The sequence below is a fragment of the Acinetobacter sp. 22323 genome, from assembly GCF_052044895.1.
Classification (GTDB): Bacteria; Pseudomonadota; Gammaproteobacteria; order Pseudomonadales; family Moraxellaceae; genus Acinetobacter; species Acinetobacter schindleri.
This window is the reverse complement of record NZ_JBQEOL010000007.1, coordinates 57,672-115,342: the sequence shown is the minus strand read 5'-3', so window position 1 is coordinate 115,342 and position 57,671 is coordinate 57,672. Positions and strand designations below refer to the sequence as shown.

Genomic DNA, 57,671 nt, shown 5'->3' with positions numbered 1-57,671 from the left:
GTTCCGGGTTTTCAGTACGCGGATTGTCAGAGGTTAAAATCGCAATATCCGAACCATTGAGAGCCGCTTGTGCCATCAATGGACGTTTACCACGATCACGGTCACCACCACAGCCAAATACCGCCCAGAGCTTGTTATTGACATGGCGTTTTAAAGTCACCAATACCTGCGTCAAAGCATCTGGCGTATGGGCATAATCCACTACAAACAAGCGCTCACCATCACGCAGTACCTGCATACGACCCGGTGCGCCTTTTAGATTAGGCACAGTCTCAATCAAATTTGCTAAATCAAAACCAGCCTGTTCTGCAACAACCAGACTCGCCACTAGGTTTTCAACATTGAAATGACCCAAGAGTGGACTGTGTACGGTGAATGTACCCTGCGCAGTGATCAGTTTAAATTCTGCACCAGAAATCCGGTATTGAATATCCTGTACCTGATAGTCAGCAGCTTGCGACAATGAATAAGTCAAAATTTTCGGCTGCGCTAGATTAGCCTGAGCCGCCTCAATCATCACCTGAGCATGTGCGTCATCCAGATTAATGATCGCAACTTTCAGAGATTCAAATTTGAATAAACGTGACTTGGCCTCAGCATAAGCTTCCAGCGTACCGTGATAATCCAGATGGTCACGGCTCAGGTTGCTATAAGCTGCAATTTCAATATCACAGCCATTTAAGCGGCCTTGTTCAAGACCATGCGAACTGGCTTCAATCGAAGCAAATTCTGCGCCCGCTTGCGCATAACCATGTAGGGCATTTTGCAATTGCAGCGCATCCAGTGTGGTATGCGAAGAGGCTTCCAGATTTGGCAAAATTCCATTGCCCGTGGTGCCCATCACCGCACAAGGTTTGCCTTGCAGCATCAAGAGTTCTGCGACCAAGCGAGAAATGGTGGTTTTTCCATTGGTTCCAGTCACGGCCAGAATACTTGCAGCCTGTACTGGCTGGGTCGCTTGCAGATAACGTTTCTGCCACCCCCCCATTAGATGCCGTACATTTGTCACGACTAATGCAGGAGAGATTCCGAGATCCTGTTCAGAAATGACTGCCAGTGCTCCTAGAGATAGCGCTTTTTTCGCATATTCCACAGTTTTCTCAGGTTGAGACAGACTGGTCAGGGCAATAAAAATTTGCCCTAATTTTACTTTTCGGCTGTCCAGCTCAAAGCCCTGAAAGGATTGTCGCATCCATTCAGCACTATCTTGAACGGCGTAGAGATCTTGAAATGTTATCGACATTGATCACCTGTTTACTGGACTTGGGGAGATTCTAAAGGTTTGTCCAATGGGACATTCAGCAAGCGTAAAGACTCTTGCATTACACGCGCAAAGACCGGCGCAGATACCGTACCACCATAGTAGGTGCCTTGCGGGTTTTCTACCACCACCACCATAGCGATCCGTGGGTCACTGACTGGTGCCACGCCGGCAAATAAAGCACGGTATTCATTGGTCGAATAACCTTTACGGTCAGCACGCAATTTATGCGCAGTCCCTGTTTTACCTGCAACCCGATAACCTGGCACTGTCGCACGAGTAGCGGTACCCCCTGGCAAGGTTGCAGTTTCCATCATCAGCAGAACCTGGTCTGCAATTTTCGGATCAATCATCTGCTCGCCTTTCGGCTGCTCTTCTAATTTGTACAGGCTTAGTGGGACTTTTACGCCCTTGTTAGCCAGCATGGCATAGGCATCAGCCAGTTGTAGCACCGTCGCATTCAGACCATAACCATAAGACATAGTCGCCACTTCAGACACGTTCCATTTACTAGGTGGCAGAATCAGACCGGCACTTTCACCCGGGAATTTCACGGCAGAACGCTGACCAAAACCAAGGCGTTTATAGAAAGTCGGCAAGGTTTCATAAGGCAGTGATAACGCCAGTTTGGCGACACCAACGTTAGAGGATTTCTGGATAATACCACCCAAGGTTAATTGCCCATAATTGTGGGTATCCCGGATTGTGTGATTCCCGACCCGCATACTTCCCGGGGTCGTATTCACCACTGAATTGGCTGTGTATTTACCACTTTCCAGCGCCATCGCTACAGTCAGCGGCTTCATGGTTGAACCCGGCTCGAAAGAGTCGACCGCACCGCGGTTACGCATCGCATCTTTGTTCAATAATCCGTTTTTATCATTCGGGTTATAAGCTGGCCATGAAGTCATCGCCAGAATTTCACCCGTCTTCACATCCACCGCGATTGCGGTTGCAGAACGGGCATTATTTGCAACACCTGCTGCAGTCAGTTCACGATACATAATGTACTGCAAGCGTGAATCGATGCTAAGCGTGATATTTTCCCCTGCTTCAACTTCTTTAATAATTTCAGGGTCTTTAACGCGGTTGCCCTTCTTATCACGTACTATCTGCTGCTCGCCGTCTACACCTGATAGACGGGTATTCAGCTGCATTTCCAGGCCTTCAATGCCCACACTCTCACTGTTGGTCAAGCCAATAATCTGTGAGTTCGGTTGTGGCTGCGGATAGTAACGCTTATAGTTTTTCTCGGTGTATACACCCTGGAAATTACGCTTCATAATCAGCTCAGCCTGTTGAGGCGGAACTTCTTTTTTCAGGATCAGATAACGGGAACGCGGACGCGCTTCCATTTTCTTGCGCAGGTCGGCACGATCCATACCCACCGCATCAGCCAGTTCATCCAGGTTCAGGTTTTTATCCGGTAACTGACGTTTCAGCTTGCGGTTATTCGGATCCTTTTCCAAAGCCTGAAGCGTTTCATCATAGAGTTTTTTATTATCAAAATAATCACGTGGATCAATCACCACCCGCATAATTGGAGTACTTATCGCCAGTGGCACGCCATTACGGTCATAAATCACACCGCGCATGGCTTTAATTTTGTCGGTTCTTAAAATCTTGGCATTGGCCTTGTTCTGCAGGAATTCTTTATTAATCACCTGTACATAAAAAGCGCGCCCGATCAAAGCCAGAAAGCACAGCAGTACCACGGCCCACATAATATAAAAACGGCTAATATCAACGCTTAAAGCATTTTTTGTCGTCACGGACTGTTTTTTACGTGCCACTTGCTTGGTTTTCTTGTCTACCATGTCTGAGCGCTAGCCTTATTTTTTTACATCTGAAGTTTGTGGCAATGAAATCACCACGGTCTGTGAAACAGGAGGAGAATACATTCTGAGCTGGGTCACGGCACGTGTTCCGATCTGGGCGGTTGCACCAAAGGTCTGCTGCTCGATCAGCAAACGCCCCCACTCCGCATTGAGATCATCACGCTCACGCAGATAGCTGCTCAGTTTTCGGTAATCCTGACGATATTCAAAGACTTGAAATACCACAAATACAGCACTGATGAAAACCATCATCAACAGAATGCCGTAAGTAATGGCTTTCTTCATCCCTGACTGATTCAACTTCCTTTCGACCACTTCAGTTTTCATTATTTGCCTATTAAGCTAAACGTTCTGCAACTCGGAGCCATGCACTACGTGAACGAGGATTGGCTTTCACTTCCTCATCACTTGCCTTGATACGGGATACTTTTTTCAGTCGACGTGTATCCTTGCGTTGTTGCGGCATCCCCCAGCCCGAGTCTTCCTCTAAGGTAGATTCTTTTTGAATAAATTGTTTAATTAAACGGTCTTCCAATGAATGGAAGCTAATAACCGCCAAACGGCCATGAGGTTTAAGTACTTCAACGGCTTGTGGCAGGAAAACTTCAATATCTTCTAATTCTTTATTAATAGCAATACGAATCGCCTGGAAAGTTCGGGTTGCCGCATGTTTATTTTTTTCCCATTTCGGGTGTGCCACTTTGACAATTTCTGCCAGCTTGGCTGTCGTATCAATATATCCGGCAGCCTTGATCGCTTTGGCAATCCGGCGGCTATATCGCTCTTCGCCATACTGGAAAATGATATTGGCCAAAGCTTCTTCTTCAATATTCACCAGCCACTCAGCTGCGGTCGGGCCTTGTGAATTGTCCATACGCATATCCAGCGGACCATCTTTCATAAAGCTAAAGCCACGTTCAGCCTGATCCAGCTGTGGAGATGACACGCCTAAATCCGCCATCACGCCATCCACGCTTTCTATACCATGCTCAGCAAGTGCTTCTTTAAGGTCAGCAAAGCTGGCATGAATAATTTTAAACCGGGGATCTTCCTGTTCCAGGATCGCCGCTGTTTCAAGTGCCTGAGGGTCTTTATCAAAGGCATAAACACGGGCATTTTCATCTAATTTAGATAATAAAAGACGCGTATGGCCACCACGGCCGAAGGTTCCATCCACATAAATTCCCGTATTTCGATCAGCCACCAGGGCATCAACGGTTTCGTGAAGCAATACAGAAATATGGGACATAAAAACTCAATCAATAGGGCGAAAAATTTAACTGCACATTATCACTCTGTTTAGCTAAAGCTCCAAACGACTTTTTGTAGATAAATATTATTTTCCATAGAGAAAACCGTTTTTATTTTTACTCAAACGATAAAAAAGCTTCCTTGGAGGAAGCTTCTTTATTTATAAAATTAAATTTTAAATCAACAAATTAACGTTTTGAGTTATAAATCTGATCAAAGAGCGCCCCATTCACGAAATGAGTTTTCTGTGCATTGGCCCAGCCACCGAATACTTCATCAATGGTAAAAGTTTTGATTTTCGGGAACTGCTTCGAGTATTTCGCTAAAACTTCCTGATTACGTGGACGGTAATAATGTTTTGCTGCCATTTCCTGACCGAGTGGAGAATATAAATAATTGATATAGCCTGTTGCTAACCATTTATTGCCATTTTTCTCGACAGTACGATCCACAATTGCCACAGAAGGTTCAGTCAGAATCGTCAGAGATGGGTAGATAATATCAAACTTGTCTTTACCCAGTGTTTTTTGCGTCACTAAAGCTTCATTTTCCCAGGTCAACAATACATCACCAATATTACGCTCTGCAAAGGTAGTCATCGATGCACGTGCAGCTGAGTCCATGACTTTTACGTTTTTATAAAGCTTGCCCACAAACTCTTGAGCTTTCGCCTTGCTGCCACCCGGTTGTTTTTCTGCATAACCCCAAGCTGACAAATACACCCAACGTGGCAGACCACCAGTTTTCGGGTTTGGTGTAATAATTTCCACGCCTGGTTTAGTCAGATCTTTCCAGTCTTTAATTCCTTTAGGGTTACCCTTACGCACCATAAATACAATAGTCGAGGTATACGGTGCAGAGTTATATGGGAATTCCTTTTGCCAACCCGCTTTGATCTGGCCCGATTTTACGATTTCTTCAATGTCATTGGCTAAAGCCAGCGTCACAACATCGCCTTTCAGACCATCAACAACCGAACGTGCCTGTTTACCAGAACCACCATGCGACTGTTTAAAGTTTACATTAATACCGGTGCGGCTTTTCCAGTAAGCACCAAAAGATTTATTGAATTCGTCATAGAACTCGCGGGTTGCATCATAAGACACGTTTAAAAAATCACGGTCAGCTGCTTGCGTGGCAGTTGCGGTAAATGTCAAACCTGTTGCCAATAAGGCAGCGCTAAATATTGATTTTAACTGAGTTTTCATGAGAGCACGGGAGGATTATCTTGTATTCATATAACTATATGAAATAAAGTTATTTTTCGCAATTCAGCAAACAAAGTGTATACAGGGTAATATTCAGTTATTTTTTGTTTTAATATTATGTTTTATATAATAAAAATTTTAACAATATAGAGCTATGCAGGTTTTATAGCATTTTATTCTTTAGATATGAAAAAAACGGATAAGCAATTTATCCGTTTTGCCGTCTTATCAAGTATTTAGAAAACCATGGCAAATTAGCGGTTTTCAGCAGAAATCTGGTCGTAGATTGCACCATTTACGAAATGAGTTCTCTGTGCCTTGGCCCAACCACCAAACACTTTATCAATTGTAAAGGTTTGAATTTTTGGAAACTGTTTTGCATACTTTGCAGCCGCTTTTTGGTCACGCGGACGGAAATAATATTTCGCTGCCAGTTCCTGTCCCTTCGGTGAATACAAGTAGTTCAAATAACCTTTAGCCAGATTCGCATTACCATTTTTCGCGACACTTTTGTCGACAATCGCCACCGATGGTTCAGCCAAGATCGAGATAGACGGATAAACAATTTCGTATTTGTCTTTACCTAAACCTTGAGTCGCCAGCAAGGCTTCATTTTCCCAAGACAACAACACGTCACCGATGCCACGCTCAGCAAAAGTGGTTAAAGATCCACGCGCACCTGAATCCAGCACTTTGACATTGCCATATAATTTTTTCACCAGTTCTTTGGCCTGGATATCATTACCACCCGGCTGTTTCAGCGCATAGCCCCAGGCAGACAGATAAATCCAGCGTGGTGCGCCACCGGTTTTCAGATTTGGGGTAATAATTTCGACCCCTAGCTTGGTTAGGTCATTCCAGTCTCTAATCTGTTTTGGATTACCCTTACGCACCAAGAAGACAATAGTCGAAGTATAAGGTGCTGAGTTATTCGGAAACTCTTTTTGCCAGCCTTTATGAATCAGACCAGCAGTGACGATTTCTTCAATGTCATTGGCCAGTGCCAATGTTACGACATCTGCCTGTAAACCATCCACTACGGAACGGGCCTGTTTACCTGAACCCCCATGTGACTGCTTAAAGTTAACCGTTTGTCCGGTTTTTTGTTTCCAGAATTTGCCGAATTCTTCATTATATTCCTGATAGAACTCACGGGTTGGATCGTAGGAAACATTCAGGAAATCTTTGGCTATTGCCAGCTGTGTACTTGTCCCCGAAAGCACTGCGAAAAATGCAGATACAATTATTTTTTTCATTACAATAGCTCTTTTGTTTATCTAAAAAACACTATATAAATTTGAAATATATTTAACAATCATATGCTTATAATAATAATTTTAAAGTTTTTCTTATTTTCAGATATCTTATAAATGACAATTCTCTGCATTTTTTATACTTATCGCCTATCAATTGATTACTTTAGGATATAATCTTCATAGTCTCTTCATAGTCCTGTGCTAAAAATAGCGCCGTTATGAGGTGATCTCTGATTTTTCTCAATTTTCCATTGTCATATTTATTTTTTTTGTAAATTTTGTGACTTGGTTCTACTTTTTAGAGGTTAAATGTGATTGAATTGTATTCAACACAACAAAAAACCTAAGACTATAAATCCAGCACCACAACAAGAGAGGGAGTTTGGACATGAAATTTGCAACGTTCAAGACCGGCATCCTGAGCCTATCCATTTTATTTACCGCACAATTCAGCAACGCTGTTGTTGCGCACCCTGAGCTAGTTAATAATCCGGCTGCACTAACAGCTGCTGCCTCTAAACCAGCAGTAACAGTGACTAAGTCATCTCCTATTGAAAAGGCAATTCAGCAGCAAAAAACTGAAAAATCTCTGCATCCTGAAGAAAACCTGAAAGTTTTGACTGCAATTAAAGTACGTCCATCACAAAACTTTTTTGCCGATCAAAACCAGAGTTTTACTCGTTTTCTGCAAAATTTTTTCTTTAGCAGCAATTCCTAATTATCAGCTGACAGCTCGCAACATTTAAAACTGCTTCTGATCTAAAGCCATATCATTCAATGTTGAATTAAGCATTAAGTGATGTGGCTTTTTCGTTATAATAGCCAGAAATTTATATTTAGATTCCATCCGACTATGACTGTTCGTACTCGTATTGCCCCTTCTCCTACAGGTTTTCCTCATGTAGGAACTGCCTATATTGCCTTGTTTAACCTGTGCTTTGCAAAGCAGCACGGCGGTGAATTTATTCTTCGTATTGAAGATACTGATCAGCTGCGCTCTACCCCTGAATCAGAGAAAATGATTCTGGATTCTTTGCGCTGGTTAGGCCTGAACTGGTCTGAAGGTCCGGATGTTGGCGGTCCACATGCGCCATACCGTCAGTCAGAACGTATGAGCATCTATAAAAAATATGCTGAAGAGCTGGTAGATAAAGGTCATGCCTTCTACTGTTTTGCGACTGCGCAAGAGTTAGATGAAATGCGTGCTGAACAGCAGGCACGTGGTGAATCACCACGTTACGATGGCCGTGGTTTGAAACTCTCTAAAGAAGAAGTCGCACGTCGTCTGGCAGCTGGCGAACCGCATGTGATTCGTATGAAAGTGCCAACTGAAGGTGTATGTACCTTCAATGATATGTTGCGTGGTGAAGTAGAAATTCCATGGGCGCAAGTCGACATGCAAATTCTGCTAAAAACTGACGGTCTGCCAACTTATCATTTGGCAAACGTGGTCGATGATCACCTGATGCAAATCACCCATGTGATTCGCGGTGAAGAATGGATTCCTTCTGCGCCTAAACATCAGTTGCTATACAAATATTTTGGTTGGGACATGCCAGTGCTGTGCCACATGCCACTACTGCGTAATCCGGACAAATCAAAACTGTCTAAGCGTAAAAACCCGACGTCTATTAACTACTATAAAGACATCGGTGTATTGCCAGAAGCCCTGCTGAACTACTTGGGTCGTATGGGCTGGTCAATGCCAGATGAGCGTGAAAAATTTACACTGACTGAGATGATTGAACACTTTGACATTAATCGTGTTTCTCTTGGCGGCCCGATCTTTGATGTTGAAAAATTAAATTGGCTGAATGGTCAGTGGATTAAGGCACTTTCTCCAGCTGAGCTTCTGGATACCTTGCTGACCTGGAAAGCTGATCGTGCCAAATTAGAAGAAATTGCTGCTGCGATTCAACCACGTATCAACCTGTTGTCAGAAGCGGTGAACTGGTCAGCGCATTATTTCAACCATTTCCCTACGCTGTCTAAAGAACAGTTTGAAAGCAAAAAACTGACTGAAGAACAGGTACGTCAAAGTTTGCAGTTTGCAATTTGGCGTCTGGAAAGCCTGTTTACCTGGAATAATGATACGGTCAGCCAAACTCTGATGGATCTTGCCAATCAGATGGGCATCAAGTTGCGTGACTTTATGCCAGCCTTCTTTATTGCCATTGCCGGTTCAACTGCATCTACACCCGTGATGCAAACCATGGTGACGATTGGACCGGACCTGACCTTTGCCCGTCTGCGTCATGCCCTGGAAATTGTCGGTGGTCCAAGCAAAAAAGAGCTGAAAGTCTGGGAAAAACTTAATGAAAGCTTAAAATTGCCGAAAAATGATGCAGTTGATGAAGCTTAATTAAATTTTTAGTTGACGTGTGAACGTTATATCCATAATATAGCGCTCACACAGACTGGGGTCATAGCTCAGTTGGTAGAGCGCTACAATGGCATTGTAGAGGTCAGGAGTTCGATCCTCCTTGACTCCACCAAAAGTCTTGCTTTACTTGTGTATTTGCCTCATTTGTCCCTATCGTCTAGAGGCCTAGGACATCGCCCTTTCACGGCGGTAACCGGGGTTCGAATCCCCGTAGGGACGCCATATTTAAGATCACCATAATATATTATGGTGATCTTAATAAAAAACCCAAGCATTGCGACTTGGGTTTTTTATTGTCTGAAATTTATTATGATAACTTTGAGCCACTTTTGGCTTTCTGTATGATTAAGATTAAAATAGACAAAATTGAAAAATTCTGGAGTTGCAATGCAATACCGTTGTCCGAAATGTCAAAGTCCTAAAATTATGCCGCTTGCACAACCAGGTCAGCCAGCAGCACGTCCAGTCGTGCCAAAAAGCTTGGTACTTCTTGTACCTGCCCTATTTGTCTTACTTCTGCTGGTGATCATCAGTATTGGTATGTGGATTTTTGGTGACGGCGCAGGCACTACCCTACAGACTGCGACAGTGATTGTATTCGTGATCTGTCTGATTGCAGGCTTTATGTTCTATAAAGACTTGCCTGACTTTAAAATTTCTATGCAGGCATTCATGCAAAGCCAGAAAAAATGGAAATGCCGTGAATGTAATCATGAATGGGAAATCTGATTTTTCTCTTTCGTATTTAAGGCTGCTTCGGCAGTCTTTTTTATGCCTTTCATTAGATTAGTTTTATCGGATTATCTAAAAATTTAAAAACATCATCAGACAAACTGGTGTAATTTATTCTTATAAAAAAGGATTCCAATTTATTGCAGGGATGCAACATAAAGGAATAATAAAAATGCTTAAAAAAATTATAAATTTTCTATTTTCTTGTAATGATCCACCTATTCCATTCATTGAGGAGCAGCCAAGTGAAGCAGATACTTATTATTTGCAGGCTTTGCAATATGAGTCACTTTGCATGACCCTGCAACAACTACAGGCTGTACCAGAGATTAGCCAACGCCTAACCCCAAAACACATCTATCAACGCAATGCTGTCTGGAACTACCTGAGTGCAGGGTTAAGAGGACATATGGAAGCACAATATCGACTTGGCGTGTATTATTTGCATGGGAAACTAGGTCTAGATCAAAATGATGAACAGGCCAGATTATGGTTAGATAAAGCCAGACAGCAAAATCATAGTAAGGCTGCACAACTTTTATCAGAAATAGAAAGCTGAAAAACTTAAGAATAGAGGATAAAAAACCAGCCCTAGGGCTGGTTTTTTTGCGCTTTAATTAAGCACCAATTTTGCGGTATTTCTGACGTTTCGCAACAAGGTCATCCCCATCCCGCTTACGACGATATTCTTCGAATTCTGCATAGTTACCGGTGAAGAATTCAGGTGTTTCACCTTCGAATGACAGGATGTGCGTTGCAATACGGTCAAGGAACCAACGGTCATGCGAGATCACCATCACTGTACCCGGGAAGACAAGAATCGCGTCTTCGAGTGCACGTAAAGTTTCGATGTCCAAGTCGTTCGACGGTTCATCGAGTAAGATTACGTTAGCGCCCATTTGCAGGATTTTTGCAAGCTGTAAACGGTTACGCTCACCACCTGACAACTGACCGACACGTTTTTGCTGATCTTGGCCTTTAAAGTTAAAACGGCCGATGTACGCACGTGATGCAATTTCGTATTCACCAATACGCAAGATATCTAAACCGCCAGAAACTTCTTCCCAAACAGTTTTGTTGTTATCTAAGGTGTCACGAATCTGCCCTACATAAGCAACTTTAACTGAATCACCTAAAGTTACTGTACCCGTATCAGGTTGTAATTCGCCTGTCATCATACGGAAGAGTGTGGTTTTACCCGCACCGTTTTCACCGACAATACCCACAATCGCAGCAGGCGGTACAACAAACGATAAATCTTTATAGAGCGTACGATCACCAAACGATTTGCTGATACCTTCAACTTCTACAACCTTGTTACCTAGACGTGGACCAGGTGGAATGTAGATTTCAGACGTTTCGTTACGTTGCTGGAATTCGCGCGAGTTAAGCTCTTCAAACCGTTCCATACGTGCTTTGTTTTTCTTTTGCTGACCTTTGGCATTAGAACGAACCCATTCAAGTTCTTTCTTAAGTGCTTTAGCAAAAGATTCTTCTTGCTTCTGTTCCTGCTCTAAACGGGCATTTTTCTGCTCTAACCAAGAAGAGTAGTTGCCTTGGTATGGAATGCCCATGCCACGGTCAAGTTCAAGAATCCACTCTGCTACGTTATCCAGGAAGTAACGGTCATGCGTGATCGCAACGATGGTACCCGGGAAGTCTTTCAAGAAACGCTCTAACCAGGATACAGATGATGCATCCAAGTGGTTCGTCGGTTCGTCTAGAAGTAACATGTCTGGCTTAGACAGAAGCAGACGGCAAAGTGCAACACGACGGCGCTCACCACCAGACAATTTAGTTACATCAGCATCCCAAGCTGGCAGGTTTAATGCAGCTGCAGCCTGTTCAAGCTGGTTGTTCAGGTTATGCGCATCCCAAGTCTGAATAATCGCTTCTAGCTTTTCTTGCTCTTTTGCAAGTGCATCGAAATCTGCATCTTCTGCTGCATATTCAGCGAAAACTTCATCCAAACGTGCCAAAGCATCAAGTGCTTCACGTACGCCATCTTCAACATTACCACGAACGTCTTTGGTTTCATCCAAAGGTGGTTCTTGCTCCAGATAACCGATTTTGATACCCGGTTGCGCACGAGCTTCACCAGAGAAATCTTTATCTACGCCCGCCATAATACGAAGCAAAGTAGATTTACCCGCACCGTTCAGACCAAGCACACCAATTTTTGCGCCTGGGAAAAATGATAAGGAGATATCTTTGAGGATTTCGCGCTTCGGCGGAACCATCTTGGATACTCGGTTCATCGTATAAATATATTGGGCCACGTAGGACTCCTCAATTGAAAAACCAGATGGGGAAAAAATGAATTTCCCCTGCTCAATCATGAGCGAAAAAATAATCGGCTATTATACGCAGAATGTCTCCAAAACATAAGCCATTCCGGTGAAGTTAATGCCTTGTTACAAGTTTAATCCTGTTTATTTTTCAAACAGAATTTTTAGTACCTGAACTTGCATTATTTTGTTGAGGTTATATCGTGAATTAAGATATTCATCTGAATAAATATGCACTTTTCTTCATATTTCAAGTGCTAATATTTGAGCAATTTTATTAAAGCAAAACACAAAGAAGACTAACGATCATGACTTATAAAGCAGAAACTTTAGCAATTCACGCAGGTTATAGCCCGGAACCCACCACCAAAGCTGTCGCGGTGCCAATTTATCAGACCACCTCTTATGCCTTTGACAATACCCAGCATGGCGCAGACCTGTTTGACCTGAAAGTTCAGGGCAATATTTATACCCGTATCATGAATCCGACCACAGCAGTATTAGAACAGCGTATTGCTGCGCTAGAAGGTGGTATTGGCGCACTGGCATTGGCATCCGGCATGGCTGCGATTACCTATGCGATTCAGACCATTGCTGAAGCCGGAGACAATATTGCTTCAGTGTCTACTTTATATGGTGGCACCTATAACCTGTTTGCACATACACTGCCAAAGCAAGGCATTGAAGTCCGCTTCTTTGACTATCAAAACCCGGAAGCACTGCGTGGTCTGATTGACGACAAAACCAAACTGGTTTTTGTGGAATCAATTGGTAACCCACTCGGCAACATTATCGACTTGGAAGCGATTTCAAAGATTGCGCATGAATACGGCGTACCCGTGATTGTTGACAACACTGTAGCAACTCCTGTCTTGCAGAAGTCTTTTGATTTCGGTGCCGATATCGTAGTGCACTCACTGACCAAATATATTGGCGGGCATGGCAATTCGATTGGCGGCATTATTGTCGATAGCGGCAAGTTTCCATGGGGCAAACATGCAGCACGCTTCCCTGCCCTGAATACACCTGACCCAAGCTATCATGGCGTGAACTATGTTGAAGCTTTGGGTGAAGCAGCCTATATTGCCCGCGCCCGTGTCGTGCCATTACGTAATACTGGTGCGGCAATCAGCCCGCAAAATGTATTTTTAATTTTGCAAGGACTGGAAACTTTAAGTCTACGTATGGAACGTCATACTGAAAATGCACTTAAAGTTGCGGAATATTTGCAGCAGCATCCAAAAGTAAAATGGGTCAATTACGCTGGTCTGAAAGATCATCCTCAGCATGCTTTGGCGCAGAAATATATGAAAGGGAAACCGTCTGCCATTCTGACTTTTGGTGTTGAAGGTGGTCGTGAAGGCGGTGCTCGTTTTATTGATGCCCTGCAGCTGTTCACCCGTCTGGTCAATATTGGGGATGCCAAGAGTCTGGCCTGTCATCCGGCCACTACGACTCATCGCCAGCTTAATCCAGAAGAACTTAAATCGGCTGGCGTGAGTGAAGATATGGTTCGTCTTTCTATCGGGATTGAACACATTGATGACCTGATTGCTGATCTGGAACAGTCACTCGCAGCCGTTTAAGCCTTCTTTTAAAGCAAAAAACTCCATCATTTCTGATGGAGTTTTTTATCTGGCTTTACTTTTCATGAGCTTTATCTTATGGTTAGATCACAATAAAAATTAATTGAAACGTAGTTTAAAAATAGAGCAATTACTCTAAAATTTTCCTTATTTTCAACAACTTAATCTCTGGATTTTCCTGCATAATTCGTTATCATATACAGACTTCATTGTGTACGAACTTTCGTGCATACCTACGTACAAACCAAATAAGAAAAAACGTAAACCTACAGCATATTTCAGGAATAACAAACGTGAAATCCAGACTACAGAAACATCTACTGAAACGAGTTCAAGGCAAAACCATCCTCATTACAGGTGCATCCAGCGGCATTGGCCTGACAGCAGCACATCGTCTGGCAGATGCAGGTGCACATGTCCTGCTAGTAGCACGTACCAAAGAGACTCTGGACCAGGTAAAAGAAGAAATTGAAGCAAAAGGCGGCATGGCAACAGTTTTTCCGTGTGACCTGAATAATCTGGACGCCATTGATGAAGTATCCAAACAGATTCTGGCTTCTGTTGATCACATTGATATTCTGATTAACAATGCCGGTCGTTCGATCCGTCGTGCGGTACATGAATCTGTAGACCGCTTCCACGATTTTGAACGTACCATGCAGCTGAACTATTTCGGTGCTGTGCGCCTGGTGATGAACATCCTGCCACATATGATGATTCGTCGTCAGGGTCACATCATCAATATCAGTTCGATTGGGGTATTGGCAAATGCGACCCGCTTCTCTGCTTATGTGGCATCGAAAGCAGCCTTGGATGCATTTAGCCGCTGTCTGTCTGCAGAAGTCAATTCACATAAGATCGCAATTACTTCCATCTATATGCCATTGGTACGTACGCCAATGATTGCACCAACCAAGATCTATAAATATGTTCCGACACTTTCTCCTGAAGAAGCATCTGATCTGATTGCACATGCAATTGTGAAACGACCGAAAAAAGTTGCTACCGGTTTGGGTCGTCTAGCTTCAATTACTTATGCAATTGCACCAGACATTAACAATAAACTGATGTCGATCGGCTACAACCTTTTCCCAAGTTCATCTGCCTCTGTAGGTCAGCCACAGAAGCTGAACTGGGTGCAGAAAGCATATGCACGTATCTTCCCGGGTGAGCACTGGTAAGTTCAGGCGAAAATGCACTTTGAACCAAGCCGCCTGCTGGCGGCTTTGTTATTTTGATCGGTCATCAATCAAGATACCCTGAGTTATCACGACAGATCCTGTCATTTCAGATACAGATTTTTGCCGCAAATGATCTCAGATCACGTACACTATCGGACGGATATTTGATCCGCATGTATTAAACATTTAGATATTGATTCAACAGATGGACACCCTTATGAATAACCTGCAATGGCTCGATGAAGTAAAATTTAACGAACAAGGACTTGTACCTGCCATTGCCCAGCATCATCAAACCGGTCGTGTATTGATGGTGGCGTGGATGAATCGTGAAGCACTGGCGCTGACTGCAGAAAAGAATCAGGCCGTGTATTTCTCTCGTTCCCGCAATAAGTTATGGCATAAGGGTGAAGAATCAGGTCATTTTCAGACGGTGCATGAAATCCGTCTGGACTGTGATGCTGACGTGATTGTGCTGCAAATCGAACAGCATGGTGGGATTGCCTGTCATACTGGTCGTGAATCTTGTTTCTATCGCAAACTGACGCCGAATGGCTGGGAAATTGTCGATGTACAAATTAAAGATCCTGCAGCGATCTATGGTGAAAAATCTGCAAACCCGCATACCATGGCGATGAATGCATCTAATGCCCAATCAGAACAGGTTGAAGTGTTGTCTTATCTGGGTCAGATGATGGCTGAACGTAAGCAGGCTGATCCCGATTCATCTTATGTTGCCAAGCTCTATCACAAAGGTCTAAACAAAATTCTGGAAAAAGTCGGTGAAGAAAGCTTTGAAACCGTGATTGCTGCCAAAGACTTTAAAGCTGAAGCAACCGAAGACAATAAAAATGACCTGATCTATGAAGTGGCAGATCTGTGGTTCCATATTATCGTGATGCTGGGCTATTTCGACCTTGATCCACAACTGGTTCTAAATGAACTGGCACGTCGTCAGGGCTTATCCGGTCTGGTTGAAAAAGCCAACCGTTCACACTAAGTTTTCAATTTAACTGTGTCTGAGCCAATTAAACCGACCGCGACCTATGAGCAGGCGACTGCCATTGATAACGCACGTCTGGGCAAATCTTTTAAAGTGATTGCCTATGCCGGCACAGGTAAAACCACAACTTTACAAATGATCAGCGATGCCATGCCGCAGCGGCGTGGCATGTATCTGGCATTTAACAAATCCATTGCTGCGGAAGCACAAAATAAGTTCCATCGTGGTGTGGACTGCCGGACTTTCCACTCACTGGCCTATCGCAGTGTTCCACGTGGAGTCACGGATAAACTGCGCCTGCCCCGCCTCAGTCCAAGCTTCATTGCCAAGGAATATCGCCTTGAGCCGATGACCTTGCGCCGCATGATGGGTGGCCGTTATGAAAAATATGTCATGATGCCTTCGCGTTTGGCCAGCCTGGTTGCGAATGCGGTCGGTTATTTCTGTTCAACCAGTTCTCAATACCCTGCTCCACGGCATATTCAGGCACCAAGCTGGTTACATCCGGACGATGTCGAAGCCCTGCAAAAGAAACTCTATCCTGCGGTTGAGCGTCGCTGGCTGGAATCGATTGATCCGAATCATCAGGCCGGAATCGGACATGATATTTATCTGAAACTCTGGGCATTGTCAGAACCGAATATTCCAACGGATTATGTACTGTTTGATGAAGCTCAAGATGCTGATCCCCTGATGCTGGGCATTTTGCTAAAACAGCGCAGCACCCAGGTGATTTATGTCGGGGATGCGCACCAGCAGATTTATGCCTGGCGTGGTGCAGTCAATGCCATGCAGCAACTGCCATTACCAGAATCCCGCCTAACTACCTCATTCCGTTTTGGTCCTGAAATTGCCCTGAATGCCAATGCAATTTTGGGAGCCTTGAATGAAACCGTGCCCTTACTCGGTAATCCGCATCTGAACTCTAAAGTAGTGAATAAACCACATACCAAAATGCGTGATGCGATTTTATGCCGTACCAATGCCCGAGCCATGGAACTGCTGCTTGCTGGACTTGTGCGTGGTGAAAAGGTCAGTTTACAGGCCGATCATGTCAAGCTCAACCGTTTTGTCGAAGCGGCTGCCATGTTAAAACAGGGAAAACGCGTGGTGGATGTGCCTGAACTGGCCTGGTTTAACTCTTGGCATGATGTACATGAATATTGCGAGACCAATGAAGGCAGTGACATTAAACCTTTGGTGAAACTGGTCGATGAGCATGGTACCGATCCGCTGAAAACTGCGCTGGCCAAGATCACGCCAATCGGACAGGCCGACTACATCATCTCCACCGCCCACAAAGCCAAAGGACTGGAATGGGACCGGGTCCATATTGAAGATGACTACCAATTTAAATTAAATGAAAAAGATCACAAGATTAGTGATGAAGAGTTAAGACTGCTTTACGTGGCCTGTACACGTGCTAAAGTAAGCTTAAATATTCACCACATTTATGACCTGATTCAGCAGCTAAAAATTAAAATGCCTCTATCATTACGGCAGGCAGCAGGCTAGTACGGCATGGATGTAGGCATCACGATACAGGTGGTCTATGCAAGTCGAATCCATACAACTCAAACATACCCTGCATTTTTCTGATATCCAGCTTGAATTTAAATATCATAAATTGCCTGTTACCTTAATTCTCGGTGATCAGGGTTCGGGTAAAACGGCGCTGCTGCGTAGCACCTATCAGGCACTGACCTGGTTCGCTGCGCGCTATCGTGACCTGCGTACTGCCGGTATGGTGATGCTGGATCAGGACATCATGCAACATCGTCTGCAATCCAAGATCAATATTCAGGTCCGTTTTCCTGAAGAAATTGGCTCTTTTGCAGAAAGTAGCGATCAACAGCAATCTTCTACCCAGCAGTGCAGCTGGCAGCTTTATAAAACTTTAAATAGTCAGGGTGTGGGACTGAGTAAGGTAGATACATCACAACTCGAAGCGATGGTCACACTGTATCAGAAAGCCCTCGCCAAAGATCCAATGTTGGGCTTACCGCTGATTGCCTATTATCCGGCTGAGCGTTTTGTAAATGAAATCAATCTGCTCAGTAAAAATAATCCGGCGATTTTACAGACGGTGTATGCCTATGAAATTGCAGCTATTCCCTTTACGACTTTTACCCGTTTTTTTGAATGGTTCCGGGAAATCAGCGACATTGAAAATGCGCAAAGTGCGCAGATTCTAGAGCAGATCCTGAGCCGCTCTTCGCAGCAGGATAAAAAACACAATATGGATGAACTGGTCAAACATATTGAACATGCCCAGATCCAGGTGAATACTCCAAGTTTAAATAGCCTGCGTGAAGCTTTGTCGATCGTTCTGCCTGAAGTCAGCAATCTCTATTTGCAGTACCAACCTAAAATGCAGCTGATAGTGAGCTACCAAGGACAAACCCAGACTTTACAGCAATTACCGAATAGCATCCGCAACTGGATTGCCTTAGTCGGAGATATTGTGCGTCGCCTATGTCTGCTCAATCCGAAAAGCCTGTTTCCATGCAAGGAAGGCAGTGGCATTCTACTGATTGATGCGATTGATCATCAGCTGGATCAGGACATGGCAGCAGTCATTCTGTCTCGTCTGCATCAAGCCTTTCCTGAACTGCAAATCATTGTGACTGGTAACCGTCCTGAGTTACTGGAACAGGCAGCAGATTTTCAATGTTTGTGTCTTGAAGATAAACAACTCTATCCAGTTCAAGTTGATACAATCCCAGCGCAATTTGATCAACTCTATGCGAATTTAGGCCTGGGTCAAGAAACCCTGAATACTGAGGAAATCGTGCTACTCGAGCCCGAGCTTGAACAAGTAACGCCACTTTCAATCTTGCAACTGATTCAGCAAACATTGAATGAAGAGCAGCAACAGGAGTTGCTACGTTTACTGAATCAGAATGACCGGAAAATTCCCCAAATTCCGTTTTAAGCGAATAAGCTGGCTCTTGAAATAACCTGATTTAATTTTTCTGAATAGCTCCTTATCGAAGCAGACCTTCAAGGCTGTCCATTTTTTTCAATAGAATCTTCAAGTTTGATCTTTATTTTCAGTTCAATCCGGTCGATGTGCTCAAGCATGCACCCCATGTTTTCATGGGGTCATCGTATAATTGTTAAGTCGTACACAAAAAGATTGATGTTGTTGTTATCCTGTAATATGATCGGAATTACTTGCATTTTTCATTGTAAAATCGGAATTTGCTATCGTTTATAAGTTGCGCAATACAACTGTTTTTTATTCTTTGAATACGATTTGGCTTTCAAGATTGAGAAATTTGGGCTGCTCCTTGCATTCCTGTAATCCTTGAAAGATAAAGATTCACCCTAGGTTCATGACGACCTAACTCACGACAATGGATACGAGTGTGCTGCCGATTATTATATTGTTACCGTTAGTATTAGGCACAACCCTTGTCTCGTGGCTGAAAAGATTTTCGCGCGGGGTAACGGCCTTAGGGGCCATTGGTGTCAGCCTCAGCAGTTTTGCATTATTACTCAGCCAGGCACCTGCGGTGCTAGATGGCGCAGTCATTAGCGAAAGCTGGTCATGGCTGCCTCAACTTGGTATTGATTTCAGTTTCCGCCTGGATTCTCTGGGGCTGTTATTTGCTCTGCTGATCAGTGGCATCGGCACCCTGATTTTTATTTATGCCTACTATTATTTAAGTCCGAAGAACTCCCTCAGCAAACTTTATATCCTGCTGATGCTGTTCATGGCAGCGATGCTCGGCATTTCCTTGTCGAATAACCTGATTATTTTATTAATTTTCTGGGAACTGACCAGTATCTCCTCGTTCTTGCTGGTTGGTTACTGGAGCAATTATGAAGTGGCCCAACGTGGCTCACGCATGGCATTGACCATTACCGGCATGGGTGGTCTGGCAATGCTCGGTGGTTTCGTTTTACTGGGTGAGATCACAGGAACTTATCAGATTGATCAGATCCTTGGGATGACCGAGCTGATCCAATCGCATAGCCTGTTTGTACCTACCCTGCTGCTGATTTTGCTTGGTGCCTTTACCAAAAGTGCGCAGTTTCCTTTCCATTTCTGGCTGCCAAATGCCATGGCAGCACCGACACCGGTATCTGCTTATCTGCATTCTGCCACGATGGTAAAAGCGGGCTTATTTCTAGTCGCACGCTTGCTGCCAATTTTTGCTGGCGCGGCACTTTTTCATAATATTGTTACCTTTATCGGTCTATTTACCCTGTGCATGGCAGCCTTTTTTGCCATCTTTAAGGAAGACCTGAAAGGCTTGCTGGCCTATTCAACCATCAGTCATCTTGGCCTGATCATGTGTCTGCTGGGGATTGGTTCACCACTCGCGGTGGCTGCTGCAATTTTCCATATCATTAACCATGCAACCTTTAAAGCTGCACTGTTTATGATAGCCGGCATTATTGACCATGAATCGGGTACACGCGACTTACGCAAGTTGTCCGGCTTATGGCAATTACTGCCTTTTACTGCAACCCTCACCATGATCACTGCTGCCTCAATGGCAGGTGTCCCATTGACCAATGGTTTCCTGTCCAAGGAAATGTTCTTTACTGAACTGCTGGCCAACCTAAGTGGTCCAGTAATGATTGGCTGTGCCATTGTCGCGACTTTAGCCGGTATTTTCGCGGTAGCCTATTCGATTCGTTTGGTCCACGGCGTATTCTTCGATGGTCCAATTGGGCGCCATGTACCGAATAAAAATGCACATGAACCAGCATTTGGCATGCGTGCGCCAGCAACTTTACTGGCAACCTTATGTATTCTGGTCGGTATTTTGCCTGCCTTACTGGTTGAGAAAATTGTTAATAGCACTACCCGGGCTGCTACACAAAACCTGGCGTTTGAAGGTACTCACCTTGCCATCTGGCATGGTTTTAACGCACCACTCTTAATGAGTGTAATCGCCCTGATTGGTGGAATCCTGTTCTATTTCTCGCTGGCCAAAGGTGGCTTGATTCGTGAAATTGATCTTGATCCAAGCTTGGGCAAATTTCAGGGCCGGATTTTATTTGATCTGTTCTTAAAGTCATTATTGCTAAATTCACGTCGTTTTCGCCGTGCCACTGAAAATGGCAAACTGCAAAGCTATCTGCTGTGGATTGTGATCTTTACCATCGGTCTGGTTGCTGTACCTTTGCTGACTCATCAGATTGGTACTGGCGCACGTGAGCTGACCCATGCACCGGCTTTAGCGATTATCTTATGGCTGCTATTATTCTCAGCCTGCTGGATGATGCTGTGGTTCCATCACGAGCGGATTAAAGCCGTACTGATCAGCGGTGCAGTCGGTCTGGTCGTGACCATGATCTTTATCGGTTTCTCGGCACCAGATTTGGCCCTGACCCAGATTACCGTCGATGTAGTTACCACAGTATTGCTGCTGATGAGCCTGTCTCTATTACCACAGCTCACCCCTTATGAATCCAGCCCGACCCGACGCTGGCGCGATGCTATTATTGCAATTATGGGTGGTCTGAGTATTGCCTGGGTAGCCTGGCTCGTCATGACCCGAGATCATAATTCAATTTCCTGGTTCTTTGCCCAGCAGTCAATACCGCTCGGCGGCGGGACCAATGTGGTGAACGTGATTCTGGTGGATTTCCGTGGTTTCGATACCTTTGGTGAAATCACCGTACTCGGTATTGCGGCGATTGGCGTATTGAGCCTGATGGATGGTATGCGTGCCCATGGTACTACCATTACTCAAGGTTTGACTTATCGTTTTAACCCCTCCCCGCTGATGTTGCGAATTACTGCTTCCTGGATTTTGCCAGTTGCGTTGGTGGTGAGCCTGTATATTTTCATGCGCGGCCATAATCAGCCTGGCGGTGGTTTTATCGCAGGCCTGGTGACTTCTTTAGCCTTGATTATTCAGTACATTGCCATCGGTCAGGATCATGCAGAAAAAATGCTTGGTGCTAAATCTGGTCGTCTCTATGAAATCTGGATTGGTAGCGGTTTGATGTTTGCTGGCCTAACTGGTGTTGCTGCCTGGTTCTGGTCACGTCCATTCCTGACCAGTGCACATATTTATGTCCATCCACCAATACTGGGCGATATGCATCTGGCTTCTGCAGCGCTGTTCGACGTCGGGGTTTATGTCACCGTGGTCGGCGCGACCATGTTAATGATTTCTGTGCTTGGGGATTCACGTCACTCGTCTATGACTGGCCCGGTACCAAGAGGATAATGCAATGATCAGTCTAGAATTTTTATTGGTCTCTGCAATTGGACTCCTGACAGCAACCGGGATCTACCTGATCCTGCGTGCCCGTACCTTCCCTGTAGTATTGGGTCTGGCAATGATCGGTTATGCCGTCAACCTGTTTCTGTTTGCCATGGGACGTATTCAGCTCAATGCACCTGCAGTCCTTACAGAAACCACCAAAACTACGGACCCACTGCCACAGGCATTGGTACTGACTGCTATTGTAATCGGATTTGCCACCACGGCATTCATTGTTCAGCTGGCACTTCGCAGCCGTTATGAATCAGGGACAGACCACGTTGATTCCAAAGAAGAAATACCAAACCATGACCCACGTGAGGATGAGCCTTAATGACTGATCTTTATAATTTCTGGGTCCAACATACACCTATTTTCAGTATTCTCCTGCCAGCATTCACTGCATTCATTCTGCTGTTATTAGGCAATCCTGGTGCAGGTTCACTAGCGACAGACTGGCGTCAACCTTGGCGTCGTGGCATCAGCCATGTCTCGACGCTGCTCGGCCTGGTGGTTTCGATCAGTTACTTGATAAGCACCAGTCAGGGACAAATCAGTGTTTATACCCTAAGTGAATGGTCTGCTCCATTCGGAATTGTACTGGTTCTGGATCAGCTGTCTGCCTTGATGCTGGTACTGACCTATGCACTGGCTGTGCCGATTATCTGGTATGCCAGTCGTGACTGGGACATGCGCGGGCGTTATTTCCATGCCATGATGCATTTCCTGTTGATGGGACTCAGTGGAGCTTTCCTCACAGGTGACTTGTTCAACCTGTTTGTATTCTTTGAAATCCTGTTGATGGCATCTTATGTCCTGCTTCTGCATGGTCAAGGCAAGGCTCGTTTCCAGCAGGGTATTCACTATGTCACAATTAACCTACTGGCTTCTGCCCTGTTTCTGATTGGCTTAGGCATGATCTACGGCAGTGTTGGCAGCCTGAATATGGCCGACGTTGCCCGACTGATGCCAACGCTGGAAAACGATCAGCATAAAATTGCAGTTGCTGGTGCGCTGCTGTTATTTGTGGTGTTTGGGATCAAGGCTGCCATGCTGCCTGTCGGATTCTGGCTCCCGAAAACGTATGCTGTGGCAACAACACCGGTAGCGGCCCTGTTTACCATCATGACCAAGGTGGGTATTTATGCCATCCTGCGGGTCAATGGTACGGTCTTTGATGATGAATACAGCCATCAGATTCTGATGAACTGTCTGATGGTCATCGGTCTGATCACGTCCTTATATGGTGCTGTAGCAGCTATTGGCACAGATCGTTTGCGTCGCTTTATTGGTTTTATGCTGCTGTCTTCAGTGGGTACTATTCTGATTGCAATTGCCTTGAATAATTCAGCAGCTTGGGCTGGCGGTTTGTACTATATGGTGCACAGTACCGTGATTGCTGCCGCTTTCTATATGCTTAGCGGCTGGATCACCTCTCAGCGTGGTGAATTCAAAGATCATTTTAAAATCGCACCACAGATGAAACAGAATACCCTGGTATCGATAGTCTACTTTATCATTGCCTTGATGATGGCGGGTCTGCCACCATTTAGTGGTTTCTTCGGCAAGGTCTTCATCTTGCAAGCGACGACAGGCTCGCCTTATCAGATGATTATCATTATTACGGTGCTACTGGTTAGCTTGCTGAGTATTCTAGCCTTTACCCGGGTTGGTTTTATCCTGTTCTGGCGCGCCAGCAAACCGGATGATAATGTCCATTCTGAAGCCTTTACCCAGTACGAAACCCTGCCAAGCCGGGCACCTTTGCGTAATGATAAGGTGATTTACCTGTTGCTCGCCGGACTGACAGCCTATGTGGTATTTGCTTCACCTGTCTATAATTATGTGTATCGCACTGCGGTACAAATTAAAGATAATCCAGTCTATGAAGCGGCATTATTGAAACGTGATGCTGAAGGCAAGGTCATTAGCGTGCAGCCATTTGATCCGGAATATTTGCCTGAAACCAAATATGGTGGGGAAAATCCAGATCCAAATGCACATCTGATTCCATATGTAATTTCACCGGCAACTTTAGAAGGTGAAAATATTTCTGAATTCAAACAGCGTCAGATCAATGAACAGTATATTGAACAGAAAAATGCGCCAAGTGATAACCAGCTTAAACCGCAGGAGGGACCATAATGAAAGCATCGTTCTTACGCCGCTGGTTCCCTCACCCACTGGTTTCCGTCATTGTCGGAGTGAGCTGGGCTTTACTCAATCATAGTCTGGATGCCGGTACACTCGTCACCGCATTAGTCCTTGCAGTACTAATCCCACGAATGGTATTCCGGTTTATTGACTACACACCGAATATTCACTGGCTACCCGCCATTCGTCTGTTCTTTGTGGTGATCTGGGACGTTATTGTCGCCAATATTAAAGTCGCTATCCTGGTCTTGGGGCCAACCAAGAATTTGCATCCCAAATGGTTCCGTGTTCCTTTGGATACTGAACATGAAGAAGTAAATGCCTTATTAGCAATGATCATTACCACGACGCCAGGTACGGTATCTGCTGGTATTGATCAGGATCGTGGCGATATTCTGGTGCATGCCTTAAGTACCGACGATGAAGCTGCTGAGATTGAAGTTATCAAACAGCGCTATGAACGTCCACTGATTGAGATTTTTAGCGCTCAGACTGGAGAAAATGCATGACGATTTTGCCTTATGCCTTACTGATTTGTCTGGGTGCCGTGACCATTTCCATGTTCCTGTGTCTGGCACGTCTGGTCATAGGACCCTCAATTGTGGACCGACTATTGGCTCTGGATACCCTGTTCCTGAATGCTACCTGTCTGGTCGTCATCCTCGGTATTTACTGGGCCAGTACCTTTATGTTTGAAGGTGCTTTACTCGTGGCAATGTTAGGTTTTGTCTCTACGGCTGCGCTGGCACGTTACTTTACCACTGGCCATGTGATCGATTAGGAGTTTTCAGATGCAATTATACCTAGAAATTCTGATCTCGATTTTCCTGCTGATCGGTTCATTCTTTATGCTGGTCGGCGGGATTGGTATGGTTCGATTACCTGACCTGTTTATGCGCCTGCATGCACCGACCAAGTCCAGTACCTTGGGCCTCGGTAGCTTCCTGATTGCTGCGATGATCTATTCTGCAAGCTTTGGTCGTTTTGGTTTTGCTGAAGTACTAATTACCCTGTTTGCCTTTATTACAGCACCAGTTTCGGCCAATCTGATGGCTCAGGCAGCACTGCACTTACGTTTGCGCTCAATGAGTGGTGAAGTACCGGAAGCACTGGAACGTCCCCTACCCTGGCAGAAAACCCGTCGTCGTGCTTTCTTTGAAAAGAAGAATTGCGATGATGATTTAAAATAGTAAGGGCTTTTATTTACCTCTGTTCTCCTTCTGGGAGAAAAATAGAAAGCGGATATAAATAAGCATGAAAGTCTTTTTCCTTTATTTCTCAAGCCTAATAAAAAAGCCACCCGAAGGTGGCTTTTTTATTGCACTTGATCAGTGCTTATTCTTCATCTTTCTTGTCTTCAGCTGGAGGTAAATCCTTCACAGCTTCAGCAATCAGACCAAACATATAGTTACCATATGCATTGGTTTTATCGTAATGGAAACGCAGACGTGGCGTAATACGTGTCTTGATCCGACGGCTTAGTTCGTGGCGCAAGAAACCAGACGCTTTGTTTAATACATCCAGCGTTTCTTTATTTGCCGCTTCACTTTGCTCATCACCCAGTTCACGACCCATTACAGTCACATAAACTTCAGCATAGCCTAAATCAGGGCTGACTTTCACCGCCGAGATGGTCACTAGACCACCCAAACGTGGATCTTTAAGCTCCTGACGAATCAGTTCAGAGAGTTCTCTCTGAACTGTATCAGCCATACGCTTAAGACGCTGACTACCCGCCATTAAAGACTCCGTTTAATCAGTTGAACATCATACACTTCGATCTTGTCGAGAGGTTTGATGTCTTTATAGCCTTTCACTGCAAGACCACATTCCATACCGGCACGAACTTCTTCAACCACTTCTTTATAGCGACGTAGAGATTCAAGTTCACCCTGGAACACAACTACGTCATCACGTAATACGCGAATCGGTTTGTTACGGTGTAATGTACCCTCAAGTACCATACAGCCCGCAGCTGCACCAAATTTACTAGAGTGGAATACTTCACGTACTTGCGCAACACCAAGAATTGTTTCACGGTGTTCAGGTGCAAGCTTACCGCTCATGGCTGCTTTCACATCGTCGATCAACTGGTAGATTACTGAGTAGTAACGGATATCGATACTGTCAGCATCTGCTTTTTGACGCGCAGTGTTGTCGGCACGAACGTTAAAGCCTAGAAGTACAGCTTCAGAAGATTCAGCAAGTGTTACGTCAGACTCGGTGATTGCACCGACACCTGAACCAATAATACGTACTTTAACTTCGTCGGTTGCAAGGTCAGCAAGCGCAACGTGTAATGCTTCCAATGTACCACGTACATCAGTTTTCAGAACCACATTCACAATCGGCACATCTTTCTTGCCCATTGATGCCATGATGTTCTCAAGACGCATTGCAGATTGACGCTCAAGACGTTTTTGACGTTCACGATCCATACGCGCATCAGCAACTTCACGTGCTTTTTTCTCGTCATTCACAACAAGAACTTCGTCACCTGCCATTGGCGCTTCTGGAAGACCCAAGATTTCTACTGGAATCGAAGGACCTGCAGATTGAATACGTTTACCGTTTTCATCTGTCATGGCACGAACGCGGCCGTATGATGAACCTGCAAGAACAAGATCACCTACTTTCAAGGTACCGTTTTGTACAAGGATCGAGGTTACTGCACCACGAGAGTTATCAACACGTGCTTCAATAACTACACCTTGTGCAGCACCTTCTTCAGAAGCTTTAAGCTCTAGAAGTTCAGCCTGAATTAAAATCAGATCAAGAAGCTCGTCGATACCGGCACCTGTGTGCGCAGAAACCATGGCCACAGGAACGTCACCGCCCCACTGTTCAGGCACGATTTCTTTGGTCGTCAATTCATTCAATACGCGATCTGGATCAGCAGATTCTTTATCCATTTTGTTGATCGCAACGATGATTGGCGTACCCGCAGCACGCGCATGGTCAATTGCTTCAGCAGTTTGTGGCATTACACCATCATCTGCCGCCACAACTAACACCACGATATCAGTCGCTTTCGCACCACGTGAACGCATTGCTGTAAATGCTGCGTGACCCGGAGTATCCAAGAAAGTGATGATGCCTTTATCAGTTGTTACGTGGTAAGCACCGATATGCTGTGTGATACCACCCGCTTCACCCGCAGCCACTTTGGCACGACGAATACGGTCAAGCAGCGATGTTTTACCATGGTCAACGTGACCCATGATGGTAACAACAGGTGCACGTGTAGATTGCACACCACGCGCCTCTTCAGCTTGTTCCATCAGCGTATCTTCTGCTGCAGTTTCAGAAACCAGTACCGGATTATGGCCCATTTCTTCAACGATCAGCGCAGCAACTTCCTGGTCAATCGCCTGGTTCTGAGTAACCAGTTCACCCATTTTCATCAGTGATTTGATGACTTCACGAACTTTAACTGCCATTTTCGCAGCTAGGTCAGCAACGACAATCGTTTCACCGATTTCAACGTCATAAACTTGTTTCTTAACAGGTTTTTCGAAGCCATGTTTGTTCGATTGACTTGTTTTCAGACCACGTTTATGTGAGTTATCACGGAAAGATTGCTCTTCACCACGACGACCGCCTTTCTTAGATGAGCGAGTATTATTCGTGTTCGTACCACGTTTAATTTCACGGTCTTCTTTTGCGAAAGAGTCTTCGTATGCTTGACCAACCAGACCAGCAGCAAGAGGAGAATCATCAACAACACGAATCGTTGCTGTTGTATCTTCCGCTGTATACTTAGACGCCATTTGACGCATTTGTTCAAGCGTACGTTGTTGCGCTTCTTCAGCAGCCTTACGACGTGCAGCTTCTTCAACAGCTTTAAGTTGTGCTGCTTGCGCTTCACGTGCTTTTTTCTGTTCAGCAGTTTCAGTCGGTTTAACAACCTGCTTCACAATTGGTTTGTTTGTAGATTTGCGTTTTACAACTACAGCCGCTTTAGAAACTTCTTGCTTGTCGCTGGTTTGCTTTGCAGCAGCACGCATGGCTTCTAAAGCTTTACTCGCGTTATTGACGCCAGTTTTTGGAGCTTCAGCAGAAGAAACGGTTTGCGCTGTATTCTGCTCAGGCGCAGCTTTGGCCTGTTGTTCAGCCTTGGCTTTTGCCAATGCTTCTGCTTTGATCTGTTCTGGATCAGGCTTAGTAAATGTATGTTTCTTGCGAACTTCTACATTAATGGTTTTTGCCTTACCCGAAGTACTGGCTACTTTAGCCGTACTGGTCGTTTTACGTTTCAACGTGATTTGTCCTGCATGACCATCCGAACCTTGTGATTTTTTCACATGGCTCATCAGGTGATCTTGTTGTTCGGCGGTAATAATTTCGTCAGATTTGCTCTGTGGTAAACCTGCCTCACGAACCTGTTCCAGGAGCTTCTCAACTGGGCGACCCAATTTGAGGGCTAACTCTTTAATCGACTTGTCCGTCATATACTACCTCCTAGTTAAACCATGATTCGCGCGCTTTCATAATGAGCTGACCCGCTTTTTCAGCGCCTAAACCTTCAATATCTGCGATATCGTCAGTTGCCTGATCTGCAAGGTCATCCACTGTTACCACACCACGAGCTGCTAGAGCTTGCGCGATCTCTGCTGTCATGCCATCCATTGCAACAAGTTCTTCACTTGGCGCTTGTACGTTTTCTTGCTGTTGTAATGCATCAGCAAGTGCAACTTCTTTTGCACGGCTTTGCAGTAATTCAACCAGTTCCGCATCCAGTTCGATTTCATCAAACGTTTCTGCAGGTACGTATGCAATTTCTTCAAGCGAGGTGAAGCCCATTTCTACCAACGCCATAGCCAAATCTTCAGCAATATCCAGACGTGTTACAAACATGTCCAGGTATTTTTGTGCTTCGCTTTGTTGACGCGCGTAGTATTCTTCTTCCAGCATCATATCCAGCTTGTAGCCAGTCAGTTCTGATGCCAGACGAACGTTCTGACCCTGTGAACCAATCGCACGAGCCAACTGATCACTCGTTGCGAAAATGATGTCTGCAGTACGTGCATCTTCATCGATAACAATACTGGATACATCTGCTGGTTCAAGTGCGCTTGCGATGTACTGAGCAGGATCATCTGACCATACTACGACATCAATACGCTCACCATTGAGTTCCTGTTGTACTGCCTGGATACGTGTACCACGCATACCAATACAAGCACCAACCGGATCAATACGGTGGTCATTTGTTTTCACTGCAATTTTGGCACGTACACCTGGCTGGCGTGCGGCTGCCTTGATTTCAATGATTTCTTCCGAGATTTCTGGAATCTCTTTTTTCATCAATGCGATCAGCATTTCAGGTTTAGCACGAGAAAGCTGTAGCTGAGCACCACGACCTTCACGGTTGACATTGAAAAGAATCGCATTCACGCGTTGTTTCGGGCGAAGGATTTCCTTCGGAATCATTTCTTCACGTGCAAGATATGCTTCAGCATTGTCCCCTAAGTCAATAATGAAACCGTCTTTGGTTTGTTTTTTCACTTCACCGTAGATCAGCTCACCGACTTTAGATTCATAAGCATCAGCAACCAGTGCACGTTCTGCTTCACGAATCTTTTGTACAATCACCTGTTTAGCAATCTGTGCAGCAATACGACCGAAATCGATTGACTCAACTTCCAGCTCACGAATGTCACCGATTGACCATTTCGCCGGATCAACATCAGAGATCGCATCCTGACAGGCTGGCATTTCATGATCTTCGTCTGCAACCACTTCCCACTGACGGAAAGTACGGTAGTCTCCAGTTTTACGATCGATTTCTACACGTAAACGTGCTTCTTCTGAGTTAGTTCCTTCGTAGAACTTTTTCTTGGTCGCTGCAACTAAAGCTTGTTCTAGTGCTTCAAAAATTGCTTCACGAGGTACACCTTTTTCGTTACTAACCGTTTCAACGACGGTAAGAATTTCACGTGCCATATGTCACCTATTCGTTCAGATTCTTATTGATTTAGTTAATCTTGATAGACCAAATTTGCTTTATCGATATTGTGACTGTCGATGTCCAGAACCTGCTGCTTTTCTACTTCTACCTGAATCATTTCATTTTCAAGGTCGACTGCAACCAGTTTTGCCTGGAATTTACGACGGTTGTCCACCGCACTAATCAGACGTAAGGCAACGGTCTGACCGATATAATCTGCCATTTGCTGAAGCTGGAAGAATGGACGGTCCCAGCCTGGAGACGACACTTCAAGTGCATATTCACCTGAAATCGGATCATGTACGTCTAGCATCGCGCCCACCTGTTGGGTAACGCGTACGCAGTCCTGCACACCAATTCCGCGGCCCTGCTCCACTTCACCGTCTTCATTGATGACCGGTTCAGCAGTTGCATCGACTGGCTTGTCGATATAAATACGTAATAGAGAACGTTTACCCTGAGGAACAAATTCGATTCCCCAAAGATCTACATCACAGGCTTCAACTGCAGGTGCAATCAAGTCCTGAAGTGCTTGAGTTTTATTTGATAGCTTCATTTACTCTCGTCATCTGGTGCGATTTTATGATCTATTTGACCACTACAAACCAATACAAACTATAGTAGTAGTGAAACATGGAGATATGACCAAATTTTGTCGACACTACACGATAGCCAATAAAAAAGGGCGTAAATCGCCCCAATTAATGCACAATTTCGGATTTTTTCAAATCCCACTGTGCAAAAAGGCCCACCATAGTTGTGAGCCTCTTTTAAGAAACTTGGTAGCGGGAGCTGGATTTGAACCAACGACCTTCGGGTTATGAGCCCGACGAGCTACCAGACTGCTCCATCCCGCATCAACGTGCAAAAATTATATACAAAAGACGATAAGTTTTCAATCAAAACTATCTCTATCGATATGTTGGTCTTTTGTCGCTGAAAAATTGGTAGCGCTCACTGGACTTTAATCCAACGATCTTCGAGATTTTATAAAGAGTTGAGCCCGACGAGCTTGCAACTGATTAAAATAACGAAATCACACTTTCCAAAAAGTGGTAGCGGGAGCTGGATTTGAACCAACGACCTTCGGGTTATGAGCCCGACGAGCTACCAGACTGCTCCATCCCGCATCAGCATACAAAAAACTTTTCAGTTCATAGAACTGCCTTTAAAGTTTGCATCTTTAAAGGATTGGTAGCGGGAGCTGGATTTGAACCAACGACCTTCGGGTTATGAGCCCGACGAGCTACCAGACTGCTCCATCCCGCAACAACATGCAAATAACTCTTCTCAACTTAAAACTAGTTTCAAGTTGCCTCTTTAAAGTTTGCGTCTTTATAAAAGGATTGATTGGTAGCGGGAGCTGGATTTGAACCAACGACCTTCGGGTTATGAGCCCGACGAGCTACCAGACTGCTCCATCCCGCAACAACAGAAGTTTTTTAGCTGCATACACTAACTTATGTTCTGGATTATAAGTTGGTGCGGAAGGGGGGACTTGAACCCCCACGCCCGAAAGCACTACCACCTCAAGGTAGCGTGTCTACCAATTCCACCACCACCGCAGCTGCAGGCATTCTATTCGCATCATGCACAAAAAGAAAGCCTTTGGCGAAATTATTCACCAGTTTTTGGTGCAGTTGGTGAAGTTTCAGCCGATTGAGCAGGTGCAGTCTGAGTCGTTGGAACGCTATTCAGAGTATAAGCATCTGTGGTCTGCTTTTTGGCAAATACCGCTAAAGTCAAGCTGGTAATAAAAAACAATGCCGTAAATACTGCAGTCAAACGGGTCAGGAAATTACCTGAACCTGAAGCACCAAAAACAGTCGCAGCACCGCCACCACCGAAAGATGCACCAGCATCTGCACCTTTACCATGCTGAACTAAAATCAAGACAATCATCAAAATCGCTAAGATAATATGTACTACCAGCACAAAAGTTTGCATGCTGAACTCCTAATTATTGTGTATTTGCAAATGCCTGGGCAATTTTATGAAATGACTCGGCATTGAGTGATGCACCACCCACCAGTGCCCCATTGATATCAGGACAGGCTGCCAACTCTACTGCATTTTCAGGTTTAACACTACCACCATACAAAATTGCAGTGGTTTCACCATAGCCAGTAATCTGTTTTAGACCTTGACGGATCTGGGCATGCATCGCTTGTGCATCTTCCGGAGAAGCAGTTTTACCAGTACCAATCGCCCAGATCGGTTCATAGGCAATTACAATATTCTTCCATTGCTCTGCTTCAACTACAGCCGCGATATCACAGATTTGCTGCAATACCACAGCTTCCGCCTGACCGGCTTCACGCTGTTCCAGACTTTCACCTACACAATAAATCACAGTCAAACCGGCATTTAAAGCATTTTTGATTTTGGTATTGAGAATCTCTCGTGACTCACCAAAGATTTCACGACGCTCAGAGTGTCCTACCAGAACATAACCAATACCACTGTCTGCCAGCAGTTCTGCACTCACTTCGCCCGTATAGGCGCCCATGCCTGCAATACGAGATACATCCTGAGCAACGGCATAAACCGGACGAACGGCGGAAGCCATTTCAGCCTGAACCTGAGTGAGTGCAATTGCTACAGGGGCTACGCCTAAATGACACTTTTCTGCTGAAATCGGTGTAGATTCAAGTAAATCTTTCACCCCACGAAGCAATGTCTGCGCATCTGTCTGCAGCGGGTTCATTTTCCAGTTACCCACTACCCATGGGGTAATCGTCGACAACGACATAAACAACCTATTCTGAATACCTATCTTTAATTGGGCACATTCTACACGGAATTAGAAAATTTGAAGAAGAGTTTTCTTGCGGCATTTTCAGTGCCAGGTCTGTTCAAACTGCTCATTTTTTGTTATCACTTAAGATTATAGGGATCACTTCTTAGGATTCATTCAGTATTTTGAATATTAATGCGAAGAAGGCAGCATTTTACGCTATGGTAATTTTACGCAAGCAACGTATAATTTTGATAAAGCAATTAAAACAATTTTGATTCACGGGCATATTAGAGCATGACAGCAATTCAGGGATCTCCAAGATTTACGGGGTTTATTCGTCGACTTGTCGATGAAGGGGTTATATCTGCAGAAGATATGCAGGGTGCTTTGAGCAGTGCCAAAAAAGATAAAATTGATATTGTTCCCTATCTGATTGAACATCACCGCCTCTCGCCAACCAAAATTGCAGAAACGATTTCTCTTGAATTCGGTGAACCGCTATTTGATATCAGTGCCTATGATCCTGCCCTGATCGTACGCGAAGATTTTGATGAAAAGATTATTACCAAACACCGCGTGCTACCAATCTTTAAAAATAGCAATATTCTGTTTATCGCGACCAGCAACCCGACCAATATAGAAGCAATTGACGCCGTTCGTTTTGCGACCAAACTCAATATTGAAACCATCATTGTTGAACATAATAAACTCGAAAAACTGATCGAGCAGAATTTTACTGAAGAAAGCACCTTTGACTTTGATGATGATTTTGATCTAGATATTGATATCGATAACTCTGACCCGAATAAAGATGATGAGGATGATAATAAAGGTGATGAAGCACCCATTGTTAAATATATTAATAAGTTACTGATTGATGCAATCCGTATGGGTGCATCTGATTTACACTTTGAACCTTATGAAAAAATGTACCGTGTGCGTTACCGTGTCGACGGGGTCTTGCGTCAAATCGCCACGCCACCTTTACAGCTTGCAACACGTCTGGCTTCACGTCTTAAAGTTATGTCACAAATGGATATTTCCGAGAAGCGTGTGCCTCAAGATGGCCGGATCAAGTTAAAACTCTCTAAAAATAAGGCTATCGATTTCCGTGTCAACTCACTCCCAACCCTGTTTGGGGAAAAACTGGTACTGCGTATTCTGGATCCATCGAGTGCCATGTTGGGTATTGATGCTCTGGGGTATGAGCCTGATCAAAAAGCCTTATTTATGGAGGCACTAGATAAGCCTCAAGGTATGCTCTTGATCACCGGTCCGACAGGCTCTGGTAAAACTGTATCTCTCTATACCGGTTTAAATATCCTGAATCGTGAAGACACGAATATTTCAACTGCTGAAGATCCAGTCGAAATTAACCTGCAAGGGATCAACCAGGTTAACGTCAATAATAAAGTTGGCCTAACCTTCTCTGCTGCATTGAAATCATTCCTGCGCCAGGATCCTGATATTGTCATGGTCGGTGAGATCCGTGACTTGGAAACTGCAGAGATTGCAATCAAGGCAGCACAAACAGGTCATATGGTGATGTCAACACTACATACCAACAGCGCACCAGAAACCCTGACCCGTTTACGTAATATGGGTGTGCCATCATTTAATATTGCCACCTCGGTGAATTTGGTTATTGCTCAGCGTTTGGCGCGTCGCCTTTGTCCACATTGCAAAAAACCGGCAGATATTCCACGTCAGAGCCTGCTTGAAATGGGCTTTAGCGATGATGATTTACAGAATCCGGAATTTAGTATTTTTGAACCTGTCGGATGTAACGAATGTCGTGAAGGGTATAAAGGTCGAGTCGGTATTTATGAAGTCATGAAAGTGACACCAGAGATTTCACGTATTATTATGGAAGATGGCAATGCAATTGAGATTGCCGAAGCTTCCGCACGCGCAGGTTTTAACAATTTACGCCGATCAGGGTTATTAAAGGTAATGCAGGGGGTGACTTCCCTTCAGGAAGTCAATCGTGTTACCAGCGAATGATCAGGTGCTGCTATAAAATAAGGATAAACTCATGGCTTCAGTGAAAAAAGGTCAAATGATGCCGACCTTCACCTATGAAGGGGTAGACCGTAAAGGTATAAAGATTAAAGGGGAAATACCTGCACGTAACCTCGCCTTGGCCAAGGTCACGTTGCGTAAGCAGGGTATCAGTATCAAGAGTATTCGAGAAAAAAAGAAGAATATTCTTGAAGGCCTGATGAAGAAAAAAGTGACCACACTGGATATCACCATTTTTACCCGTCAGCTTGCTACCATGATGAAAGCCGGTGTACCACTCGTACAAGGCTTTGAAATTGTGGCGGAAGGCCTTGAAAATCCTTCAATGCGCGAGGTTGTACTCGGGATTAAAGGTGAGGTTGAAGGCGGAAATACCTTTGCAGGTGCACTGCGCAAGTATCCTCAATACTTTGATAAGCTATTCTGTTCGCTGGTTGAATCCGGTGAACAATCGGGTGCTTTAGAGACCATGCTGGATCGTGTTGCGATTTATAAAGAAAAAAGTGAACTGTTAAAGCAGAAAATTAAAAAAGCAATGAAATACCCAGCAACAGTGGTTGTTGTTGCAATTATTGTTACGATTATTTTGATGGTTAAAGTCGTTCCAGTTTTCCAGGATCTCTTCTCGTCATTTGGTGCAGACTTGCCAGCATTTACAAAAATGGTAGTCAATATGTCTGAATGGATGCAGAAATACTGGTTTCTATTAATTATCTTTATTGGTATTGCAATTACAGCATTTTTAGAAGCTAAAAAGCGTAGTAAAAAATTCCGTGACTTTTTAGACAAGGCTGCACTAAAAGCACCTATCTTCGGTGATCTGGTTTATAAAGCGATTATTGCTCGTTATAGTCGTACTCTGGCAACGACTTTTGCTGCTGGTGTTCCATTAATTGATGCACTGGAATCAACTGCAGGCGCGACCAATAATGTAGTTTATGAAGATGCGGTAATGAAAATTCGTGAGGATGTTGCTACTGGCCAACAACTGCAATTCGCCATGCGTGTTACCAATAAGTTTCCTTCTATGGCCGTGCAAATGGTCTCGATTGGTGAAGAATCTGGTGCACTAGATGCCATGCTGGATAAAGTCGCGACCCATTATGAAAATGAAGTCGACAATGCCGTTGATGGTTTGACCTCCATGATGGAACCATTAATTATGGCCGTTCTTGGTGTGCTTGTAGGTGGTCTTGTTATTGCAATGTACCTGCCGATTTTCCAGATGGGTTCCGTGGTTTAATGCAAGATCTTATTTTATATTTCACTCAAAACCCGACTGCGCTCTATATTGCAGTCGGGCTTTTTAGTCTCTGTATCGGTAGTTTCCTGAATGTCGTAATTTACCGCACCCCTAAAATGATGGAACAGGAATGGCGTAACGACTGCCAGCTGTTTTTACACCCTGATCAACCGATCATTGATGAAAGCAAGCTTACATTAAGTAAACCTGCGTCGACCTGTCCAAAATGTCATACATCAATTCGCTGGTATCAAAATATCCCCGTGATCAGCTGGTTAGCCTTGCGTGGTAAATGTGCGAACTGTCAAAATCCAATTAGTGCCCGTTATCCATTCATTGAAATTCTAACAGCAGTTTGTGCATTGACCGTTTTGGCTGTATTTGGTCCTACAATACAAATGTTGTTCGGTCTGGTGCTGACTTATATTCTGATTGCACTAACCTTTATTGACTTTGATACCCAGCTGCTTCCAGATCGCTATACCCTTCCACTTGCAGCTTTAGGCTTAGGGGTGAATAGCTATGCAATTTACACCTCACCAACTTCAGCCATCTGGGGTTATATCATCGGCTTCCTGTGTTTATGGGTCGTGTACTACCTGTTCAAAATAGTAACTGGTAAAGAAGGCATGGGCTATGGTGACTTTAAATTGCTGGCTGCTTTAGGTGCCTGGATGGGACCGTTAATGTTGCCACTAGTTGTATTATTGTCATCACTCGTTGGTGCAATTATTGGCATTATTCTGTTAAAAGTACGTAAGGAAAATCAGCCTTTTGCTTTTGGTCCTTATATTGCCATTGCCGGCTGGATCGCTTTCCTGTGGGGCGAGCAAATTATGAAAGTTTATTTAGGTCAATAATTTGAAATTTATACTAGGTCTGACAGGTGGTATTGGCAGCGGCAAATCTGCTGCCAGTCAATGGTTTGAACAACATGGTATTGTGGTCGTGGATGCTGATGTTGTGGCACGCGAGATTGTCGAAGTCGGTCAGCCAGCACTGCTACAAATTCAGCAAGCTTTTGGTGACTGGGTATTACAGGAAGATGGAACCTTAAACCGTCGTGCTTTACGCGAACATATTTTCCAATCCAATGATGCCCGTAGAATCTTAGAAAGCATTACTCATCCCGCAATTCGCCAATCGATTATTCAGCAATTACAGGATGCACAAAGTCCTTATGTGATTCTGGTGTCTCCCCTGCTGTTTGAAACCAATCAGCATGAACTTACCGACCATACCTTATTGATTGATGCTTCGATTGAGTTGCAGATCCAGCGTGCTGCACAGCGTGATGGTCAAAATATTGAACAGATTCACCGTATCATTGCTACTCAGATGCCTCGTGAACAAAAACAGCAACTGGCGGATGATATCGTATTAAATGATGGCCATCTGGAACACTTATATGCGCATCTACAGCCTCTACATGAACAATATTTGCAAAGAGCTCTGAATTAATAAAAAAGCAGTCATCAAGACTGCTTTTTTTGTTCTTCAAGTTTGATGGCCAAACTGTCCTGATGTTGCAGCCAGCGCCATGGCTGCAAGGCACCGATTGCCATCCCGATCAGACCACAAACCATCGCCAGACTCAGCGTTTCATTCAACAAGGGCACTGCCAGAATAGCCGCAATAAAAGGTGCCAGATTGGTAATACTGCCTGCTTTAAATGCGCCAAGCCGCTTAATCGCTTCTACATAGGTTAGGGTTGCAATGATGACTACAAACACCCCGTGGAAAAGTGTTTGAAACAATAAATGTTGTGGCTCAGGTACAGTTAAATTTTTAGGTAACAACAGTAAATAAATCGGTACATACACCACAGCCGACCAAATTGCCACGCCACACATGGCTTGCCAGGCAGACAGTTGATATTTACGTAACAACACCGTAAATATCCCCCATAAAATCGCACTGATGAAAAACAGGACATCCCCTGCCCCAAAGGCCACACCTGTTTCCTGATACATCAGTACGCTCATCAGACACAGCACCCCGATCATAATGCTCAGACTGATCCAGGTATGTTTATCAAAAGCCTGATTCATCAGAAAATAAGCCATCACTGCAGTACACAACGGTATGCAGCCATTCAAAAAAATGGCGGCATGGGCAGTCGGTGCGTAATGGAATGCGCTATAAGCAAACAGGCAATACACCACTCCACCGATCATAGCCAGGATAAAAGATTCTTTTTTCAGTAAAAAAGAAGCCTCTTTACGATAGATTAAAATCGGCATGAGAATCAGAAAAGCCAGAGAGAAGCGTAGTGCGACGATATCCCAGGCACTGATCTGCCAGATTGCATTCAGGCGAGCGGTTAAAGTAAAACCGCCCCAGATACACATGGTCGTTAAGAGGAAAAAATAACCTTGTGCACGTGTGGATAATCTCATCAGGGATTAAGCATTACGCTGACGGCAAGCTTCATATAAAGCCATACCTGTTGCCACACTGACATTTAAACTTTGCAAGTTGCCTGCCATCGGAATATAAACCGTTTGATCACACTGACTTTGCGTAATTGGACGCAGACCGGTATCTTCCGCCCCCATTACCACGCAGACACCAGTACCAGTAAAATCAAATTGCTGAATTGGTAATGCTTTCTCATCCAGCATAGTCCCCACAACGCGGACATTAAAGTCATCTTTGATCTGACCCAAAGTACGTGCTAGATTGGTCACCTGAATAAATTTAACTTTCTCGGCACCACCGGCTGCGACTTTACGCGCTGTCGGTGTCAAACTTGCAGAACGGTCACGTGGCACGATTACAGCCACGACACCCATGGCTGCTGCCGTACGGATACAGGCACCGAGATTATGCGGATCGGTGACTTGGTCAAGCGCTAATAAAAGTGCTTGCGAATCTTGTTTTAAAAGCTCTTCTAAATCTTTTTCATTTAAAGTTGGATGCGGACGCACTGCTGCTACCACCCCCTGATGGAACGGCAAACCTGCCAGTTTTTCCAGTTTGTCGCGACTAGCCTGTTGCACACTAATCCCAAATGGCTCAGCAAGCTCTAATACACGCTTTAAGCGTTGATCATCACGACCTTTCAGAGTAAACAGCGTCAGGACGCGTTCAGGCTCAAGCTCCAGTAATGACTCAACTGAATGTACGCCATAAAAATACTCAGGTTTAGCCATGAACGACCTCTAAATTAATTTGGGAAATATGCTGCAAAAGAAAAATCCTGCAAAGCCAGCTTCACAGGATTTCTGTATAAATTAAGTTTAACCGATTCGGCAGAAAATTTCCTGATCAGCTTCAGTCCGGTTAGGGAGATGAAATAATAAAATCAGCCTTCAAAATGACAAACGTAATCTAATACATCATCAGTTTCGATTTTAAAACGGCTATTGCCTGGCACGTAGAAAGACTGGCCAGCACGGAACAGTTCGCTTTCTTCGCTATCTGCAATCTGCACACGGCACTCACCGGAAATGATTTCCATACGCTCAGGCACATGTGTTTCAAATGTAAGTGGGGTTTCAGTCGGTAGAATGACTCCCAGGGTTTTTTTCGTACCATCTTCAAACTGAACCACATGGCTGATGCACAGACCGCCAAAATATACATTTGATTTCTTAAGTACTGAAACATGGTCAAACTGAGCTGACATCCGTTTATCTCCAGAGCACGGGTTTTATAATATTGGAATGGCTGTAGTTTAAATGCGCATTCCTAACTAATCAATCGAAGTTTGCCTAGCTCAGCTTAAAATTTTCTGTATATATTTTGTACATATATTCAATAAGCAAATATATAAAATAAAGTGATTTAAAGGAGGATGAACAATTCTGCAATGCAAAATCAAATTTAGCAGGATTCGCTGAACTATAGGGAGTAATCAATTTTGTGGGAAGATTGACCTGCTTTAGTCGTGCATACTGACAATACTACAAAATCTGCTTGTATCATTGACCGTAATATAAGATAGAATCAAAGGGTTTCATCCTGATTTATAATGACATACATGATCTGATGCATATCAGATCCTACTTGATTTCAATCAAACTTTTCGCAGCTTGGATGCGTGTATGCTGACACATTTAACTCTGATCAATTTTGCCTTAGCTGACCACCTGGCCATTGATATTCATCAAGGTTTTAACGTGCTCACCGGTGAAACCGGCGCTGGTAAGTCTTTGTTGCTGGATGCCCTTTCGGCCTGTTTGGGTGAACGCACCGACACCAACTATGTGCGCTATGGTTCAGAAAAGGCCGATGTGACAGCAACCTTCAGTTATCAGGACAATAGTCCCGAAGCGCTTTGGCTAAAAGAACATGAACTGGATGATGAGTCGGGTGAAATCCATCTACGTCGGGTGATTTTTGCTACGGGACGTAGCAAGGCATGGATTAATGGCCGTCCTAGCAGTCTGTCTGAACTGAAAGAAATTGGCCGTTTGCTGGTACAACTGTATAGCCAGCACAGCCAGCAACAGCTACTGGAGCCGCCTTACCCGAAACACTGGTTGGACCGTTATTATAATTTTTATGAGCCCGCCCAGGCAGTTCGTGATGCATACAGTATCTGGCATAAAAATATCCGCCAGCATCAGGCAGCACTTGATGCTCAAGCCACCCGTAAACAGCGCATGGAAACACTGGAACTGCAGCTCGAAGAACTTGAAGATGTAGTACAGATTGATTATCAGGAAATTGAACAGGAATTTGATCGTCTCTCTCATCATGAAGCGATCATGCAGGACTGTGTCTATAGTCTGAATGGCCTGGATGAAGCGGAACAGAATATTAATCAGGAGCTTTCCTCTATCCTGCGTCGTGTAGAATCCCATGCTGGTCGTAGTGAGCAGCTTTCTGAAATCCACACTTCTTTGCTCAATGCGCAGAGTGAAATTGAAGATGCTACAGCCAACCTGCGTCATTTTATGGATCGTCAAAGTTTTGATCCTGAACGTATGGAAGAGCTGAATTCACAACTTGAAGTGTTTCACCGTCTGGCACGTAAATACCGTACCCAACCCGAATTATTGAAGGAAGAGTATGAAACCTGGCAGGCTGAACTAGCACAATTGCATCAACTCGAAGATCCAGAAACATTGGCGGAACAAGTCGAATTGTCTTATCAGGAGTTTCTGGCCAAAGCACAGCATCTGGATGAGATTCGTCGTGAAGCAGCTGGTCCATTGGCGAAACAACTGACGGAACAGGTCAAACAGCTTGCCCTGCCAGAAGCCTATTTTGAATTTAAATTTGAACCGCTCGATGAACCAAACAGTGAAGGCTTGAGCTTTATTCAGCTGCTATTTACTGCCAATAAAGGTATTCCGGCACAGCCACTGGCACGCGTGGCATCCGGTGGTGAACTGTCCCGTATTGCACTGGTAATGCAAGTGATGAATGCTGAAAAAACTGAAGCTGAAGTTCTGGTCTTTGATGAGATTGATGTCGGCATCAGTGGGGGTACGGCGGAAATTGTAGGACGTCTGTTGGCCGATCTGGCGCAGCATGTACAAATTCTGTGTATCACCCATCAGGCACAGGTCGCAGCACAGTCTGATCAGCATCTGCTGGTGAAAAAGCAGCAAACCGATCCGGCTAGCAGCACAATTCTTGATTTGAAAGAAGACGAACGTATTCAAGAGCTTGCACGAATGACAGGCGGTGTGGAAATTAATGAAACAACACTGCAACACGCGCGTCAATTACGTCAGCTAAAGTTTCAGCATGTTTAAAAATATTACAATGCTCACAAAAAACTGTTGGTGAATTAACAAAGCTCTAGTAAGTTAAAGGTGAAGATCACACGATTTCTTTGCCAAGAAATTGATTTTAAGGAGAAGCTTTTCGGTGAACAAACAATATTTGACACACCGTTGTCTGATTGCTCCACCAGAAATGCGTGACGATTTTTTTGCCAACACGGTCATTTATCTCGCACGACATGACGAAGATGGAGCGCAAGGCATCATTATTAATCGACCTGCAGGCATTCAGATTAAAGAATTATTGAATGATCTTGAAATCGAAGCAGATAATGTCAATCCTCATGAAGTGTTGCAAGGGGGCCCATTGCGACCTGAAGCCGGTTTTGTGCTGCACACCGGTCAGCCTACTTGGCATTCTTCAATTGCCGTCGGTGAAAATGTCTGTATTACCACATCCAAGGATATTCTAGATGCCATCGCCCATAACCAAGGTGTCGGACGTTACCAGATTGCACTTGGCTATGCCAGCTGGGGTAAAGGCCAGTTGGAAAAAGAAATTGCCAAAGGTGAGTGGCTGATCTGTGAATCTGATATGGATTTAATTTTTAATTTACCTTATGACGACCGTTGGGATGCTGCCTATAAAAAGATGGGCGTAGATCGGAACTGGTTGTCTTCTGAGATTGGACATGCCTGATGTAAACGCGCCACAGATGATTATGGCGTTTGACTTTGGTACACAAAAAATGGGCATGGCGGTTGGACAATCCCTGATTGAAAGTGCCAATCCTCTTGCCTTGTTCCCGATGAAAGATGGAATCCCCAACTGGGATACATTACTGAAAATCGTCAAGCAATATCAACCGACTTTATTTTTAGTCGGTCTACCGCTGAATATGGATGATACAGAATCTGAACTTTCTGCGCGTGCACGCAAATTTGCCCGCCGTTTACGTCATCAAACCAATATTGAAACCTTGATGGTCGATGAACGTCTCACTACACGTGAAGCGCGGGATGAATTAGAGAGTTATCAGACTCAAGGTCGAGCTAAAAAGTTAGCGGCTGACAGTATTGCAGCAGCGCTATTTATTGAAAGCTGGTATCGGCATCCGGTCGGAGTGAATCCTTAAAATAAAAAGCATCCAGATGGATGCTTTTTTAATGGGTAGGCGAAACAAGAAATCTTAAATAAATACGCATGTAATCTTGCTCCTTATATATTTCTAATTTTCGGGATAAAAATAGCGAAAGGTCAGATTGATCCTTGGTGTAATGACTTTCGTGGTCTTGCTAATCTGATGTTTCCAGCACTGCTGGGTTTGCCCACGCATCACAATCAGCTGCCCACTTTGAAGCAGCAACTCTACCAGATCCCCAGTATAGTTATGTTTAAAACGCATTTTGCGGGTAGCACCAAAACTTAAAGAAGCAATGACAGTTTCATGCCGTTTTGACATCAAGCTGGCTTCATTATCACTATGCCAGCCCATGCCTTGCTGACCATGTTCATACAGGTTGGCCAGACAGGAATTAAAGGGATGACCTACCTGCTGTTCAATATGCTGTTTCAATCTCAATAGTGCTGGCTGCCAGATATGGGCTTTCTTCAAGCTGCCCGAATAATGGTATTGGTAATTTGCATCACCATACCAGGCAATTTTACGGGCAGTAACATGGTGCTTGCCAAAAAGGAAAACCTCATCCTGCTCCCAAGCCAGATGCTGCAAAAAATAGTCGAGATATTTCTGACTTTGCTCTCCATTTAAAATCAGACCATGGTCTTCTACTACCCCGTCACAGGGCAAAAGATTGGTTTGAGGCTGGGGTGAAAACAAATCCAGTGTCATGTCAGTTTCATTCTTTTTAGAGCTTTTATCCTGTCATTTTCGCTTTCTGCACACAACTAAAATTGCACAAATCAATACAAATCAGCTTCTTGTGAATGATCATTCAGGGGCATAAACTTGTTTTAACTTTCACAATAAAAATAATACTGCATGGATCTTTGGCAACTCTTTCACAAGCTGCGTCCCTTTGTCCGTCCTTACCGGCTGCTGGTGATTGCGACCCTGATATTGACCCTGATCGGTTCATTTACCGCTCAGGTCAACGCGATCACTTTGCAATATGCGGTCGACAGTATCAATAAGCTGCTTGAAGCAGGTGAAGGACTGAATGAGGGTTGGCATATCCTGATTACCATTTCATCGATCTTGCTGGTGAAAGAAGTGATTAATGCTTTTGTGCAGTTTGGACAAAAATTCTATGGGGAAAAGTTGCGAATTTTTGTATCTCAGGATCTGGCACAAGGCATTATTGAAAAGTTTCTGGCCTATCGATTGGCTTTTTTTAATCAGGACAATAACCAGGCCGGTAAATTGCAAACCCGTATTGACCGTGGCATTGGCTCACTGACGCGTCTGGTGCAGATCTTCTTTATTGATATCCTGCCGCTATTTACCAGCGCGATTGTAGCTTTGGGCCTGATGTACTATGCCAATATTTATGTGGGGATGGTAGCCACGGCGATTGTACCAATTTACTTCTGGCTGACCTACAAACAGGCACAAAAACTGGGCGGCTGGCGCCGTAGTTTAAGAGATGGTCGCGAGAAAAAGAGTCAGGGCATTCTCAGTATTATTAACTCGATAACCGTAATTAAATCCTTTAACCGTGAGTCGATTGAGTCCGAAAAGCAGCTCGGCCTACAGCGTGAACTGACCGATAATCAGATGAAAACCCGTCAAACCAGTTTTCTGTTTGATGGTCTGAAAACCTTTATTGAGCAGATTGGCATCGTCCTTATCATTATTCTGACCGCTTATTTTGTGCTTGCTGGTCAGATGAGTATTGGCATGATCATGTATCACGTGCTGCTGTTTAATAATGTCTCGGCACCGATCCGTTCATTGCACCGGATTTATGATGAAGTTAATGATGCCATGATCTATTCCGAGAGCTTCTTTAATATTCTGGAAGCAGATCATGAAATTGAATCCAGTGGACAGCAGAAGCCACCTGTTCAGGGTAAATTTCAGCTGAGCCATGTCGAATTCTATTATCCGAATGGACACCATGCGCTGAAAGATATCAATATGGAAATCCGCCCTAACAAGATCACTGCGCTGGTCGGTTTATCTGGTGCGGGTAAATCCACTTTGATTAGTTTACTGGATAAATTTTATGAACCACAGCAAGGCAAGATCACCTTGGATGGTATTGATCTTCAGGATTATGACACCCAGTATTTACGTGATCATATTGGCTTGGTTCTACAGAAAAATCATATTTTCCAGGGTACGATTTTTGACAATATCCGTTATGGCAAGACCAGTGCCAGTATGCAAGATGTCATTGAAGCTGCGCAGAAAGCTTCGATTCATGAACAGATCTTACAGTTGCCCAATGGTTATGATTCCGATGCCTTGCAGCTTTCTGGTGGACAGCAGCAGCGCATTGCCTTGGCACGCATGTTCCTGAAAAATCCGCCGATTATTTTTCTGGATGAACCGACTGCCAGCCTGGATGCCATTGCTGCTGAACAGATTAAGCAGAGTCTGGATCAGATCAAGCAAGGTCGTACCGTGATTATTATCTCGCATAGCCTGTCGCAGATTATTGATGCGGATTATACCTACGTGATGAAAGAAGGCGCGATTGCTGAACATGGCGAGCATGATCAGCTTTATCATCAGGACGGCGTGTATAAGCAAATCTTTGACGCGATGGCAAAGAGCCTCAATATCGAAAAGATTGCCAAGACCTTTGAGGAGGATTCAGAAGAGGAAACACATAGTTAAGAAGCTGAAAAAGTTCTATTCCCTCAAACATAGATCTAAAAAAAAGCGGCCTAATAGACCGCTATTCAGCGAACCAGTTCAATTTGCCTAAAAGCGTAAAATCCACTCACCTCGAACATAACGATAGTTATAATCTGGCCCATAGAAAGAAGCACTGCGGTTATATCCAGCATTCAGGCGCAAAAACTGCTCACTACGTACAGGACTTTGTAAGTTCAATTCAAATAATCGTGTGTTCTGACTAGCATCATCATTAATTTTTTCACGGCCCAGCCCGGCAGTAATACCGGTGGTCCATCCGGAAATACGTTTACGCCAGCCAATAGCAAACATGCTTTCTTGATAATCTTTCGGATTGAAGTACTCACCCCCTACATCCTTCTCACTACTGCGATAAGTGCGATATCGGGCTTGCAATGTCAGGCCTAGGTCAAGTGAAGGCTGATAGATAAGCCTAACTCGTCCATGATCACGGCGGTTATCATCTGAAAAGAGCTGTGAACCCGCTACTCCTACTACGGTGACATGATCTCCCAGACCTTGATCCAGTGCAGCACCCACAAAAGTAAAATGTGTTCCATATTCTAAAGCAGCTTGGGTTTCAATCCAATCTCGGTTAGCAAAAACTTCAATAGCTGTCTTTTCTGCAAGAAGCGTACGATAACTACCATCGAAGGCTAATAAAGTATGATCACCTTGCTCGAATAGCCCCGCTTCTAAAACCCAGCCATTAGCGGTAGCAGATTCAATATCACGTCCAATAAATGAGATCTTCTGACCATCTTGTTTCCAGTCATCAGCTCTATATTGATAAGCACTGCCACGCACCCCTAAATAATGATCAGCATCTTCATATTGAGGCAAAAATTCTGCTGATAATTTACGAGTCTGGAAACCTTCGCTATCGTCACTGAAAAAGAATTCAGTTCCAGCCGCATGCTCTTTTCCAGTTTGCTGTTCTTGTAATACATCTGCATAATTACTGGTACTCGTCATACTAATGATTAAAGCAACACCATATAGACTGATTTTATAACTTCTCATTTTATTTTGTCCCCCAGGTTTTTCTTGTTCTGAAGACTTCATCCAGATATCCTAAAATACTGGCGGGTTGTAGCAAAAAACTATAGGTCAGCACATACAGTAAGAAACCAACAAAATTTTTTCTTACTTTGAGATTTAAATCTTTAAACATGCTCCGCTCAATCTTGTAATTAAGTAGACCAAGTAGAAATGCCAGTGGCAATAGTGCAAGAGTCATAATCCCAACGATCCAATAGTGTCCAAAGCATGCCAAGATGAGCCCCGGGATAAAGCCAAAAGTAAAAGCAATATCTAACCAGGGAAAAAATAAATTCCAATGAATAAAAAATGTAGACAATCTTGGTTTAATTAAAATAGCGGGATGTTTGATAAAGGCTTCGATCATACCACGTGCCCAACGCTGACGTTGTTTGACAAAGACTTTAAGAGTCATGGGTGCATTGGTAAATAAACAGGCGTCCTCACAATGCCCAACACGATAGCCTGCTTTTAATAAAGCCCAGGTCAGCACAATATCCTCACCTACACATTCAGGCCATCCTCCCACCTCAATTAATGCATCACGGTCATAAATAGAAAAAGCACCTTGAGCAACCAGGGTTCCTTGATATAAAGATTGCAAACGTTTAGTAGCAGCGATGCCCAGAAAATAATCCCATTCCTGCACCTTGGTAAGCATATTCTCACGAGAATTACGCACCAGAATCTTGCCAGCCACAGCACGTGTATTAGGGGGATCTAACTTGTAGCGCTCAACAATATTAATTAATGCCACTTTATGTAAGTAAGAGTCAGCATCAACAGTAATGATAAGATCATGCTCAGCAATTTTTAAACCTTGATTTAATGCATTGGCTTTACCTGCATTTTTCTTTAAATCCAGCAAGGCTAGCCAAGGATATTGGCTTCAGCCTGTCGAACAATATCTGCTGTATTATCTTGGGAGCCATCATTGATAACGATTACTTGTAATGGTCCTGGATATTTTTGCAGAGCAATACTGACCAGCGTATCTTTAATTGAGGCAGCTTCATTATAGGCAGCAACCAGCATTGTAATCCCAGGATAAACGGGTAAAGGTTCTCGCTTCGGTCTTCGATCCATCAACAGACTAAAAGCTGCAAATGAATTCATAAAACCAGGAATAATAGCTATACCATATACGAAAAAAATAGCCGCAAATTGACCAATATAGTTACTCAGATCATCTATCCAATCTTGAGCGATCCATATTGAAAATCCTGCCCAGAAGCAGGCACCAATAAATGCTACAACGAACTTAAGCTGTACAGTAAAGTAAAGCCCAGACCCTGCTTTTTTATTTTCATCTATGATCATAGATTTTTTCTTCAATACGTGAATTTGCTTAATAGGATGCCTAAACCATCCTAAATAGAATTAATTATGTGATCAGAAGAAATGCGGATATTTTCTTATATAAATATCTGTTGCATTAAATATGCCTGCGGGAATTCAAGAACTACTTCACACTTTCAAGGGAGATTGGATCACATTTCGCACAATTGTACGCTTTTTTGTATTATTTTTTTATTAAAAAATATATTTTTTGTAACTTTTGCATTAGTTTATTGCTTAAAAATTATTAACATTTAAATGATTCACTATCTTAAACAAATAATTAGGATTTCATTTTTGTTAATTTATAATAAAAATTTACTATAAATCGGCGTGTCTTTATAGCTTTATTTACCTAGAAAATTAACGCTGCATCGAACCGTATTAGAGAGAAATCCCCCCTGTCCTAAAGCACTGCAATAATGAAAGTAGGGTGGCAATCTATTCAAAAGAGCTTGCTAGATTTTAGTTATATTCTACTAGCCAGGCATTCATTTCCGCTAGCTGCCGTTCATTGAGCTGCCCTACTGAGGCCTGCAACTGCAGCACATGAATCAGGTAATCATACTTAGCATTCAGATAATCAGTTTTGGCAGAAAAAGCATTACGCTGTGCCAGCAGCACATCGACCATAGCTTTCAGCCCTTCCTGATATTGTGCTCGGGATGCTTGGGAAACAATTTCTGCTGATTCCATTGCCGCCTTGCGGGCATTCAGCTTGGCTTCATCTGTTTCCACCTGTAGATAAGACTGCTTCACATCGGTATTAGCTTTACGCATCGCAGCATCCAGCTGGGCATCGCTACGCTGCACCAGCACCCCTGCTTTTTGGATATTCTTACTGGTACGGCCACCGCTAAACAGATTCCAGTTTACCTCTACTCCGACCTGATCAAAGTCTCCATTGGAAGATAAAACGGTTTCTGGCGTCTGTTTCAGATAACCATAAGTTGCCACTGCTTCAACTTGCGGATAGCGTGCTGCTTCTTCAACACGTTTGGCATCTTCGGAATAACGCTTTTGCAGACGAGCCTGTAGAATTTCCAGGTTCTGAGTTTGTGCCAGTTCGGTCCAGGACTGGATATTGGCTGGTAATGGTTTCTGGAACTGGAAATCATTGCGTAGGACCGCCAGATTGTCCTGATAAGGACCAATTAACTGCGCCAGTTGCTCCTGTGCCAACACCAACTGTACTTGGGTAGCGATTCGGTTAGCTTGGGCACTCTGATATTGGGCATTGGCTTCGCTGACATCACTGCGTGCGACCAGACCTTCTTTGAGTTTGGCATTCATCATGCGCAACTGTTCAGCCAGCGCCTGCTCTTCCTGCAAATAAGCACCGGTCAGGGATTGCTGACGTAATACATTAAAATAAGCTTCCGCTACCTGCAAAATATGCTGCTGCTTCTGCAGACGCAAATTGACTTCACTCAGTTCTACTGAGGTTTTGACCTGCTTGTATCCCTGCCAGGCATCCCAGCGAAACAAAGGTTGACGCGCAGTCACAGCAATCTGTCGGGTGGTTGTACTTGAACCCTGTAATTCCCCAAATTCCGCAGGCAAGCCTTGTGTTCCAGAATTATCAGTCGACTGGTTTTTTCGGGTCACATTTCCCGACAGGCTTACAGTTGGAAGTAAATTGCCGCTGGCAATTCCAAGATTCAGCTGGTCGGCTTCATATTGCAGTACATTGGCCTGCCAGTTTGGATCATTTTGTTTGGCACGCTCATACGCCTCAACCAAGTCCAGTGCCCATACGGCAGAACTTGAACACAATAGGCTGGCACTAAGGATGAATTTTATCTTCATTTATAATGTGAATCCCTAACTGCTGCATCGTCATACATAACAAAATATAGCCAAATGCTTGAATCTTAAAGTGATACAAATATTACTTGTCTATTCCTAAACTTACGTATGATTTTTATTAATTTTTTAATTCAAATAAGTGAATTTATCCTATATTGATTCACATTTTTGAGTCGATGACAACAGCTTAACAAACAGCTTCACAATACTAAACAGTCTGTTGGCACAAGATGTATACAATAGGTGCATTCCCCGCTGTTATTCATTATTTGTATCAGAGCATAGAGTTATAGTGTCTACACGTTTTTCCTCAATTTTAGTTGCCAGCTGCCTTGCCCTGCTGCTGTTGCTGATGCTTGCCTGTCAGCAGCCCAAACAGCCGCAGGTCGAAATTGAGCCTGCTGAAACTAGTGTCAAGAAAAATACTGCAACTCAAGATTTTAGCCTGATGTGCCAGAATATTGAAAAACAGATGGCTGAAATTGATGACCAGCGCACAACTTTTGCACTTGAGCAGATCAATCAGAATCTTAAAGTGTGTCTGCCACTGTTAGAGCATAAACAGCAAAAAAACCTGATGCGTCATGCCAATGCCATGTATAGCCGTTTCCTGAAAGTTGAAAGAACACCAGCCCAGCAACGTGCATTTGAACAATATGCGCTGGAAATGGCTCAACATCCGACCATTCAGCAAAGTCATTTTGTTGAACTGACTGCCCGTGACCAGTACCTGCTTAAACATAAGGGACAAGCATATGTCGAAGTGGTGGAGCAAGGGGAACAGCAACTGACTTATCGTCGTAGTCCTGAATATTTGGCTCGTATCTTTGCACCTTATCTCCCGGCAGCAGAACGTGCTTTTATTGAAACCTTGTCTCAGCAGAATCTTGAACCGGTATTCACGCAACAACGCTTAATGATTGAACCTGCTGAAATTGCTGCGCGTATTCTGGATTGGGAGGATTATCTCAAGCGTTTTCCGCAAAGCCCTTACCAAAAGGATGCTGAATATCTGCTACAGCAATACAGCTACTTCCTGTTTCATGGCATGAATAGTGCGCCAATTTCCCAGGATTACCGGGATCGTTATGCCGTTGATCACAGCCATCTGGAAACCATTATCGGTCTGTCTAAAGGAAATGAAGGTGGTATCACTTCCAAGGCACAACGCTTTCTAGAATTTCTGGATATGAATGAAGAGCAGCGCAAACAGGTGCTTGACAGCGAATATCAGAACCGTTCAGCCTGGGAACAGATTGCCCATTATTCCGGAATTCAGATGCCAGCCCAAGACTATAAAAAAGACTGTTTCAGGGACGCCATCTGTTTATAACAACCCTGTTTCCCTGAAATCTTTACTGCATATTTCTGCTAGAAAGTAGCGAATCACGTCTACTTTTTATTCCCTAACTATTATATGATCGCCTGAGCTTGACGGAGCGCGAGTAATCACTCGCTGAGATCACCAAAATAGCCTTTTAGAGTGCAATTTGATGGTGAGTACCGTTGAACCTGATCAGGTTAAGACCTGCGTAGGAATCAAGCCTCTAAAAACTTAAAGCCCTCTTTCTATCTATAAGATAGATCCGCCTGCGTTTTTGGTCGTGCTTGATTCGTTGATGTCATTCTAAGGATCATTGCCATGAACCAATTAACGAATCTCTCCACTCCCGCAACCGATGCTCATCATGAGCAGGAAGCTCGAGATCTCACCCGTATTTTACCAGCTTCCCGCAAAGTCTATATTCAAGGTTCACGCCCTGATATTCAGGTGCCAATGCGTGAAATCTCACTGACAGATACTCCCACAGGTTTAGGCGGTGAAAAAAATCTACCTTTAATGGTGTATGACACGTCTGGTGCTTATACCGATCCTGCAATCACGATTGACCTGAACAAAGGTCTGCCGCATGTACGCGAAAGCTGGATTGAACAGCGTGGTGATAGCGAAGTACTAGAAGACTTAAGTTCCGAATTTGGTCGCCAGCGCCTACGCGATATCCGTACTGCCAATATCCGCTTTGCGCATATTCAAAAACCCCGTCGTGCCAAACGCGGTCACAATGTCAGCCAGATGCACTATGCCAAGCAAGGCATTATTACACCGGAAATGGAATACATCGCCATTCGTGAAAATCTGCGCCAGCGTGAAGGTGTCGATATGCGCCAGCATGCCGGACAGAACTTTGGTGCGAAAAACCTGACTGAAATCACGCCTGAATTTGTGCGTCAGGAAGTTGCAGCGGGTCGTGCCATTATTCCAGCCAATATCAACCACCCTGAATGCGAACCGATGATCATCGGGCGTAATTTCCTGGTCAAGATTAATGCCAACATCGGTAACTCGGCACTGGGTTCATCCATTGAAGAAGAAGTTTCAAAAATGACCTGGGCGACCCGCTGGGGTGCTGACACGATTATGGATTTGTCTACAGGTCAGAATATTCATGAAACCCGCGAATGGATTATCCGTAACTCCCCTGTGCCAATCGGTACTGTGCCAATTTATCAAGCGCTGGAAAAAGTGAATGGTGTAGCCGAAGACCTGACCTGGGAAATCTTTAAAGATACCCTGATTGAGCAAGCCGAACAGGGCGTGGATTACTTTACGATTCATGCTGGCGTGTTATTACATTATGTCCCACTAACTGCGAACCGTCTAACCGGGATTGTATCCCGTGGTGGTTCAATCATGGCGCAATGGTGTCTGGCCCATCATCAGGAAAACTTCCTGTATACCCATTTCGATGAGATCTGCGAAATCATGAAAGCCTATGACGTCTCGTTCAGTCTGGGAGATGGCCTGCGTCCGGGTTGTATTCAGGATGCCAATGATGAAGCACAATTCTCTGAGTTACGTACTTTAGGTGAACTGACCCATCGTGCCTGGGAGCATGATGTACAGGTGATGATTGAAGGTCCAGGCCATGTGCCAATGCATATGATCAAGGAAAATATGGATCTGCAACTGGAAGTCTGCAAAGAAGCGCCTTTCTATACATTGGGACCACTGACCACCGATATCGCTCCGGGATACGACCATATTACTTCCGCCATTGGTGCCGCGATGATCGGCTGGTATGGCACCGCGATGCTGTGTTATGTGACGCCAAAAGAACATTTGGGTCTGCCAAATAAAAAGGATGTGAAAGACGGTATCATCACCTACAAGATTGCCGCACATGCAGCGGATCTGGCCAAAGGCCATCCGGGTGCACAGGCACGTGACAATGCCCTGTCCAAAGCCCGTTTTGAGTTCCGTTGGGAAGATCAGTTTAACCTGAGTCTGGATCCGGATACGGCGCGCAGCATGCATGATGAGACCATGCCGAAAGAGGCACATAAGTCAGCGCATTTCTGTTCGATGTGCGGTCCGAAATTCTGTTCGATGAAGATCACCCAGAATGTGCGGGATTATGCGAATAATCAGAAAAATGCACAGCAGGCAGCAGAGCTCGATCCAGAGGTTGAAGCAGGTCTTAACAGCATGAAAACCAGCTTCATTGAAAGTGGTCGAAATTTATATCATAAAGTCTAATTCCCACTGAAAATCAGTTGTTTTTGCTAAAAACTCAGATAGGATGAAATAAATATTTTCATCCTTTTCTGATTTATGAAGATTATTCAGCAAGCGTCCTATAACTATAATGATGTCGACCTGCAACAGCGCGAATATCTGTATCAAGGATTCGTGAAAGTCGAAAAAGTGCAGCTGAGTCATCGTCTTTTTGAGAGCAAGGAATATATTCCTCCGATTCAGCGTGAACTGATTGCGCGGCGTCCTGCAGCTGGGGTGCTGATTTATAATGACCAACAACAAAAATTTGCCTTGATCGAGCAGTTCCGTATTGGTGCACTGGATGATACCGATTCCCCATGGCAGCTGGAAATTATCGCCGGGGTTTTAGATGGTGATGAATCTCCAGAGCACTGCATCCGTCGTGAAGCACTGGAAGAATCTGGCTGTGAAATCCAGGAGCTGCAACATCTGTATAGTTTCTATCCTTCAGCGGGTGCCTGCTCTGAACTGTTCCACCTTTATGTGGCTCAGGCAGAACTACCTGAACATGGCGGTGTACATGGCATGCCGGATGAAGGGGAAAATATCCAGCTGCATATTTTTGATTATGCCCACCTTCCAGAATTATTCCGTTATAACCGCCTCAAAAATGCGCCCGTCATTATGGCATTACAGTGGTTACAGCAACATATCTCAACAGCCTATCCAAAGGAGTAGATCAGATGACACAGACCTCTACTCCTGCATCTGAAAAAGTCTGGACGCTCATCCAGATTTCAGACACGCATCTGATGGACCAGCCTGAGCTTGAATTTGCCCGCATGAATCCGGAGCAGAGCTTTTTAGAGGTCGTACACGACATTCAGCAGCGTTTTCCGCATATTGATGCGGTGGTACATACCGGAGATCTGGCCCAGGTTGCAGCAGAATCTACCTATCAACGTTACATACAATTTATGCGGGCGTGGAATGTGCCGCATTATCAGATTCCAGGTAATCATGATGATTATCTCGCTATTTTCCCTTTTTATAAAAATAGTGATGAAGCGCATGCGATTAGCTTTGGGTGCTGGACTTTAATTCTGCTCAACAGTGCTGTAAAAGGCCGGGTCGATGGCTGGGTAGAACAAAAACAGCTGGATCAGCTGGAACAGTTATTGCTTGAACATAGCAAGCAGTATGTGATCGTGGCCTGTCATCATCATCCTTTTGCGATGCAATCACACTGGATTGACCAGCATCGGCTGAAAAATTCGGAAGCATTGAAAGATGTGATTGCACGACATACCAATGTCAAAATGGTGCTATTTGGACATGTGCATCAGGATTCTGAAAATGAATGGCAGGGCGTGCGCTATCTGTCCACCCCTTCAACCAGTGTACAGTTCAAACCCTTGAGCGAAAATTTTGCCTTAGACCAGGCACAGCCCGGCTATCGCGTATTACAATTAAAAGACAATGGTGAGTACCAGACTTACATTCAAAGGGTAGTTTTAAAGCAAGCTAAAATTAATACTGAAATTTCAGGTTATTAACTTTTCAATTTGTTTTTTTTGCTTTACTTTATTGCTCTTAAAGGAAACGTGATATCTACAATCCCGCCATCAAAGACTATCAAAACGCATAAAAAGTCTATATGATGACGACCCCCATAGGAGGATAATCCTTCTTCGGGGTGGATAAAAATTTGCATATCACCATATTTTTTGCGTAGTTACCTACGCATATGATGAGGAATGCCCTAAATGGCGAATGACAACCAAAATCAAGTCTTAGATGAACAAACTGATGTGGTAGATGAAAAAGCTACAAAACGTGTGCGCAAATCTAAGCCAAAAACGACTGAAGGTGGTTCTACTGCTAGCTTATTTGGTATCGAACCTTATCAACCGAAAAAAAATGAAGAATACATGTCTGAAGGTCAGCTTGAGCACTTCCGCCAGATTCTGCTGGCTTGGAAAGCTGAGTTGATGACTGAAGTTGACCGTACGCTGAATACCATGCAAGACGAAAATACGGCACTTCCAGATGTAAACGACCGTGCAACACAAGAAGAAGAATTTGCGATTGAACTACGTACCCGTGATCGTGAACGTAAACTGATCCGCAAAATCGAACAGTCTATCGAAGCAATCAAAAATGATGACTACGGTTTCTGTGAAACTTGTGGTATCGAAATCGGTCTGCGTCGTTTAGAAGCTCGTCCAACTGCGACTTTGTGTATTGACTGTAAGACCCTTGCTGAAATCAAAGAGAAGCAAAATAACGGTTAATCGTGACTGTTGAGAATTCCTCAGCCGAGCACAGCTCCCTTGCGGAGCATGCTCCTCATGCGCAGCGGCGAAACGATGTTTCGCTAACTCGCTACTCAGGTCGGTTCGCGCCATCGCCAACCGGCCCTTTACATTTTGGTTCCCTCATTACTGCAGTCGCCAGCTACTGCGATGCCCGTGCCCATCAGGGTCAATGGCTGGTTCGTATTGAAGATACCGACATTCCCCGCATTTATCCCGGTAGTGAAGATCATATTCTTCGTGCCATGGATGTCTTTGGTTTCGATCCCGATGCCGCAATCATTTTTCAGAAAGACCGCCTGGACATTTATGATGCTGTGATTGAACAGCTACGTCAGCAGGGTCTAGTTTATGCCTGCCAATGTACGCGCAAGATGCTCGGTTCCAATCATATCTATCAGGATACCTGTCGTGATTTAGGCTTAGCTTTCGGACATCAGGCGATTCGCTTAAAAGTTGAAGATGTCGAAATCTGTTTTGATGATCCGTTGCAAGGTCATCATTGCTCTAATCTTAAGCATGATCTGGGAGATTTTGTCCTGAAGCGCCGTGATGGCATCATTAACTATCAGCTGGCAGTCGTAGTGGATGATTACCTGCAAGGTATAACTCATGTGGTACGTGGCGCGGACCTGCTGGATAATACCGAACGTCAGATTTATCTAGGCCAATTGCTCGGCTACCCTCGTCTGCAGTATATGCACCTGCCACTCGCAATGAATGATCAGGGTCAGAAACTCTCTAAACAGAATCTGGCGCAGGCGCTCGATCTGACTCAAGCACCTGAGTTATTGAAAAAGGCCATCCGGGCTTTACACCAAGCTGAAGTTGAACTGGATACTCCGGAAAAAATGCTGAAACAGGCAGTGGCACAATGGAATATCGAACGGATTCCACACACAACTGAGCTACAAGGCTACTATTTATAAAGGGCTGTTTTGGCTTAAGCTAAAGAAAAATTCAGGTGGAAGTTAGTCTATGTTTTTTATTTTTGGTGTTGGACCGAAAACCAAAATCATTGAGAAAAGTCAGTTCTTGTGTCCAGTGTGCCGAACCCGAGCCGGTTACGAACTGAGACAGCAGCGTAATTATTTTTCCTTATTCTTTATTCCCTTGATTCCTCTGTCGAAAGCCAAGGATGCTTTTGTGCGCTGTAATCACTGCGGTACGGTCATGCCAAGCACAGTTCTCGACCATGCCCAGCCTGACTCGAACCGTCAGTCTAATCTAGAAGCTTGATTCCTCACGGCTTGGATTACTTTCACGAGTCGTGGCATCAATCTTGAGAATCAGGCTGATCATCATGGCACACATAATCAGCGAAGAACCACCATAACTGATAAATGGCAGGGTCAAACCCTTGGTTGGCAGCATGCCCATGTTCATGCCTGCATTCACCAAAACCTGTAACAGGAAAATAATACTGATGCCATATGCTAGATAGCCAGCACGCAGGTAATGGTTTTTCAGGGCACGATGACCAATGCGAATACAGCAGACAATCATGCTGAAAGACAGAATCAGAACGATCGCAATGCCCAGAAAACCGAATTCCTCACCCAGAATTGCCAGCATAAAATCGGTATGCGCTTCAGGTAGGTAAGACATTTTCTGAATACTGTGTCCCAAACCGACACCCGTCCATTCTCCACGACCAAAAGCCATGAGCGCATTGGATAGCTGATAACCCGTACCCAGCGGATCTTCCCAAGGATTCGAGAAGGACAGGAAACGCTGCAGACGATATGGCTCAAAAGCAATCGCAGCGATCAACGCACCAATAATGACGCCGAAAGCCAGACCAAACTGGTTCCACGGCGCACCCGCCAGGA

General features: G+C 44.3%; 52 protein-coding genes, 7 tRNA genes and 1 riboswitch (2 of these 60 cut by a window edge). Of the genes, 32 read left to right on the top strand and 27 right to left on the bottom strand.

Annotated features, from left to right (window positions below; genetic code table 11):
• From ACTJIX_RS06590 to ACTJIX_RS06565, 6 genes are all read right to left on the bottom strand, one after another.
• A protein-coding gene (locus ACTJIX_RS06590) for a UDP-N-acetylmuramoyl-L-alanyl-D-glutamate--2,6-diaminopimelate ligase (RefSeq protein WP_004896282.1) crosses the window boundary here: on the bottom strand, positions 1–1,243 show its 5' portion. It extends 254 nt beyond the left edge of the window; only the first 1,243 of its 1,497 coding nucleotides appear in the window; its start codon is at positions 1,241–1,243; its stop codon lies beyond the left edge, outside the window.
• An 11-nt stretch (positions 1,244–1,254) separates the two neighbouring features.
• Positions 1,255–3,078, bottom strand: a complete 1,824-nt coding sequence (ftsI, locus tag ACTJIX_RS06585) for a penicillin-binding protein PBP3 (protein ID WP_440611304.1) — start codon at positions 3,076–3,078, stop codon at positions 1,255–1,257.
• 15 nt (positions 3,079–3,093) lie between these two features.
• Positions 3,094–3,426 carry a cell division protein FtsL gene (gene ftsL / locus ACTJIX_RS06580; RefSeq protein ID WP_004810026.1) on the bottom strand — a complete coding sequence of 111 codons (333 nt, stop codon included), beginning with the start codon at positions 3,424–3,426 and terminating at the stop codon, positions 3,094–3,096.
• 10 nt (positions 3,427–3,436) lie between these two features.
• Positions 3,437–4,348, bottom strand: coding sequence for a 16S rRNA (cytosine(1402)-N(4))-methyltransferase RsmH (gene rsmH / locus ACTJIX_RS06575; protein ID WP_004896284.1), 912 nt, complete (start codon positions 4,346–4,348; stop codon positions 3,437–3,439).
• Between the two features lie 190 nt (positions 4,349–4,538).
• Positions 4,539–5,558 (bottom strand): sulfate ABC transporter substrate-binding protein, encoded by a 1,020-nt coding sequence (locus tag ACTJIX_RS06570; protein WP_005223477.1) that lies wholly within the window; start codon positions 5,556–5,558, stop codon positions 4,539–4,541.
• 254 nt (positions 5,559–5,812) lie between these two features.
• Complete coding sequence (locus ACTJIX_RS06565; protein WP_440611303.1) at positions 5,813–6,814, bottom strand: sulfate ABC transporter substrate-binding protein; 1,002 nt, start codon at positions 6,812–6,814, stop codon at positions 5,813–5,815.
• A 388-nt stretch (positions 6,815–7,202) separates the two neighbouring features.
• Between ACTJIX_RS06565 and ACTJIX_RS06560 the strand changes: the two genes are divergently transcribed.
• The 6 genes from ACTJIX_RS06560 (at position 7,203) to ACTJIX_RS06535 (ending at position 10,488) form a co-directional block, all read left to right on the top strand.
• Complete coding sequence (locus ACTJIX_RS06560; protein WP_004896289.1) at positions 7,203–7,532, top strand: hypothetical protein; 330 nt, start codon at positions 7,203–7,205, stop codon at positions 7,530–7,532.
• Between the two features lie 135 nt (positions 7,533–7,667).
• A complete protein-coding gene (gene gltX / locus ACTJIX_RS06555; RefSeq protein ID WP_004896292.1) occupies positions 7,668–9,176 on the top strand; it encodes a glutamate--tRNA ligase in 1,509 nt (502 codons plus the stop codon).
• Between the two features lie 57 nt (positions 9,177–9,233).
• Positions 9,234–9,309, top strand: a tRNA-Ala gene (locus tag ACTJIX_RS06550).
• A 34-nt stretch (positions 9,310–9,343) separates the two neighbouring features.
• A tRNA-Glu gene (locus ACTJIX_RS06545) sits at positions 9,344–9,419 on the top strand.
• Positions 9,420–9,584: 165 nt separating this feature from the next.
• Positions 9,585–9,926: a hypothetical protein gene (locus tag ACTJIX_RS06540; protein WP_004810038.1), complete on the top strand. Its 342-nt coding sequence runs from the start codon at positions 9,585–9,587 to the stop codon at positions 9,924–9,926.
• Between the two features lie 151 nt (positions 9,927–10,077).
• The gene (locus ACTJIX_RS06535; RefSeq protein ID WP_017401480.1) at positions 10,078–10,488 is read left to right on the top strand and encodes an SEL1-like repeat protein; all 411 of its coding nucleotides are present in this window, start codon (positions 10,078–10,080) and stop codon (positions 10,486–10,488) included.
• Positions 10,489–10,546: 58 nt separating this feature from the next.
• Here the strand turns inward: ACTJIX_RS06535 and ettA are convergent, their stop codons facing one another.
• Complete coding sequence (gene ettA, locus ACTJIX_RS06530) at positions 10,547–12,208, bottom strand: energy-dependent translational throttle protein EttA (RefSeq protein ID WP_004810042.1); 1,662 nt, start codon at positions 12,206–12,208, stop codon at positions 10,547–10,549.
• Between the two features lie 317 nt (positions 12,209–12,525).
• Between ettA and ACTJIX_RS06525 the strand changes: the two genes are divergently transcribed.
• From ACTJIX_RS06525 to ACTJIX_RS06475, 11 genes are all read left to right on the top strand, one after another.
• Positions 12,526–13,803: an O-acetylhomoserine aminocarboxypropyltransferase/cysteine synthase family protein gene (locus ACTJIX_RS06525; protein WP_440611302.1), complete on the top strand. Its 1,278-nt coding sequence runs from the start codon at positions 12,526–12,528 to the stop codon at positions 13,801–13,803.
• A 293-nt stretch (positions 13,804–14,096) separates the two neighbouring features.
• Positions 14,097–14,984 (top strand): SDR family NAD(P)-dependent oxidoreductase, encoded by an 888-nt coding sequence (locus tag ACTJIX_RS06520; protein WP_004810045.1) that lies wholly within the window; start codon positions 14,097–14,099, stop codon positions 14,982–14,984.
• A gap of 217 nt (positions 14,985–15,201) precedes the next feature.
• A complete protein-coding gene (gene hisIE, locus ACTJIX_RS06515) occupies positions 15,202–15,984 on the top strand; it encodes a bifunctional phosphoribosyl-AMP cyclohydrolase/phosphoribosyl-ATP diphosphatase HisIE (RefSeq protein WP_440611301.1) in 783 nt (260 codons plus the stop codon).
• Between the two features lie 15 nt (positions 15,985–15,999).
• Positions 16,000–17,502 carry a UvrD-helicase domain-containing protein gene (locus tag ACTJIX_RS06510; protein WP_163169067.1) on the top strand — a complete coding sequence of 501 codons (1,503 nt, stop codon included), beginning with the start codon at positions 16,000–16,002 and terminating at the stop codon, positions 17,500–17,502.
• Positions 17,503–17,539: 37 nt separating this feature from the next.
• Positions 17,540–18,922 (top strand): AAA family ATPase, encoded by a 1,383-nt coding sequence (locus ACTJIX_RS06505; RefSeq protein ID WP_440611300.1) that lies wholly within the window; start codon positions 17,540–17,542, stop codon positions 18,920–18,922.
• 424 nt (positions 18,923–19,346) lie between these two features.
• Positions 19,347–22,184, top strand: coding sequence for a monovalent cation/H+ antiporter subunit A (locus tag ACTJIX_RS06500; RefSeq protein ID WP_440611299.1), 2,838 nt, complete (start codon positions 19,347–19,349; stop codon positions 22,182–22,184).
• A 4-nt stretch (positions 22,185–22,188) separates the two neighbouring features.
• On the top strand, positions 22,189–22,554 hold the full coding sequence (locus ACTJIX_RS06495; RefSeq protein WP_004896306.1) for a Na+/H+ antiporter subunit C: 366 nt from the start codon (positions 22,189–22,191) through the stop codon (positions 22,552–22,554).
• The gene (locus tag ACTJIX_RS06490) at positions 22,554–24,365 is read left to right on the top strand and encodes a monovalent cation/H+ antiporter subunit D (RefSeq protein ID WP_440611298.1); all 1,812 of its coding nucleotides are present in this window, start codon (positions 22,554–22,556) and stop codon (positions 24,363–24,365) included. The genes ACTJIX_RS06495 and ACTJIX_RS06490 overlap by 1 nt, the downstream gene beginning before the upstream one ends.
• A complete protein-coding gene (locus ACTJIX_RS06485) occupies positions 24,365–24,883 on the top strand; it encodes a Na+/H+ antiporter subunit E (protein WP_108619244.1) in 519 nt (172 codons plus the stop codon). Before ACTJIX_RS06490 ends, ACTJIX_RS06485 begins: the two co-directional genes overlap by 1 nt.
• A complete protein-coding gene (locus ACTJIX_RS06480; RefSeq protein ID WP_004810060.1) occupies positions 24,880–25,155 on the top strand; it encodes a monovalent cation/H+ antiporter subunit F in 276 nt (91 codons plus the stop codon). Before ACTJIX_RS06485 ends, ACTJIX_RS06480 begins: the two co-directional genes overlap by 4 nt.
• A gap of 10 nt (positions 25,156–25,165) precedes the next feature.
• Positions 25,166–25,564 carry a Na+/H+ antiporter subunit G gene (locus ACTJIX_RS06475; protein ID WP_004810062.1) on the top strand — a complete coding sequence of 133 codons (399 nt, stop codon included), beginning with the start codon at positions 25,166–25,168 and terminating at the stop codon, positions 25,562–25,564.
• 145 nt (positions 25,565–25,709) lie between these two features.
• On the opposite strand, the gene ACTJIX_RS06470 is transcribed toward ACTJIX_RS06475, so the two are convergent.
• The 11 genes from ACTJIX_RS06470 to tpiA all read right to left on the bottom strand — a co-directional run bounded on the left by ACTJIX_RS06470 (position 25,710) and on the right by tpiA (position 33,076).
• On the bottom strand, positions 25,710–26,114 hold the full coding sequence (locus tag ACTJIX_RS06470) for a ribosome-binding factor A (RefSeq protein ID WP_004810065.1): 405 nt from the start codon (positions 26,112–26,114) through the stop codon (positions 25,710–25,712).
• A complete protein-coding gene (infB, locus tag ACTJIX_RS06465; RefSeq protein WP_348902859.1) occupies positions 26,114–28,825 on the bottom strand; it encodes a translation initiation factor IF-2 in 2,712 nt (903 codons plus the stop codon). Before infB ends, ACTJIX_RS06470 begins: the two co-directional genes overlap by 1 nt.
• A gap of 10 nt (positions 28,826–28,835) precedes the next feature.
• Positions 28,836–30,320 (bottom strand): transcription termination factor NusA, encoded by a 1,485-nt coding sequence (gene nusA / locus ACTJIX_RS06460; protein WP_004810069.1) that lies wholly within the window; start codon positions 30,318–30,320, stop codon positions 28,836–28,838.
• 35 nt (positions 30,321–30,355) lie between these two features.
• On the bottom strand, positions 30,356–30,880 hold the full coding sequence (rimP, locus tag ACTJIX_RS06455; RefSeq protein WP_004896325.1) for a ribosome maturation factor RimP: 525 nt from the start codon (positions 30,878–30,880) through the stop codon (positions 30,356–30,358).
• 224 nt (positions 30,881–31,104) lie between these two features.
• A tRNA-Met gene (locus ACTJIX_RS06450) sits at positions 31,105–31,181 on the bottom strand.
• Between the two features lie 196 nt (positions 31,182–31,377).
• Positions 31,378–31,454 (bottom strand) — tRNA-Met (locus ACTJIX_RS06445).
• A 62-nt stretch (positions 31,455–31,516) separates the two neighbouring features.
• Positions 31,517–31,593, bottom strand: a tRNA-Met gene (locus ACTJIX_RS06440).
• An 82-nt stretch (positions 31,594–31,675) separates the two neighbouring features.
• A tRNA-Met gene (locus ACTJIX_RS06435) sits at positions 31,676–31,752 on the bottom strand.
• 52 nt (positions 31,753–31,804) lie between these two features.
• Positions 31,805–31,889, bottom strand: a tRNA-Leu gene (locus ACTJIX_RS06430).
• A 52-nt stretch (positions 31,890–31,941) separates the two neighbouring features.
• On the bottom strand, positions 31,942–32,271 hold the full coding sequence (secG, locus tag ACTJIX_RS06425) for a preprotein translocase subunit SecG (protein WP_004896327.1): 330 nt from the start codon (positions 32,269–32,271) through the stop codon (positions 31,942–31,944).
• Between the two features lie 13 nt (positions 32,272–32,284).
• Positions 32,285–33,076: a triose-phosphate isomerase gene (tpiA, locus tag ACTJIX_RS06420; RefSeq protein WP_004896332.1), complete on the bottom strand. Its 792-nt coding sequence runs from the start codon at positions 33,074–33,076 to the stop codon at positions 32,285–32,287.
• 282 nt (positions 33,077–33,358) lie between these two features.
• Between tpiA and pilB the strand changes: the two genes are divergently transcribed.
• The 4 genes from pilB to coaE are packed head-to-tail and all read left to right on the top strand — an operon-like array spanning position 33,359 to position 37,790.
• Positions 33,359–35,068, top strand: coding sequence for a type IV-A pilus assembly ATPase PilB (gene pilB / locus ACTJIX_RS06415; protein WP_004896338.1), 1,710 nt, complete (start codon positions 33,359–33,361; stop codon positions 35,066–35,068).
• Between the two features lie 31 nt (positions 35,069–35,099).
• A complete protein-coding gene (locus tag ACTJIX_RS06410) occupies positions 35,100–36,329 on the top strand; it encodes a type II secretion system F family protein (protein ID WP_004896339.1) in 1,230 nt (409 codons plus the stop codon).
• Positions 36,329–37,189, top strand: coding sequence for a prepilin peptidase (locus ACTJIX_RS06405; protein ID WP_004896340.1), 861 nt, complete (start codon positions 36,329–36,331; stop codon positions 37,187–37,189). Before ACTJIX_RS06410 ends, ACTJIX_RS06405 begins: the two co-directional genes overlap by 1 nt.
• A gap of 1 nt (position 37,190) precedes the next feature.
• Positions 37,191–37,790 (top strand): dephospho-CoA kinase, encoded by a 600-nt coding sequence (gene coaE, locus ACTJIX_RS06400; RefSeq protein WP_004896341.1) that lies wholly within the window; start codon positions 37,191–37,193, stop codon positions 37,788–37,790.
• A 14-nt stretch (positions 37,791–37,804) separates the two neighbouring features.
• Here coaE and ACTJIX_RS06395 read toward each other — a convergent pair whose 3' ends face one another.
• The 3 genes from ACTJIX_RS06395 to ACTJIX_RS06385 all read right to left on the bottom strand — a co-directional run bounded on the left by ACTJIX_RS06395 (position 37,805) and on the right by ACTJIX_RS06385 (position 39,960).
• Entirely contained in the window at positions 37,805–38,728 is a 924-nt protein-coding gene (locus ACTJIX_RS06395) for a DMT family transporter (protein WP_026056745.1), read from the bottom strand.
• A gap of 6 nt (positions 38,729–38,734) precedes the next feature.
• The gene (gene rlmB / locus ACTJIX_RS06390; protein ID WP_004810085.1) at positions 38,735–39,484 is read right to left on the bottom strand and encodes a 23S rRNA (guanosine(2251)-2'-O)-methyltransferase RlmB; all 750 of its coding nucleotides are present in this window, start codon (positions 39,482–39,484) and stop codon (positions 38,735–38,737) included.
• A 152-nt stretch (positions 39,485–39,636) separates the two neighbouring features.
• Positions 39,637–39,960 (bottom strand): pyrimidine/purine nucleoside phosphorylase, encoded by a 324-nt coding sequence (locus tag ACTJIX_RS06385; RefSeq protein WP_004810087.1) that lies wholly within the window; start codon positions 39,958–39,960, stop codon positions 39,637–39,639.
• A 418-nt stretch (positions 39,961–40,378) separates the two neighbouring features.
• Here ACTJIX_RS06385 and recN point away from each other — a divergent pair, with 418 nt between their 5' ends.
• The 3 genes from recN to ruvX all read left to right on the top strand — a co-directional run bounded on the left by recN (position 40,379) and on the right by ruvX (position 43,146).
• Complete coding sequence (gene recN, locus ACTJIX_RS06380; RefSeq protein WP_004896349.1) at positions 40,379–42,040, top strand: DNA repair protein RecN; 1,662 nt, start codon at positions 40,379–40,381, stop codon at positions 42,038–42,040.
• A 115-nt stretch (positions 42,041–42,155) separates the two neighbouring features.
• Positions 42,156–42,710 (top strand): YqgE/AlgH family protein, encoded by a 555-nt coding sequence (locus ACTJIX_RS06375; RefSeq protein ID WP_004810091.1) that lies wholly within the window; start codon positions 42,156–42,158, stop codon positions 42,708–42,710.
• On the top strand, positions 42,703–43,146 hold the full coding sequence (gene ruvX, locus ACTJIX_RS06370) for a Holliday junction resolvase RuvX (protein WP_004810094.1): 444 nt from the start codon (positions 42,703–42,705) through the stop codon (positions 43,144–43,146). Before ACTJIX_RS06375 ends, ruvX begins: the two co-directional genes overlap by 8 nt.
• Before the next feature lie 93 nt (positions 43,147–43,239).
• Here the strand turns inward: ruvX and ACTJIX_RS06365 are convergent, their stop codons facing one another.
• Entirely contained in the window at positions 43,240–43,863 is a 624-nt protein-coding gene (locus tag ACTJIX_RS06365; protein ID WP_004896351.1) for an alpha-ketoglutarate-dependent dioxygenase AlkB family protein, read from the bottom strand.
• A 150-nt stretch (positions 43,864–44,013) separates the two neighbouring features.
• Here ACTJIX_RS06365 and ACTJIX_RS06360 point away from each other — a divergent pair, with 150 nt between their 5' ends.
• Complete coding sequence (locus ACTJIX_RS06360) at positions 44,014–45,816, top strand: ABC transporter ATP-binding protein (protein ID WP_005223500.1); 1,803 nt, start codon at positions 44,014–44,016, stop codon at positions 45,814–45,816.
• Between the two features lie 87 nt (positions 45,817–45,903).
• Here the strand turns inward: ACTJIX_RS06360 and ACTJIX_RS06355 are convergent, their stop codons facing one another.
• The 4 genes from ACTJIX_RS06355 to ACTJIX_RS06340 form a co-directional block, all read right to left on the bottom strand.
• Positions 45,904–46,860 carry a hypothetical protein gene (locus ACTJIX_RS06355; RefSeq protein ID WP_228127700.1) on the bottom strand — a complete coding sequence of 319 codons (957 nt, stop codon included), beginning with the start codon at positions 46,858–46,860 and terminating at the stop codon, positions 45,904–45,906.
• Between the two features lies 1 nt (position 46,861).
• The gene (locus ACTJIX_RS06350; RefSeq protein WP_005223503.1) at positions 46,862–47,746 is read right to left on the bottom strand and encodes a glycosyltransferase family 2 protein; all 885 of its coding nucleotides are present in this window, start codon (positions 47,744–47,746) and stop codon (positions 46,862–46,864) included.
• 2 nt (positions 47,747–47,748) lie between these two features.
• Positions 47,749–48,198, bottom strand: a complete 450-nt coding sequence (locus ACTJIX_RS06345; RefSeq protein ID WP_004896357.1) for a glycosyltransferase — start codon at positions 48,196–48,198, stop codon at positions 47,749–47,751.
• Between the two features lie 483 nt (positions 48,199–48,681).
• Positions 48,682–50,025, bottom strand: coding sequence for a TolC family outer membrane protein (locus ACTJIX_RS06340; protein WP_004896359.1), 1,344 nt, complete (start codon positions 50,023–50,025; stop codon positions 48,682–48,684).
• A gap of 292 nt (positions 50,026–50,317) precedes the next feature.
• On the opposite strand from ACTJIX_RS06340, the gene ACTJIX_RS06335 reads away from it, so the two are divergent.
• The 7 genes from ACTJIX_RS06335 to ACTJIX_RS06305 all read left to right on the top strand — a co-directional run bounded on the left by ACTJIX_RS06335 (position 50,318) and on the right by ACTJIX_RS06305 (position 57,078).
• On the top strand, positions 50,318–51,358 hold the full coding sequence (locus ACTJIX_RS06335) for a hypothetical protein (protein WP_004896362.1): 1,041 nt from the start codon (positions 50,318–50,320) through the stop codon (positions 51,356–51,358).
• A gap of 92 nt (positions 51,359–51,450) precedes the next feature.
• Positions 51,451–51,581: riboswitch (TPP riboswitch) on the top strand.
• An 86-nt stretch (positions 51,582–51,667) separates the two neighbouring features.
• The gene (gene thiC, locus ACTJIX_RS06330; RefSeq protein ID WP_004896364.1) at positions 51,668–53,563 is read left to right on the top strand and encodes a phosphomethylpyrimidine synthase ThiC; all 1,896 of its coding nucleotides are present in this window, start codon (positions 51,668–51,670) and stop codon (positions 53,561–53,563) included.
• A gap of 75 nt (positions 53,564–53,638) precedes the next feature.
• Positions 53,639–54,262: an NUDIX domain-containing protein gene (locus ACTJIX_RS06325; protein ID WP_004896367.1), complete on the top strand. Its 624-nt coding sequence runs from the start codon at positions 53,639–53,641 to the stop codon at positions 54,260–54,262.
• A gap of 5 nt (positions 54,263–54,267) precedes the next feature.
• Positions 54,268–55,080 carry a 3',5'-cyclic-AMP phosphodiesterase gene (gene cpdA, locus ACTJIX_RS06320; protein WP_314296102.1) on the top strand — a complete coding sequence of 271 codons (813 nt, stop codon included), beginning with the start codon at positions 54,268–54,270 and terminating at the stop codon, positions 55,078–55,080.
• 210 nt (positions 55,081–55,290) lie between these two features.
• Positions 55,291–55,818, top strand: coding sequence for an RNA polymerase-binding protein DksA (gene dksA / locus ACTJIX_RS06315; RefSeq protein WP_004810113.1), 528 nt, complete (start codon positions 55,291–55,293; stop codon positions 55,816–55,818).
• Between the two features lie 2 nt (positions 55,819–55,820).
• Positions 55,821–56,768, top strand: coding sequence for a tRNA glutamyl-Q(34) synthetase GluQRS (gene gluQRS / locus ACTJIX_RS06310; RefSeq protein ID WP_004810116.1), 948 nt, complete (start codon positions 55,821–55,823; stop codon positions 56,766–56,768).
• Between the two features lie 49 nt (positions 56,769–56,817).
• Positions 56,818–57,078: a zinc ribbon domain-containing protein gene (locus ACTJIX_RS06305; RefSeq protein ID WP_004810118.1), complete on the top strand. Its 261-nt coding sequence runs from the start codon at positions 56,818–56,820 to the stop codon at positions 57,076–57,078.
• Here ACTJIX_RS06305 and ftsW read toward each other — a convergent pair.
• Positions 57,067–57,671: the 3' portion of a putative lipid II flippase FtsW gene (gene ftsW, locus ACTJIX_RS06300; RefSeq protein WP_004810120.1), read on the bottom strand. It continues 592 nt past the right edge of the window; only the last 605 of its 1,197 coding nucleotides appear in the window; its start codon lies off the right edge, out of view; the stop codon is at positions 57,067–57,069. The genes ACTJIX_RS06305 and ftsW overlap by 12 nt on opposite strands.

Bases quoted from the DNA above. Each gene is read 5' to 3' on its own strand.
- ftsI (WP_440611304.1), bottom strand. From the start codon at position 3,078: ATGGTAGACAAGAAAACCAAGCAAGTGGCACGTAAAAAACAGTCCGTG.
- ftsL (WP_004810026.1), bottom strand. From the start codon at position 3,426: ATGAAAACTGAAGTGGTCGAAAGGAAGTTGAATCAGTCAGGGATGAAG.
- rsmH (WP_004896284.1), bottom strand. From the start codon at position 4,348: ATGTCCCATATTTCTGTATTGCTTCACGAAACCGTTGATGCCCTGGTG.
- ACTJIX_RS06570 (WP_005223477.1), bottom strand. From the start codon at position 5,558: ATGAAAACTCAGTTAAAATCAATATTTAGCGCTGCCTTATTGGCAACA.
- ACTJIX_RS06565 (WP_440611303.1), bottom strand. From the start codon at position 6,814: ATGAAAAAAATAATTGTATCTGCATTTTTCGCAGTGCTTTCGGGGACA.
- ACTJIX_RS06560 (WP_004896289.1), top strand. From the start codon at position 7,203: ATGAAATTTGCAACGTTCAAGACCGGCATCCTGAGCCTATCCATTTTA.
- gltX (WP_004896292.1), top strand. From the start codon at position 7,668: ATGACTGTTCGTACTCGTATTGCCCCTTCTCCTACAGGTTTTCCTCAT.
- ACTJIX_RS06540 (WP_004810038.1), top strand. From the start codon at position 9,585: ATGCAATACCGTTGTCCGAAATGTCAAAGTCCTAAAATTATGCCGCTT.
- ACTJIX_RS06535 (WP_017401480.1), top strand. From the start codon at position 10,078: ATGCAACATAAAGGAATAATAAAAATGCTTAAAAAAATTATAAATTTT.
- ACTJIX_RS06525 (WP_440611302.1), top strand. From the start codon at position 12,526: ATGACTTATAAAGCAGAAACTTTAGCAATTCACGCAGGTTATAGCCCG.
- hisIE (WP_440611301.1), top strand. From the start codon at position 15,202: ATGAATAACCTGCAATGGCTCGATGAAGTAAAATTTAACGAACAAGGA.
- ACTJIX_RS06505 (WP_440611300.1), top strand. From the start codon at position 17,540: ATGCAAGTCGAATCCATACAACTCAAACATACCCTGCATTTTTCTGAT.
- ACTJIX_RS06500 (WP_440611299.1), top strand. From the start codon at position 19,347: ATGGATACGAGTGTGCTGCCGATTATTATATTGTTACCGTTAGTATTA.
- ACTJIX_RS06495 (WP_004896306.1), top strand. From the start codon at position 22,189: ATGATCAGTCTAGAATTTTTATTGGTCTCTGCAATTGGACTCCTGACA.
- ACTJIX_RS06490 (WP_440611298.1), top strand. From the start codon at position 22,554: ATGACTGATCTTTATAATTTCTGGGTCCAACATACACCTATTTTCAGT.
- ACTJIX_RS06485 (WP_108619244.1), top strand. From the start codon at position 24,365: ATGAAAGCATCGTTCTTACGCCGCTGGTTCCCTCACCCACTGGTTTCC.
- ACTJIX_RS06480 (WP_004810060.1), top strand. From the start codon at position 24,880: ATGACGATTTTGCCTTATGCCTTACTGATTTGTCTGGGTGCCGTGACC.
- ACTJIX_RS06475 (WP_004810062.1), top strand. From the start codon at position 25,166: ATGCAATTATACCTAGAAATTCTGATCTCGATTTTCCTGCTGATCGGT.
- ACTJIX_RS06470 (WP_004810065.1), bottom strand. From the start codon at position 26,114: ATGGCGGGTAGTCAGCGTCTTAAGCGTATGGCTGATACAGTTCAGAGA.
- infB (WP_348902859.1), bottom strand. From the start codon at position 28,825: ATGACGGACAAGTCGATTAAAGAGTTAGCCCTCAAATTGGGTCGCCCA.
- nusA (WP_004810069.1), bottom strand. From the start codon at position 30,320: ATGGCACGTGAAATTCTTACCGTCGTTGAAACGGTTAGTAACGAAAAA.
- rimP (WP_004896325.1), bottom strand. From the start codon at position 30,880: ATGAAGCTATCAAATAAAACTCAAGCACTTCAGGACTTGATTGCACCT.
- secG (WP_004896327.1), bottom strand. From the start codon at position 32,271: ATGCAAACTTTTGTGCTGGTAGTACATATTATCTTAGCGATTTTGATG.
- tpiA (WP_004896332.1), bottom strand. From the start codon at position 33,076: ATGTCGTTGTCGACGATTACCCCATGGGTAGTGGGTAACTGGAAAATG.
- pilB (WP_004896338.1), top strand. From the start codon at position 33,359: ATGACAGCAATTCAGGGATCTCCAAGATTTACGGGGTTTATTCGTCGA.
- ACTJIX_RS06410 (WP_004896339.1), top strand. From the start codon at position 35,100: ATGGCTTCAGTGAAAAAAGGTCAAATGATGCCGACCTTCACCTATGAA.
- ACTJIX_RS06405 (WP_004896340.1), top strand. From the start codon at position 36,329: ATGCAAGATCTTATTTTATATTTCACTCAAAACCCGACTGCGCTCTAT.
- ACTJIX_RS06395 (WP_026056745.1), bottom strand. From the start codon at position 38,728: ATGAGATTATCCACACGTGCACAAGGTTATTTTTTCCTCTTAACGACC.
- rlmB (WP_004810085.1), bottom strand. From the start codon at position 39,484: ATGGCTAAACCTGAGTATTTTTATGGCGTACATTCAGTTGAGTCATTA.
- ACTJIX_RS06385 (WP_004810087.1), bottom strand. From the start codon at position 39,960: ATGTCAGCTCAGTTTGACCATGTTTCAGTACTTAAGAAATCAAATGTA.
- recN (WP_004896349.1), top strand. From the start codon at position 40,379: ATGCTGACACATTTAACTCTGATCAATTTTGCCTTAGCTGACCACCTG.
- ruvX (WP_004810094.1), top strand. From the start codon at position 42,703: ATGCCTGATGTAAACGCGCCACAGATGATTATGGCGTTTGACTTTGGT.
- ACTJIX_RS06365 (WP_004896351.1), bottom strand. From the start codon at position 43,863: ATGACACTGGATTTGTTTTCACCCCAGCCTCAAACCAATCTTTTGCCC.
- ACTJIX_RS06360 (WP_005223500.1), top strand. From the start codon at position 44,014: ATGGATCTTTGGCAACTCTTTCACAAGCTGCGTCCCTTTGTCCGTCCT.
- ACTJIX_RS06355 (WP_228127700.1), bottom strand. From the start codon at position 46,860: ATGAGAAGTTATAAAATCAGTCTATATGGTGTTGCTTTAATCATTAGT.
- ACTJIX_RS06345 (WP_004896357.1), bottom strand. From the start codon at position 48,198: ATGATCATAGATGAAAATAAAAAAGCAGGGTCTGGGCTTTACTTTACT.
- ACTJIX_RS06340 (WP_004896359.1), bottom strand. From the start codon at position 50,025: ATGAAGATAAAATTCATCCTTAGTGCCAGCCTATTGTGTTCAAGTTCT.
- thiC (WP_004896364.1), top strand. From the start codon at position 51,668: ATGAACCAATTAACGAATCTCTCCACTCCCGCAACCGATGCTCATCAT.
- ACTJIX_RS06325 (WP_004896367.1), top strand. From the start codon at position 53,639: ATGAAGATTATTCAGCAAGCGTCCTATAACTATAATGATGTCGACCTG.
- cpdA (WP_314296102.1), top strand. From the start codon at position 54,268: ATGACACAGACCTCTACTCCTGCATCTGAAAAAGTCTGGACGCTCATC.
- dksA (WP_004810113.1), top strand. From the start codon at position 55,291: ATGGCGAATGACAACCAAAATCAAGTCTTAGATGAACAAACTGATGTG.
- ACTJIX_RS06305 (WP_004810118.1), top strand. From the start codon at position 56,818: ATGTTTTTTATTTTTGGTGTTGGACCGAAAACCAAAATCATTGAGAAA.